The organism is Actinoplanes sp. NPDC026670, assembly GCF_040638175.1.
In the GTDB taxonomy this organism is placed as follows: domain Bacteria; phylum Actinomycetota; class Actinomycetes; order Mycobacteriales; family Micromonosporaceae; genus Actinoplanes.
Window position 1 is genome coordinate 115,344 of sequence record NZ_JBEZXU010000022.1, and the last position, 41,715, is coordinate 157,058.

At 69.7% G+C, this 41,715-nt stretch carries 21 protein-coding genes (1 of these 21 cut by a window edge); 13 read left to right on the forward strand and 8 right to left on the reverse strand.

The genetic code is table 11. The features are described from left to right. From AB0E94_RS22715 to AB0E94_RS22735, 5 genes are all read right to left on the reverse strand, one after another. Positions 1–3,017: the 5' portion of an SDR family NAD(P)-dependent oxidoreductase gene (locus AB0E94_RS22715; protein ID WP_360329127.1), read on the reverse strand. 2,662 nt of this gene lie to the left of the window's left edge; only the first 3,017 of its 5,679 coding nucleotides appear in the window; its start codon is at positions 3,015–3,017; its stop codon lies off the left edge, out of view. Then, on the reverse strand, positions 3,014–9,532 hold the full coding sequence (locus AB0E94_RS22720) for an amino acid adenylation domain-containing protein (RefSeq protein ID WP_360329129.1): 6,519 nt from the start codon (positions 9,530–9,532) through the stop codon (positions 3,014–3,016). Before AB0E94_RS22720 ends, AB0E94_RS22715 begins: the two co-directional genes overlap by 4 nt. After that, a complete protein-coding gene (locus tag AB0E94_RS22725) occupies positions 9,532–12,564 on the reverse strand; it encodes a type I polyketide synthase (protein WP_360329131.1) in 3,033 nt (1,010 codons plus the stop codon). The genes AB0E94_RS22720 and AB0E94_RS22725 overlap by 1 nt, the downstream gene beginning before the upstream one ends. A 1-nt stretch (position 12,565) precedes the next feature. Further along, on the reverse strand, positions 12,566–19,432 hold the full coding sequence (locus AB0E94_RS22730; RefSeq protein WP_360329133.1) for a type I polyketide synthase: 6,867 nt from the start codon (positions 19,430–19,432) through the stop codon (positions 12,566–12,568). A gap of 87 nt (positions 19,433–19,519) precedes the next feature. Beyond that, positions 19,520–19,996 (reverse strand): flavodoxin/nitric oxide synthase, encoded by a 477-nt coding sequence (locus tag AB0E94_RS22735; protein ID WP_360329135.1) that lies wholly within the window; start codon positions 19,994–19,996, stop codon positions 19,520–19,522. Between the two features lie 1,373 nt (positions 19,997–21,369). Here AB0E94_RS22735 and AB0E94_RS22740 point away from each other — a divergent pair. Next, positions 21,370–21,603, forward strand: a complete 234-nt coding sequence (locus tag AB0E94_RS22740) for a hypothetical protein (protein WP_360329137.1) — start codon at positions 21,370–21,372, stop codon at positions 21,601–21,603. Positions 21,604–21,773: 170 nt separating this feature from the next. Here the strand turns inward: AB0E94_RS22740 and AB0E94_RS22745 are convergent, their stop codons facing one another. Continuing rightward, positions 21,774–22,328: a helix-turn-helix domain-containing protein gene (locus AB0E94_RS22745; RefSeq protein ID WP_360329138.1), complete on the reverse strand. Its 555-nt coding sequence runs from the start codon at positions 22,326–22,328 to the stop codon at positions 21,774–21,776. Positions 22,329–22,411: 83 nt separating this feature from the next. Here AB0E94_RS22745 and AB0E94_RS22750 point away from each other — a divergent pair, with 83 nt between their 5' ends. The 7 genes from AB0E94_RS22750 to AB0E94_RS22780 all read left to right on the forward strand — a co-directional run bounded on the left by AB0E94_RS22750 (position 22,412) and on the right by AB0E94_RS22780 (position 31,077). Beyond that, the gene (locus AB0E94_RS22750) at positions 22,412–23,335 is read left to right on the forward strand and encodes an ABC transporter ATP-binding protein (protein WP_360329140.1); all 924 of its coding nucleotides are present in this window, start codon (positions 22,412–22,414) and stop codon (positions 23,333–23,335) included. Beyond that, positions 23,332–24,891 carry a hypothetical protein gene (locus tag AB0E94_RS22755; RefSeq protein ID WP_360329141.1) on the forward strand — a complete coding sequence of 520 codons (1,560 nt, stop codon included), beginning with the start codon at positions 23,332–23,334 and terminating at the stop codon, positions 24,889–24,891. The genes AB0E94_RS22750 and AB0E94_RS22755 overlap by 4 nt, the downstream gene beginning before the upstream one ends. A 191-nt stretch (positions 24,892–25,082) precedes the next feature. Beyond that, entirely contained in the window at positions 25,083–26,105 is a 1,023-nt protein-coding gene (locus AB0E94_RS22760) for a SidA/IucD/PvdA family monooxygenase (RefSeq protein WP_360329142.1), read from the forward strand. Positions 26,106–26,601: 496 nt separating this feature from the next. Beyond that, a complete protein-coding gene (locus AB0E94_RS22765) occupies positions 26,602–26,910 on the forward strand; it encodes an STAS domain-containing protein (RefSeq protein ID WP_360329144.1) in 309 nt (102 codons plus the stop codon). Between the two features lie 116 nt (positions 26,911–27,026). Continuing rightward, complete coding sequence (locus AB0E94_RS22770) at positions 27,027–27,497, forward strand: response regulator (protein ID WP_360329146.1); 471 nt, start codon at positions 27,027–27,029, stop codon at positions 27,495–27,497. A gap of 409 nt (positions 27,498–27,906) precedes the next feature. Continuing rightward, complete coding sequence (locus tag AB0E94_RS22775) at positions 27,907–29,643, forward strand: PAS domain S-box protein (RefSeq protein WP_360329148.1); 1,737 nt, start codon at positions 27,907–27,909, stop codon at positions 29,641–29,643. Positions 29,644–29,868: 225 nt separating this feature from the next. Next, the gene (locus AB0E94_RS22780; RefSeq protein WP_360329150.1) at positions 29,869–31,077 is read left to right on the forward strand and encodes a globin domain-containing protein; all 1,209 of its coding nucleotides are present in this window, start codon (positions 29,869–29,871) and stop codon (positions 31,075–31,077) included. A gap of 1,507 nt (positions 31,078–32,584) precedes the next feature. Here AB0E94_RS22780 and AB0E94_RS22785 read toward each other — a convergent pair. Both AB0E94_RS22785 and AB0E94_RS22790 read right to left on the reverse strand, forming a co-directional pair. Beyond that, positions 32,585–32,785 (reverse strand): hypothetical protein, encoded by a 201-nt coding sequence (locus AB0E94_RS22785; RefSeq protein ID WP_360329152.1) that lies wholly within the window; start codon positions 32,783–32,785, stop codon positions 32,585–32,587. After that, positions 32,782–34,026 (reverse strand): NarK/NasA family nitrate transporter, encoded by a 1,245-nt coding sequence (locus AB0E94_RS22790; RefSeq protein ID WP_360329154.1) that lies wholly within the window; start codon positions 34,024–34,026, stop codon positions 32,782–32,784. The genes AB0E94_RS22785 and AB0E94_RS22790 overlap by 4 nt, the downstream gene beginning before the upstream one ends. 341 nt (positions 34,027–34,367) lie before the next feature. Here AB0E94_RS22790 and AB0E94_RS22795 point away from each other — a divergent pair, with 341 nt between their 5' ends. Genes AB0E94_RS22795 through AB0E94_RS22815 form a run of 5 tightly spaced genes read left to right on the forward strand, consistent with a single transcriptional unit; the run spans position 34,368 to position 41,447 of the window. Continuing rightward, on the forward strand, positions 34,368–38,009 hold the full coding sequence (locus tag AB0E94_RS22795) for a nitrate reductase subunit alpha (protein WP_360329156.1): 3,642 nt from the start codon (positions 34,368–34,370) through the stop codon (positions 38,007–38,009). Position 38,010: 1 nt separating this feature from the next. Continuing rightward, entirely contained in the window at positions 38,011–39,705 is a 1,695-nt protein-coding gene (narH, locus tag AB0E94_RS22800) for a nitrate reductase subunit beta (RefSeq protein WP_360329157.1), read from the forward strand. Further along, complete coding sequence (gene narJ / locus AB0E94_RS22805) at positions 39,702–40,325, forward strand: nitrate reductase molybdenum cofactor assembly chaperone (protein ID WP_360329159.1); 624 nt, start codon at positions 39,702–39,704, stop codon at positions 40,323–40,325. The genes narH and narJ overlap by 4 nt, the downstream gene beginning before the upstream one ends. After that, positions 40,322–41,080 carry a respiratory nitrate reductase subunit gamma gene (narI, locus tag AB0E94_RS22810; RefSeq protein ID WP_360329161.1) on the forward strand — a complete coding sequence of 253 codons (759 nt, stop codon included), beginning with the start codon at positions 40,322–40,324 and terminating at the stop codon, positions 41,078–41,080. The genes narJ and narI overlap by 4 nt, the downstream gene beginning before the upstream one ends. Before the next feature lie 22 nt (positions 41,081–41,102). Further along, positions 41,103–41,447 (forward strand): cupin domain-containing protein, encoded by a 345-nt coding sequence (locus tag AB0E94_RS22815; protein WP_360329163.1) that lies wholly within the window; start codon positions 41,103–41,105, stop codon positions 41,445–41,447. The last annotated feature ends 268 nt before the right edge of the window (positions 41,448–41,715 follow it).

Below are 41,715 nucleotides of genomic sequence, written 5' to 3' on the forward strand. Positions count from 1 at the left end.
TTCACGACGGGTTCACCGGCGAGGCTCCACAGGTGCAGGACGCGGGCCGGCCACCGCTCGTGCGCGGCGAGCGCGGCGAACAGGCGGGCGTAGTCCTGCGGGGAGGCCGGGTCGATGGTGAAGCAACCCTTGGCGTCTTGCGTGAAGCCGGCGCCCGCGGACACCTCGACGACGGGGCGGCCCGCCGCTTCGAGTGCCTCCCGCAGTTTGCAGCCCAGTTTCAGGTCGGCGCCGAGCACGAGCCACGGTCCCGGCGCGGCGAAGGGCTGGGCGGCGGCCGGTGGCAGGCGCCGCCAGCTCGGTGTGTAGGTCCATGTCGCGGGTTGCGTCGCGGGTTCGGCGGGGCTGGGCTGGTCTGCCGGTCCGGGCTCCACCCAGTACCGCTGCCGCTGGAAGGGGTAGGACGGAAGCCGCACCCGACGGCGGCTGCCGGCGTCGTCGAGGCCGTTCCCGTGGACTGGTGCGCCGGCGCACCACATCTGCCCTACTGCCTGCAGCAGCACCTGCCGGTCGGGATGCTGCTCGCGGGGCTGGCGCAGCGTGGCGGCGACAACCCGCTCGGGCGTCCAGGAAGGGTGCTGGCGGGCGAAGGTCGACAGCGACTGGCCCGGTCCGACCTCCAGCAGAAGCAGGTCCGGATCGGCGAGCAAGGTCGCCAGGTTGTCGGCGAACCGCACGGCAGATCGCAGATGCGAACCCCAATATCCGGCGTCGGTGGCCTGGGTGTCCTCGATCCAGGTTCCGGTCACGTTGGAGCAGAAGGGGATCTGCGGGGGCTGCATCTGGATCTTGCCGGCCTCGTCCTGGAAGGGTGCCACTGCGGGCTGCACGAGGGGTGAGTGGAACGCGTGTGAGGTGTGCAGCCGGCGGCAGCCGACGCCGGACGAGGTGAGCCGCTGCTGCAGTCGTTCGATGCCGTCGGCCGGACCGGCGACCACGCACAGCGACGCACCGTTGACGGCTGCGACGCACAGGTCGTCGTCGAGCAGCGCCGTGATCTCGTTCTCGGGCAGGAAGACGGCGAGCATCGCCCCAACCGGGGTTGCCTGCATCAGCCGGCCGCGGGCCGCCACCAGCGTGGTGGCGTCCTCCAGGGTGAACACGTCGGCGAGGCAGGCGGCCACGTACTCGCCGATGCTGTGGCCGGCCATGGCGTGCGGGACGAGACCCCATGCCATCAGGGTGCGGGCCAGGGCGTATTCCACGGCGAACAGGGCCGGCTGGGCGAGCGCCGTCTGCTGCAGGCGGTGGGCGGCGTTCTCGGTTTCCTCCGGCGGCGGAAACAACGTCGTCCGCAGATTGTCGTCGAGGTGCGGGGCGAACAGGGTGAGGCAGCGGTCGAGTTCGGTGCGGAAGACCGGCTCGTCGGCGTACAGCTGCCGGGCCATGCCGGCGTACTGGGTGCCCTGGCCCGGGAAGAGAAAGGCCACCTTCGCGGCCCGGCCCGCTGTTCGTGTCTCGCCGGAGCGTGTCTGCTGCCGCAGCTGCCGGATGGCGTCGGCCCGGTCGACGCAGACCACTGCCCGGCGCTGTTCGAACGCACGCCGGCGTACCGCCAGGGTGTGGGCGACGTCGGCGAGGTCCTCGTCCGGGTGGGTGTCGAGGTGGTCCGCCAGCCGCTGCGCCACCTGTTCCAGGGCCGGGCCGGTACGCGCCGAAAGGGTCAGCAGCTGCCACGGGCGACCCGGCGGCCCGGGCTGCGGGACCGGCCCTTCCTCCAGCACCACATGCGCGTTGGTGCCGCCGATGCCGAACGAGCTGACGGCCGCCCGTCGTGGCACACCGGTGCGGGGCCAGGGCCGATGTGTGGTGTTGACGAAGAACGGGCTGGACTCGATCGCGAGTTCCGGGTTGGGCCGCTGGAAATGCAGGCTGGCCGGGATGGCCTCGTTCTTGAGCGCGAGCGTGGCCTTGATCAATGCGGTCGCCCCGGCCGCGGCGTCGAGGTGGCCGACGTTGCTCTTCACCGAACCGATGGCGCAGTAGCCGACCGCGTCGGTCTGCTCGCGGTAGGCGCGGGTCAGGGCGGCGATCTCGATCGGGTCGCCGAGCGCCGTTGCGGTGCCGTGGGCCTCCACGTAGCCGACCGTCTCCGCCGACACCCCGGCGATCCCCAGCGCTTCGGCGATCACCTCCGCCTGCCCCTCGACGCTCGGCGCGGTGTAGCCGACCTTGAGTGCGCCGTCGTTGTTGACGGCCGATCCCCGGATCACCGCGTCAACCAGGTCGCCTTGCTCGCGTGCGTCGGTGAGCCGGCGCAGCACCACCAGGGCGACGCCGTTGCCGATGACGGTGCCTGCGGCGGTGGCGTCGAACGGGCGGCAGTGCCCGTCCGGGGACAGGATGCCGCCCGGCTCGTACAGGTAGCCGTTGTGCAGTGGCACGTTGACGGAGACGCCACCGGCCAGGGCGATGTCGCATTCCCCGGAGAGCAGGCTCTGGCAGGCGAGGTGGACGGCGACAAGGGAGGTGGAGCAGGCGGTCTGGACCGTGATGCTGGGGCCTTTGAGGCCGAGCTTGTACGAGGCCCGGGTAGCGAGGAAGTCCTTGTCGTTGGCGAGCTGGGTCTGGTAAGGGCCGAGGGCGTCGACGACGCTACGGTTGGCCAGCAGGTTGAACAGCAGGTAGGTGTTGAGGCTGGCGCCGGCGAACACGCCGATCCGGCCCGGTAATGTCTGCGGGTCGTATCCCGCCGATTCCAGGGCTTCCCAGGTGCATTCGAGGAAGACGCGGTGTTGCGGGTCCATCAGCTCGGCCTCGCGCGCCGACAGGCCGAAGAAGCCGGCGTCGAAGGTGTCGGCCCCGTCCAGGACGCCTTTGGCGCGCACGTAGCCGGGCTGTGCCAGCAGCTCGACGCTGACGCCCTGTTCGCGCAACTGCTGCTCGGACGGGAAGGACAGGCATTCCGTGCCGGCTGCCAGGTTGTCCCAGAACGCGCCGACGTCGGCCGCCTTCGGGAAGCGGCCCGCCATGCCGATGATGGCCACCTGCGACAGGTCGTCGGTCGCGTCGCTCACGGTCGGTCTCCTTCGGATTCGTTGCGGTTGCGCAAGCGGCGGGCGGCCGCGTCGCGGCGTGCCGTCATGGCCTGCCGGCGGCTGGCCACTCGGCCGCGGGCGTCGTCCATCGGATCGGCCGTGCCCGGGTTGCCGGCCAGGTGCTCGGCCAGGGCGCGCACCGTCGGGAACTGGAACAGCTCGACGAGCGTGATCGGGCGCCGCAGCTGCGTTTCGAGGGTGCTGCGCAGCTCGACGACGAGTAGTGAGTGGCCGCCCAGCTCGAAGAAGTTGTCGTTGACGCCCACCTGATCGAGGCCGAGCAGCCGGGTCCAGGCCTCGGCGATAGTGCGTTCCATCCGGTCGCGCGGCGCCTCGTAGGGCACGCCCAGGTCGGGGCGTGACAGTTCCGGGTCGGGCAGGGCGGCCCGGTCCACCTTGCCGTTGGGTGACAGCGGAAGGGCAGGCAGGGTGACGAAGGCGGCGGGGACCATGTGGTCCGGCAGCCGCTGTATCAGGTAGGTGATCAGCTCACCGGCCGTGGGCGGTTCACCGGCGGTCAGGTATGCCACGAGCCGGGTGTCGCCGGCGTGTCCGCGGGCGACGACGATGGCCTCCCCCACGGCGGGATGGCCGGCCAGCGTGTGCTCGATCTCGCCGAGTTCGATGCGGAATCCGCGTAGTTTCACTTGATGGTCGAGGCGACCCAGATATTCGATGGCGCCGTCGTCGCGGAATCGGGCCAGGTCCCCGGTGCGGTAGATACGGGCCGCCGGATCCGGGTCGAACGGGTGTGCGGCGAACCGTTCGGCGGTTAGCTCGGGCCGGTTGAGGTAGCCGCGGGCCAGGTTACGGCCGCCGATGCACAGCTCGCCGGCGACCCCGCGGGGTACCGGCCGCAGACCGGGGTCGAGCACGTACAGCTGGGTGTTGGCGATGGCGTGGCCGATCGGCACCGGCCGGGTGTCGCCGTCGTGGCGGCAGGCCCAGGCGGTGACGTCCACGGCCGCCTCGGTCGGGCCGTACAGGTTGTGCAGTTCGGCGGGCAGCTGTGCGAAGAACCGGTCCTGCAGCTCTCGGGGTAGGGCTTCGCCGCTGCAGATCACCCGGCGCAGGCTGCGGCAGCCGGCTGCCCCGTCCTCCTGCAGGAAGACGTGCAGCATCGCGGGCACGAAGTGCAGTGTGGTGATCTGCTCGCGCTGGATGGTGTCTGCCAGGTAGCGGCTGTCCTTGTGCCCGTCCGGGCGGGCCACCACCAGGCAGGCGCCGGACATCAGCGGCCAGAAGAACTCCCAGACCGACACGTCGAAGGAGTACGGCGTCTTCTGCAGCACCCGGTCGGACGCGTCGAGCCGGTAGGTGTCCTGCATCCACAGCAGGCGGTTGCGGATGCCGGCGTGCACGTTCATGACGCCTTTCGGACGCCCGGTGGAACCGGAGGTGTAGATGACGTAGGCGAGGTCCTCGCCGCCGATGGGGACCTGCGGCCGGTCGCCGGGCTCGCTTTCGAGGTCGCTGGTGACCTCGTCCACGCAGAGCACGGTCGCCTCATGCTCGGGCAGTCCCGGCGCCAGGTGCCGCTGCGTCAACAGCACCGGCACGCGGACGTCGGCCAGCATGAACTCCAGCCGCGAGCGGGGATAGCCGGGGTCCAACGGCAGGTAGGCACCGCCGGCTTTGAGGGTGGCGAGCAGTGCGACCACCAGCTCGGTGGACCGCTCCATGAAGATGCCTACCAGCACGTCCCGGCCGACCCCGCAGCGGCGCAGCCGATGCGCAAGCTGGTTGGCGCGGCGGTCCAGTTCGGCGTACGTGAGCCGTTCGTCTTCGAAGCGCAGAGCCTCGGCGTCTGGTGTCGCGTCGGCCTGCGATTCGAAGACGTGGTGGATGAGGCCGGCGTCCGGCCACTCGCGCGGGCCGCCGTCGCCGAGAGCCAGTACCTCGCGGCGTTCCGCCTCGTCGAGGATCGACAGGCTGCCGATCGCCTGATCCGGCTGGTCCGCGACGGCGGCGAGCAGACGCTGCAAATATTGCGTGATGCGGCCGGCGGTGGGCGCGTCGAACAGGTCGAGGCTGTATTCGAGACGGCCGTGCACGCCGTCGGCGTCGTCGGTCAGCAGCAGCTCGAGGTCGAACTTCGCGGTGCCGGCGTCGGCGGTCAGCGGCTCGACGTGCAGACCGGCGCCGTTCCAGGCCGGGAACGGGACGTTCTGCAGGGCGAATCCGACCTGGAAGATCGGGGTGCGGGCCAGGCTGCGTTCCGGTTTCAGCGTCTCGACCAGCCGTTCGAACGGCACGTCCTGGTGTTCGTAGGCGTCGAGGCAGACGCGCCGCACCCGTTCGAGCAGTTGTCGGCAGGTCGGGTCGCCGGAAAGGTCGGTACGCAGCGGCAGGGTGTTCACGAACAGCCCGATCAGCGGTTCGAGTTCGGGCAGGCGCCGATTGGCCACCGGCGTGCCGATCACTATGTCGTCGGTGCCGCTGAGCCGGCCGAGCAGGGCTTGGAAGACGCCGGCGAGGACCATGAAAAGTGTGGCGCCCTCCTGCCGGGCGAACGCCCGCAGCCGCTGGACGACGGACTCATCGAGTCGCACCGGCAGGGCGGCGCCGCGGTAGCTCTTCTCGGGTGGGCGGGGGCGGGCCAGTGACAGGTTGAGCTCGGCCGGTGCCCCGCGCAGCTGCCGGACCCAGTAGTCGAGGCCGTCATTCTCGGTCTGCCGGCCGAGTTCCTGCTGCTGCCAGAGGGCGAAGTCCGGGTACTGCACGGCGAGTTCGGGCAGCGGGCTCTGCCGCCCGGCCCCGAACGCCGCATAGAGGGTGAGCACCTCCCGTAGCAGCACACCCAGCGACCATTGATCCGAGATGATGTGGTGCATGGCGAGCAGCACGACGGTCTCCTCGCCGGCCACGCGCAGCAGTTCGAAGCGCAGCAGCGGCCCGTCCGCGAGCCGGAAGCCACGCGCGAAGAAACTCTCGGCATGGGTATGGATCTGCTCGTCGACCCCGTCGGTCACCGTGATGTCGTGGATCTGCAGGTCCGCGGGGGCCTGTGGGCGGATGACCAGCCGGGGCTGGCCGTCGATCTCGGTGAAGACCGCGCGTAGTACCTCGTGACGTCGCATCACCTCGTCGCAGGCGCGCCGGAACAATGCGATGTCGAGCCGGCCGCGGACGCGCAGGACAGCGGGTATCAGGTAGGCGCGGTTGCCGGTGGACAGCTGTTCGAGGAACCACAGCCGCCGCTGCGCAAACGCCGGCGGCACGGGCAGGCCGGGATCGGCACGGCGGGGCACGACCAGTGTCACGTGGTCGTCGGGTGCCGTGCCCGTGGTCGGCTGGGCGCCGCGTTGGCGCAGCCGCTGCGCCAGCGCGGACGCGGTGGGGCGTTCGAACAGCTCCCGCAGCGGCAGGTCGATTCCGAGCCGGGACCGTAGTCGGGTGGTGACCTGGGTGGCGAGCAGCGAGTGCCCGCCCAGGACGAAGAAGTCGTCGTCGGCGCCGACCTGGTCCGCGCCGAGCAGCCCGGCGAAGATGTCGGTGATCGTCTGCTCGAGCGGGTCGGCCGCGGCGCGGTAGGGGGTTTGCAGACTGGCGCGGCCGAACTGCGGCTCCGGCAGCGCCGCACGGTCGATCTTGCCGTTGGGGGTCAGCGGGAACCCGGTCAGGAACACGAATGCCGACGGCACCATGTATTCGGGCAGGCTGTCGCGCAGGAACGCGGCGACCTCCTGCGGCGCGGGCGCAGCGGGGCTGGCGAGGTAGGCGACCAGGCGGGTGTCGCCAGCGTGCTCGCGGGCGGTGACCACTGCGGCGTTCACCGCAGGGTGTGCGGTGAGCGCCTGCTCGATCTCGCCGAGCTCGATGCGGAAGCCGCGGACCTTCACCTGGAAGTCGATGCGGCCGAGGAACTCCAAACTGCCGTCACCGTGTCGGCGCACCAGGTCGCCGGTGCGGTAGAGCCGCTCCCCCAGCCCGTTCGGCGCGGGGTGGGCGACGAACCGTTCGGCGGTCAGCTCGGGCCGGTTCAGGTAGCCGCGGGCGAGCCCGGCGCCGCCGATGTGCAGCTCGCCCGGCACGCCGGTGGGCACCGGCTGTCCGTGCCGGTCGAGGATGAGCAGTTCGGTGTTCGCGATCGGCTCACCGAGACGGATCGGGCCGGCACCGACCTGGGAGACCGCCGACCAGATGGTGGTCTCGGTGGGCCCGTACATGTTCCACAGCTGGGCGCCCAGCGGCAGGAGCCGGCCGGCGAGGCTCGGTGGCAGGGCCTCGCCGCCGCACAGCATCCGCAGCTGCGGCCGGCCCGTCCAGCCTGCCTCGATGAGCATCCGCCACGTCGAGGGGGTGGCCTGCATGATCGTGGCGGCGGCGGCGTCGAGCGCGGCGGCCAGGGCCGGGCCGTCGGCGGCTACGTCCCGGCCGGCCACCACCACGCGTGCCCCGGTCACCAGCGGCAACAGCAGTTCGAGGACGGAGATGTCGAACGAGAGGCTGGTAACCGCGAGGAGCACGTCGTCACGGCTGATGCCCGGGCGCTGCTGCATGGACCGCAGGAAGTTGGCGAGAGCACCGTGGCTGATCTGCACACCTTTCGGCCTGCCGGTCGAACCCGACGTGTAGATCACGTAGGCGAGGTCGCCGGAGCCGGGCTGCCCGGCAGGCGCGTCCGCCGGCTCGCCGGCGAGTTCGTCGCCGATCTCGTCGAGGCAGAGCACGGTCGCGGCGCCGACCGTCGAATGGTCGGCCACGCGGCGCTGGGTGAGGAGCACCGGGGCCTGCGAGTCGTCGAGCATGAACTGCAGGCGTGAGCGGGGGTAGACCGGGTCGAGGGGCAGGTAGGCGCCGCCTGCCTTGTGCACGGCCAGCAAGGCGACGACCATGTCGATCGAGCGTTCCAGGCACAGCGCTACCAGCACGTCGCGGCCGACGCCGAGGCGGCGCAGCCGGTGGGCGAGCTGGTTGGCCCGCCGGTCCAACTCGTCGTAGGACAGGGCTCGGTCGGCGAAGCGGACCGCCTCGGCGGCCGGCGTCTCCCGCGCCCGGCGGGCGAACCGCAGGTGAGCGATGTCGCCGTCGGGCCACGTGCGCCGGCTGTCGGCGGCGGCCGCCAGCAGCGAGCGCCGTTCGTCGGCGCCGAGCAGAGGCAGCGCCCCGATGGGCTGGTCCGGGTCGGCCGCCACCTCCCGCGCCAGCCGGCACAGGTACTCCGCCAGCCGGGCGACGGTGGTCTCGTCGAACAGGTCGCTGTTGTATTCGAACAGTCCGCTCAGGCCGTCTTCGTCCTCGACGAGTTGCAGCTCCAGGTCGAAGCGGGCCGTGCGGCTGCGGACGGTGATGCGGGAGAACTCGAGGCCCGCCACGTGCAGGGTGGGCAGCGGCTGAGTCTGGTAGGCGAAGCTGATCTGAACGATCGGCGGCCGGCTGAGATCACGTGGCGGTTTCAGCTCCTCGACCAGCTTTTCGAACGGCATCTGCTGGTGGGTGTAGGCGCCGAGGCAGGCGTCACGGACGCGTTCCAGCAGGTCGGCGAAGGTCGGGTCACCGCCCAGGTCGGTGCGTATGGGCAGCGTGTTGACGAAGAAGCCGATGAGCCGTTGCAGTTCGGTCTGCTCACGGTTGGCGACCGGGATGCCGACGACCACGTCGTCCTGTCCGGTGTAGCGGTTCAGCAGCACCTGGAACAGGGCGAGCAGGACCATGAACGGGGTGGCGTCGCGTTTGCGGCCGGTGGCGGCCAAGTCCTGCACCAACGGTGCGGGCAGGTCGAAGTGCCACGAGCCGCCACGGAACGACTGCGCCGCAGGGCGCGGGTGGTCCAGCGGCAGCTCCAGCACCGGCGGGGCGCCGGCGAGACGCTGCTTCCAATAGTGCAGCGCCTCGTCGCTGGTCTGCGGCTGTGCGTGCTGCCGTTCCCGCAGGGCGACGTCACCGTACTGGATCTGCAGCGGAGGCAGCGGGGACGGGCGGCCTTCGGCGAGGGCCGCGTAGATCTCGGCGAACTCGGCGAAGAGCACGGTCACCGACCAGCCGTCGGCGATGATGTGGTGCAGGACCACGACGAGCAGATGCTCGTCGTCGGCGGTGCGTAGCAGCCGCATCCGTAGCAGCGGCCCGGTGGCCAGGTCGAATGGTGCCGAGATCTCGGCGGCAATCCGGTCGGTGCAGGCCGTCTCGCGCACTGTCGCCGGGAGTGCGCGCAGGTCCTCCTCACCGATCTGTACCGTCACGAGTGGCGCCACCACCTGCACCGGGACGTCGTCGCGTTCGGTGAAGGTGGTCCGTAGCGACTCGTGCCGCCCGACCAGTTCGGTGACGGTGGCGTGCAGCAGGTCACGGTCGAGCAGGCCGCGGATGCGCACGGCTGCGGGTACCACGTATGCCGTCGTGCCGGGTGTAAGCCGTTCCAGGAACCACAGCCGCTGCTGCATGGCCGACAGCGGATAGACCTTCTCCCGGGTCTGGGTTTTCAGCCGCTTCGCCAGCAGCGCGCGCTGCTCGGGTGACAGGCTCGCCAGCCGTTCGCGCAGGCTCACCATCAGCGTCCCTCCTCGAGCAGCGCGTGCGCCTCGGCTTCGGGTAGGCGTTCCAGCTCGGCGAGCAGCGCGTCGGTGTCGTCGGCCGGCGGGGGTGCGCCGCCGGTGTGCGGGTCGTCGCCCAGCTGTTGCAGGACCTGTTCGGTCACCCGCCGGATCGACGCGCCTTTGAGCAGGGCGACCAGCGGCAGGGTGACGCCGAGCTGGTCGCGGATCTGAGTGCGCAGGCCGGTGGCCATCAGCGAGTCCAGGCCCAGGTCGAGCAGCGGCTGGTCGAGGCCGACCTGGACGGTGGCGGCGCCGGCCCGGCGGCGCGGGCCGCCGCCCGTTGTCAGGGCCGCTGCCACGCCGCGGGTGAGGTGATCGGCGAGGACGGTGAAGCGCTCGTCGTCGTTGAGCGCCAGCAGCGCCTCGCGGGTGAGCAGCGCACCGTCGGACGTGGCCGCCGGGTCGCCGGCGGCCGGCGTGTCCGGTCGGGCGGCCTCGCCGGCGCCGGTCGTCGAGGCCGGCGCCACGGTGGGCGCGTCGTACCAGTGGCGTGTCCGGATGAACGGCGAGGTGGGCACCGGTACCCGGGTCCGCGTGTAGCCCCGGTCGAAGCCGGCCCAGTCGATGTCGGAGCCGTGCTCATACAGAGCGGCGAGGGTGGACAGGACGGTGTGCCAGTCGTCCTGTCCGGCACGCAGGCTCGCAAGGGCGAGCAGCTTGGCGCCGGTCAAATCCGCCGCCATCCGGCCGACGAGGTTCGCGTCCGGGCCGATCTCGACGAACCGGGTGTGGCCGAGGCTTGCCAGCGTCGACACGGCGTCGGTGAACCGGACCGGCTCGTGAGTCTGCCGGCACCAGTATTCGGCGTCGGGTATCTCGTTCCACGGCCACAGCGCCGCGTCCAGGCTCGATACGAACGGGATGTGCGGCGGCGCCTGGGTGATCTCGCCGGCGACCTGGCGCAGCGACGCCAGATCATGATCGTGCCCGGGCTGCGCCGACAGGGACGCGGGCTGCAGACGGGCCCGTTGCGTCACGAGCCGCAGCGCGTCGGGCAGGCTCATTACCCCTGCCGTGCGGGCGGCCGTGATCTCGCCGACGCCGTGCCCGAACACCGCGGCCGGTCGTACACCCCACGCAGCCCACAGTTCGGTGAGCGCGTGCTGCACGGCGAACAGCGCCGGTTGCGCCACGGTGGGCCGGGCCAGGTCAGCCGCGCCTGGTTGTTCGGGGAACAGGGCGTCGAGCAGCGGAATCCCCAGTTCGCGGAGCAGTTCGTGACAGTGCTCCAGGGCTTCCCGGAAGACCGGCGCGCTGTCGTACAAGGCGCGGGCCATGCCCGGACGTTCGCTGCCGACGTCGCCGTATAGGAAGGTCACCTCGGGTTCGCGTCCGTCGGCGCTCAGGGTCCGGTCCGGCAGTGGCCGGTCCAGGACAGCGGTGAGCGCCGTGCCGAGTTCGTCCGCCGACGCGCCCACCACGGCGACACGGTGCGGGAAGTGGGATCGTCCGGTGTTGGCGGAGAAGCAGTGATCAGCGGCCGGTGCCGTGCCCGCGCCCCGCAACTGGTCGCGGTGCCGTTGCACGAGCAGGCGCAGTGCGGCCTCGCTGCGGGCCGAGACGGCGAGAACGTGCAGCGGCCGGCGCCCGTCGGCGGTGGCCGGTACCCGGGCGGGACCCTGTTCGACGAGCAGGTGCACGTTGGTGCCGCTCAGTCCGAAGCTGCTGACCCCAGCGATGCGGCGGCCGTCGCGCGGGCTCCAGCCGGTCAGCTCGGCCGGGATGGCGAAAGGGGGCCGGTCAACCGCGATGTGCGGGTTGAGGCGCTGGAAGTGCAGGTGCGGCGGGATCGCGCGGTGGCGCAGCGCCAGGACGACTTTGATCAGTCCGGCGATCCCGGCGGCCGCCTCGAGGTGACCGAAGTTGGTCTTCACCGAGCCGAGGTGCCACTCGGCGCCCGGTTCTGCCGGGAAGACGTCGGCCAGCGCCTCCACCTCGATGGGGTCGCCGATGGTGGTGCCGGTGCCGTGCGCCTCGATGTACGAGACCTGCCCGGCCTCGACACCGCTGGTGTGCAGGGCGTGACGCAGCAGTTCGCGTTGCGACAGCACGTTGGGGGCGGTCAGGCCGGTGCTGCGGCCGTCCTGGTTGACGGCGCCGCCGCGGATGACGGCGAGGACGTCGTCGCCGGCGGCGACGGCGTCGGAAAGCCGTTTGAGCACGACCATCCCGCAGCCCTCACCACGGACGAAGCCGTTCGCGCCGGCATCGAAGGTCCGGCAGCGCCCGTCCGGCGACATCATGCCGAACTGTGAGAAGCCGATGCTGGGCAGCGGCGAGAGGATGACGTTCACCCCGCCCGCGAGGGCCATGTCGCATTCGCCGGTGCGCAGGCTCTGGCAGGCGAGGTGCACAGCAAGCAGCGAGGAGGAGCAGGCGGTGTCGACCGACACCGCCGGGCCGCGCAGGTCCAGCAGGTAGGCGAGGCGGCCGGAGACGATGCTGTGCGCGTTGCCGGTCACCGCGTACGGTGTCAGGTCGTCGGGGTGGGTGAACCGTTGAAGCCCGTAGTCGTTGCCGATCACGCCGACGAACACACCGGTCCGGCTGCCGGCCAGGTCGGTGTACCCGGCGTTCTCCAGCGCCTCCCAGGTCACCTCCAGCACCAGGCGCTGGTTGGGGTCCATCGCCTCGGCCTCGCGCGGTGATATCCCGAAGAAGGCGGCGTCGAACTCGTCGATCCGGTCGAGGAAGCCACCCCATTTCGTGGTCATCTTCCCGGGGCGGCCCATCTGCGGGTGGTAGAAGGTGCCGGTGTCCCACCGGTCGGCGGGTACCTCGCGGACCGCGTCGACACCGTCGGCGAGCAGCCGCCAGTACGAGTCGGCATCATCTGCGCCGCCCGGGAACCGGCAGCCGACGCTCACCACAGCGATCGGTTCGGTGCGTGCGCGGCGGGCCGTCTCCAGCTCGCGCTGGAGCCGGTCGATGGTGGCGAGTGCACGCCTGATGGTGGAGGACGACGTGGTGTCGGCCGGCTGGCTCATGTCAGGCCCTTTCCTCGGCGGCGTCATGTAGGCCTTCCTCAAGCAGTTCCAGTCGTTGCAGCAGAAGCGCCTCGACGTCGCCGTCGCTGAGCGCCGCGATGTCGTCGTCGCTGAGCCCGTCCATGTCGAGTTCCGGCTCGCCGTGCCCGGTGGTTGGCGGCGGCACGGCGGGGCCGGCGGCGGTCGGCGCGTCGAGCGGGATCCCCATCCGTTCGGCGAGGAACGGTGCGAGCGCGTCGATGGTGGGGTAGCGCCAGGCGAGCGTGGCCGGCAGGGCGGCCTCGACGGCGGTCTCCAGGCCCTTCTTGACTTCCAGGGCCATCAGCGAGTCCAGGCCCATGCTGGTGAACGGCGCGGTGGCGTTGACGCGGGCCGGGTCCATCCGCAGTACCCGGCCGACCTCCTGCCGGCACCGATCGACGAGGACGGTGCGGCGCCGCCGTCCGGGCTCCACTGCGAGCAGAGCCCGGCGTAGTTCACCGGTCCGGCTGTCCCCCTCCGGCGCGGGTTTGCCGGACTGGAGCGCCTGCTGCGCGTCGGGTAGGTCGTCGAGCAGCGGGCGGGGGCGTGCCGCGGCGTAGGCGGGGGCGAACAGCGACCAGTCGACGTCGGCGACGACAAGGGTGGTCTCGTCGCGGCCCAAGGCGCGGTCCAGCGCCACGAGGGCCGGGCCGGCCGGCATGAGACGCAGCCCTCGGCGGGCCAGTTCGTGTTCGTGTTCGTCGTGGGCCCGCCCTGCCCATGGGCCCCACTGCATCGCGGTGGCCGTCAGGCCGAGGCTGCGGCGGTGCTCGGCAAGAGCGTCCAGGTAGGCGTTGGCGGCGGAGTAGGCGCATTGGCGGCCGCTGCCCCACACCCCCGTGATGGAGGAGAAGAGCACGAACGCGTCGAGCGGGCCGGGCAGCAGGTCGTGCAGGTGCTGGGCGCCCGCGTCCTTGCCGGCGATCACCTGGGCCAGCTCTGCGGTGGTGGTGGCGACGAGCGGTTTCACCAGGGAGACGTCACCGGCGATGTGGAACACGGCACGGACCGGGTCACCGTCTGCTTCCAGCCCGGTCAGCAGTGCGGCGACGGCGTCCCGGTCGGCTGCGTCGCAGGCGGCCAGGGTGACCCGGGCGCCCAGCTTCGTGAGTTCCGTTTCGAGGTCCGCCGCGCCGGGGGCTGTGGGGCCTCGTCTGCTGGCGAGGACCAGGTGCCGGGCGCCGCGCCGGGCGAGCCAGCGCGCCAGGTCGGCGCCGAGCGCACCGGTGCCGCCGGTGACGAGAACGGTCCCCTCGGGCCGGTACGCGGGCGGCTCGGAGTCGTCGGACGGCGCCCGGACCAGCCGCCTGGCCAGCAGCCCGGTCGGTCGCACCGCGATCTGGTCTTCATGGTCGCGATTGCTCAGGGCGGCAGCCAGCCGATCGCCGGCGGCTGCGTCGAGCGGGCCGGCCACGTCGACGAGGCCGCCCCAGCGTTCGGGATGTTCCAGGCCGGCCACCCGGCCCAGTCCCCAGGTCAGCGCCTGCACCGGTCGGTTGGGCGGGTCGTGCGGTCCGGTGCCGACGGCGCCGCGGGTGAGAAGCCAGAGCGGCGCGGTCGCGCCGAGGTCGCCCAGCGCCTGCACGAGTGCCAGGGTTTGGGCGGTTCCGCGGGCCAGAGCGGGGTGGTCGGGCACGGGTGTCTCGTCCAGGGCGAGCAGTGACACGACGGCGCGCAGGTCGGGTTGCCGGGCCGGGCCGTCGAGCGCTGCGGCGAGGGCCGTGTGGTCGGCGTCCTCGGCGACGGCGGTCTCGACGACGGTGCCGCCGTGCGCGGTGATCGCCGCGCGTACCCATCCGGTCAGCTCGTCCGTGATCAATCCGGTCGGTGTCACGATCAGCCAGGTGCCGGGCAGCGCAGCCGGCTGCGCCGGACCGGCGGTCGGGGTCCAGTCGATCCGATAGCGCCAGGCGTCGGCGGTGTGCCGGTCGCGGCTGTCGCGATGCCAGGCCGCGAGGGTGGGGAGTACGGTGGCGAGGGCGTCGCGCTCGTCGGTCCCGGCGATGCGCAGCACACGGGCAAGTTCTTCCAGATCATTTTGCTCGACGCTTCGCCAGAGCGTTTCGTCGGCGGCGAAGGTCGGCGTAGGCGTTCCCTGCGCCGGTTGGTGCGGGCTTTGGGGGTTTGGTTGCTCGATGTCGGGCAGCCAGTGACGGTCACGCTGCCAGGGATAGGCGGGCAGCGGCACGATCGGCGGTGTGGCTCCGTACCGGCGCGTCCAGTCGACCTGGAGGCCGGCGCGGTACAGCCAGCCGAGTTCGCCGAGCAGCGCGGCACGGTCGGGATGATCACGGTGCAGCGACGCGACGGCCGTTCCCTGCGATCCGCGGGTTTCGAGTTTTTCGGTGAGCGCGCCGACGAGCATGGGATGGCCGGAAATCTCGACGAAGTAGTCGTGTCCGGCATCAAGAAGGGCGTCGATGGCCCTGTCGAGCAACACTGGTCGGCGCAGGTTCGTCGCCCAATACCCGGCGTCCAACTGCGTACCCTCGATGATCTGCCCGGTGACGGTCGAGACGAGAGTGCGGGCTGTCGGGCGCGGGGTGAGGCCGGCGACCGCCTCGCGCAGTTCGTCCTGCAGCGGGTCCATCTGAGGGCTGTGGGAGGCGTAGTCGACCGACTCGAGGATCCGGCAGAACGTTCCCTGCTCGTCGAGGGTCGCGGCGAGCCGTTCGACCGCCGCGGTCTCGCCTGAGATGACCGTCGACGTCGGGCTGTTGCTCGCGGCGACCGAGACCGATCCGTCGCCGAGCCGGTCCAGGATCCGCTGCGTCTGGTCGAACGTGGCGCCGACGACGGCCATCTTGCCCCGGCCGATCACGGCACGGATCACCCGGCCTCGGTGCAGGGCGACGCGCAGCGCGTCGTCGAGATCGAGTGCGCCGGCCACGTGAGCGGCGGCGATCTCCCCGACGCTGTGCCCGACCACCGCGTCCGGTTCGATGCCCCATGAGCGCCACAGGGCAGCGAGGGCGATCTGCAGCGCACAGGTGGCGGGTTGCACCACACCGGGGTCGGTGAGCTGGGAACGCTCCGGTGCCATGGTGAGCTGACCGATCAACGACCAGTCGACATGCTGGCGCAGCGAGACGTCGCAGCGTTCCAGTGCGTCGCGGAAAACCGGTTCCTGGTCGAGCAGGTCGGCGGCGAGCGGCCACCATCGCGGGCCCTGGCCGGAGAAGACGAACGCGACGCGGGACCGGGCGCCGGTGCTCTGGGCGCCGTGGGCCACGGCGGGGTGGTCCTCACCGCGCGCGAACGCGGCCAGACCGTCACGAAGTTCGGCCGCTGATCGGCCGACGCAGGCCAGTCGCTGGGCGTGGTGGGTCCGGCGTACCGCGGCCGTGGCGCAGTACTGCGCCACGATGGAGTCCGCGTCCGGCGCGTTCAGCTGGGTGGCGTGCCGGGCGGCGAGTTCACGCAGCGCCTGTTCGGTCGGTGCGGAGACGGTGAGCAGGTGGACGCCGGGACGGTTGTTCTTCTGCGGCGCGGCCGGTGGCGGAGCCTGCTGCAGAACCAAGTGGGCGTTGGTGCCGCCGAAGCCGAATGAGCTCACGCCGGCCAGTGCCGGACCGTCGGCGGCCGGCCAGGGCTGTGCGGTGTCGGCCACCCGCAGCGCCAGGTCCTCGAAGGGAATGTGCGGGTTGGCGTCGCGGAAATGCAGGCTCGCCGGGATCCGGTGGTGCCGCAGCATCAGGGCGACCTTGATCAGGCCGGCGATTCCGGCGGCGGCTTCCAGGTGGCCGAGGTTCGTCTTGACCGAGCCGACCAGGCAGGGCCGGGCGCGGTCGCGGCCCACGGAGGTCACGGCCGCGAGTGCCTTCGCCTCGATGGGGTCGCCGAGCAGGGTGCCGGTGCCGTGCGCCTCGACGTAGCCGACCTCGTGCGGGGCGACTCCTGCTCGTGCGTAGGCGGTGCGCAGGACCGCTTCCTGGGCGCGCGGGTTGGGTGCCATCAGGCCGTTGGTCCTGCCGTCCTGGTTCACCGCGCCGCCGCGGATGACGGCGTAGACGGTGTCGGCGTCGCGCAGGGCCGCGGACAGCGGCTTCAGCACCACCACGCCGGCGCCCTCGGCGCGGACGTAGCCGTCGGCGCGCGCGTCGAACGTCTTGCAGCGCCCGTCGCGGGCCATCGCCCCTGCTTTGGCGAAGTTGATGGCCAGCGCCGGGGAGAGGATGAGGTTCACGCCACCGGCGAGGGCGAGTGTGCAGTCGCCTTGGGCGATACTCGTGCAGGCCTGTTGCACGGCGACCAGGGAGGACGAGCAGGCGGTGTCGATGGCCAGGCTGGGTCCGCGCAGGTCGAACAGGTAGGAGAGGCGGTTGGCGGCGATGCTGAGCGCGTTGCCGGTTCCGGTGTGCGCGTCGATCTGGTCGTGCCGCTGGAACTGCAGGTGGCCGTAGTCGTTGGTGGCGATGCCGACGAACACGCCGGTGGCTGTGCCGGCGAGGCGCTCCGGGACGATGCCCGCATCTTCCAGCGCCTCCCAGGCGACCTCGGCGAGCAGCCGCTGCTGCGGGTCCATGCGGGCGGCTTCACGCGGGGAGATCCCAAAGAACGCCGGGTCGAACCGGTCGACGTCGCGCAGGAATCCGCCCCACCGGGTGGTGGTCTTCCCAGGCTGGGTGGGGTCCTCGTCAAAGAAGTCCTCGGCGTTCCAGCGGTCGGCGGGGACCTCCGTCACCGCGTCGCGGCCTTCGGTGAGCAGCTGCCAGAACTGGTCCGGTCCGTCGGCGCCGCCCGGGAAGCGACAGCCGACTCCGATGATCGCGATCGGCTCTGTGCCGAGCTCGGTCACCGCCGGGGTGGATGACAGCCCGGTCGCGTCGGCGCCGTCGGCCAGGAACGTCGCCAGGGCGTCGACCGTCGGGTATTCCCAGGCCAGGGTGACCGGCAGTTTACGGCCGGTCCACCGCTCCAGTTCGCCGATCATCCCGACCAGTTCGACCGACTGCAGCCCATAGCTGGCGAGCGGCATCCGCGGGTCGAGGCTTTGGGGGGCTACCCGCAGGCGCGCGGCGAGTTCTTCGATCAAGCGTGTCTGGTATGCCGCGGCCGCGTCGCCGTTCGGTGGGCTGGCCGGCGTGCTGAGCTGCTGCGAAGGGTCTGCGCGGGTGGAGGGAGCGCTCCATCGCTCGACCGCGTCGAGCGTGCCGGTGAGGTAGGCCTGTTTGCAGGCGTAGCGCTGTAGCTTGCCGCTCGACGTCTTGGGGATGCTGCCCGGCCTGACCAGGACGATGTCGTGGACCTGCAGACCATGCTGCTCGGCGATCGCCGCTCGGACGGCGGTGAAGATCTCCTCGGCCGAGGCGCGGGCAGCACCACGTACTGCCTGCACCACGACCAGTTGCTCCGCCTCGCCGGAGTCCACCGCGAACGCGATGCCGGCGCCGTGGCGAAGGGCCGGGTGCGCCTGCTCCATGGTGCGTTCGATGTCCTGCGGATAGTGGTTCCTGCCCGCGATGATGATCAGATCCTTGATCCGGCCGGTGACATACAGTTCGCCGTCGTGCAGGACGCCGAGGTCGCCGGTGCGCAGGAACGGGCCGTCGCCGTCGGGCAGGCGGGCTTCCAGCCGTTCGGCGCTCTCCTCAGGCCGGGCCCAGAATCCGCGGGTGATGCTGGGACCGGACACCCAGATCTCGCCGACCTGCCTATCCGGCAACGGGGCTCCCGTCTCCGGATGGACGATCACCAGCCGATGTCCGGAAATGATCTGCCCGCAGCTGACCAGGCTCCGGGTGCCCGTACCGGGCGCTGCGGGTTCGGCACGGTTCTGCTCCAGCAGGTCGGCGCGTACCCGCAGCACGGGCGGTTCGGTGGCGAGCGCGCCGCCGGTGAGCAGCAGAGATGCTTCAGCCATCCCGTAGCAGGGGTAGAACGCCGAACGGCGGAATCCGTGCGGGGCGAAGGCTCGGGCGAACCGGTCCAGTGTCTCGGCGCGTACCGGCTCGGCGCCGGAGAACGCGACCTGCCAGTTGCTGAGGTCGAGGCCGGCGCGTTCCTGTTCGGAGATCTTGGATACGCACAGGTCGTAGCCGAAGTTCGGGCCGCCGCTGTGGGTCGCGCGGTACTCGGAAACGGCGCGCAGCCAGCGGATGGGCCGTTTGAGGAAGGTCAGCGGTGACATGAACGTCACCGGGTACCCGCGGTAGGCGGGCTCGAGTAGGCCGCCGATGAGTCCCATGTCGTGGTAGGGCGGCAGCCAGATGACGCTGCTCTGCTCGGTGTCGTCGAACATGCGCTGTTCGATGGCCGCCAGGTTGGCGAGGAGATTGCCGTGACTGAGCATCACGCCCTTGGGCCGCCCGGTGGAACCGGACGTGTACTGCAGGAAGGCGAGATCCTGACCTGTCACGCCCGGCCGGCGCCAGTTAGCAGCCGTCGACTCGTCGACGTCGTCGACCGCCAGCCACGGCAGCGCAGCCGTCTGCGGTGCCAGCTCCGCGATCTGACTCGCCATCGCCGTGGCTGCGGCGGGGGCCAGCACCACCGCCGGAGCGGCATCCGCGATCACGTTCAGCAGGCGGGGAAGCATCCGGGGCACGAGGCCTGGTTCGGGCGGATAGGCCGGTACCGCCACCACTCCCGCGTAGAGGCATCCGAAGAAGGCCGCAACGTAGTCGATGCCCGGCGGGTACAGGATCAGAGCCCGGTCGCCGACGGCCGCGTGTTCGCTCAGCGACACGGCGATGGCGCGGGCACGCCGGTCGAGCACCGCGCCGGTGAGCGACTCGACTTGGTCCTGCTCATCGGTCAGGAATCGGTAGAGCGGGCGGTCGGCGCGGCCGAGCAGGACGGCGCCGAAGCGGTCGATGAGCGTCTGGCTGGAGGAAGCCCCCGTCATTTCCACATCTCCATCTCGTGCGGGTGGTCCTGCCATGCAGAGGACAGGCCGTGCGAAGCTGCCCGGGCGCCCACCGTCCCGGGGTTCTCAGGCGAGGGAGGCCCCCCACTGTTCGGCGCGGTCCACCTCGCCGTCGGCGAGCGGGCCCTGCGTCGAGGTGACAAGGAAGCTCGTGCGGGCGATCACCGTGACGGAACGGCGTCGGAGTCGCTTCTCGATGGCCTTCGCCGCGGAGCCGGCGAAGAACCCCGTGCCGGTGACGGTGTCGAACACCGCCACCCGGCAGACCAGATCGCCGGGCAGCGCCTCGAGTAACTCCGCCACGCCGGTGGTGCTCGCCTGGCCGCCCTTCTCGTGGGCCTGGCGACGCGACGCCGGTTTCGGTAGCCCCATGTTGTGGGTGGGGGCACCCAGGATCAGCAGGTCGACACCGGTGAGCGCCGGTCCGGTGGCTGCGTCGCCGATGGTCACGGTGGCGTCGCGGGACTGCAGGCCCACGCGGATCGCCTCAGCGGCGCGTCTGGTGTTGCCGAAGTACGACTCGGTGATCATCAGGACGTTCATCTCGGCTCCTCGGTACGGCGGTCGGGCCTGGCCACGGACGGGACCCGGCATCGTGTCGGACGCGGCCGTGGCAGCCACCGCCGGTCGCTGCCGGCCAGCCGGCCGCACGACGTTGTGCTGCCAGGGACGGTTGGAGGACAGATCGCAGCACCAGCCGGGCAGGGTGAAACCGCCCTTGTCCGCCGGGGCGCCAGGACGTGGCTGTTTCGTCAGCGTCGCCGCAGGATCAGCGACAGAGACCCGGCACGGCGACGCGGGCTGGCGGCACCGTCGGCGATCATGGTCCCCGCCGGGCACGGTTCCCAGGCGACCCCGCCGGTGTGCCGAAGGTCAGCGAGCCGGAAGGTTTGGCCGGGAATGATCGCTCTGAGCCGGTCCTGGGTGCAGTGCGCACCCGGCTACGGTGCCCTCGACGCGCCACCACGCGCGGTGGCGCAGCGGTTCTTGAGATGTCCGACAGCGTCGGTCGATGGAACTCATCGCTCCCCCAAAGCGAAGATCCTGCGCCTTGCTCGTACGAGCAGGGCGTGAGCAGAGCACGGTGCTGCATGCCGGACGAGATCGCTGCCGCTTCGCCGGCCGGTCTTGTGCAGGCATCCGCACAAAATCCATTTAGGACAGTCATGGTGGTCGGGTCGAACACCCTTACCGACAGACTCCCGATGTCCACGGAGAGTGTCAACGCCGTGAACCACCGAGACGCCACGCTTACCTGACGTTACGTCACACTTACACACAGCCATTGTGGCTGGATCTTCCGCAGCCCTCCAACACGGCGAACAAACGTCCGCGACATGCGCGACAAGATCATTAAAGACGGATTATTGCCTGTTCAGCCCATCCGTTAGCAACCACACAGAGCCGTGGAGCCCCCGGATGCGCTTCCCTGAAGACCGGTCATCGTGTTATCCGGACTGAATGGACGATGCGCTGATTCGGTTCCCGTGAGTGAGGATGACCAGCCCCTCGAAGCCGTTGACGCGGCAGGCGGGGTGCCGTCGCAGGCGGCGTGAACCGGGCCGCGAGCGGCAGCGAGCGGACAACACTGCGGGGCGCCCCGGGTGATCAGCGGCACCTTCGGGCGACTTCCGGGTATCGATCCCTCGAAGCAGCCGGCAGGCCGGCGCGACCACGGTCCCGCTGCGGCTGGCCGAAGGTCCTACCCGCCGGGCTGTTGTGCTCTGCACGCGCGCCGCGGCCGCGACGACGATGGGTATCGAGCCCACCGGCCATCTTTCCGAGAAGGTCACCATGACCTGCCTTTTTCGCTGCCCGGCCACCATCCACGCGCCGGCGGCCACGCGACAGCGCGGCGACACCGCGAGCCGCGCCCGGACACCGGGTAACACTCCCCGGCACCGGACGTGGTCATCATGAATGGCCCCGCCGACTTCGAGGCCACCAACGCCGACGCCATGGTCGCCAGCCGCCGGGCCGACACCGCCCGGCGTCGCCAGCGAGTGCTCGACGCAGTGGAACTCGCCGCCGCCCAGGGCGACGGCGTCACCGTCAGCGACGTCGCCCGGATGGCACGCGTTCATCGCGCTTTCATCTACCGGCACCCGGACCTACTCGAGCGCGTCCGGTCACTGGAGCACCACGAATAGATCCTGGGGTGCGCAGCCACCGACCGGCGGGCCGGCATGACCGCCACCGGTGCACACCTGACGGATGGGGCCACCCAGCCCCACCACCCTTTAGATCGAAAGTTATCGATTTTCCGAGGGTTCGTCAACGCCCGGCTTGGCGGCACCGAGAGCCCGGGGCGACCGGCGGGCTAACTCGCCGCGCCACCCAGCGCCGCCATCGCCTCGCGGGCGTAGTCACCGATCGGGCGGCTGCGGCCGTCGCGATGCCACTGCTCCAGCGCGCCGAAATAGACCCCGAAGAGGTAGCCGCGGGCCAGCACCCGAGCCTGGTTCGGCGTGTTCCCGCGCAGGATCAGCACGGGGACGAAGCGCTCCACGAGCTCGTCCAGGGTCGCGTACACGGCGGCCCGGACGACCGGCTCCTCGATCACATAGCGCATCCCCCGCCACGGCTCGTTCTCCCCGGAACCACCGGCGAGGCGCTCCATGGTCGCGGCAGGATCGTCCAGGTCGACGATCTCCTGAAAGACGTCCACGTCCACCGCGGCAAAGCTGTCGATGGTGAAGACCCCCTCCTTGGTCCCGAAGTAGCGATAGAAGGTCGAGGCGGAGACTCCTGCCGCGCGCGCGATGTCGTCGACCGTCACCTGGTGATATCCGCGCCGGTCGAAGAGGTCCATCGCGGTGTCCTGCACCGCCTGGATCACGGCCATCCGGTTGCGCTGGCGCAGGCTCATCGACATCCCGCCAGCATACGGAGCCAGCCAGTGACCTGACTCACACTTTCATACTGAAAGAGACTGTCAACTTGTGTCATCCTGTCAGAATGCACGCCATTGAAGCGGAAGCACTCTGCAAGAGGTTCGGGCGGACACAGGCCCTGGACGGCCTCGACCTTGCCGTTCGGCAGGGCGAGGTGCACGGGTTCCTCGGACCCAACGGCGCGGGCAAGAGCACCACGATCCGCGCTCTGCTGGGCCAGATCAGGCTGGATTCGGGACAGGCCACGATCTTCGGGCTGAACTGCTGGAAGCAGTCCGTGCAGGCGCACCGCCGCCTCACCTATGTTCCCGGCGATGTGGCACTCTGGCCGGGCCTCAGTGGCGGCAGTTGCATCGACATCCTCGGTCGGCTGCAGGGCGGCAACCTCGACCCGAAGCGCCGCGCAGACCTCATCGAGCGGTTCGAGCTTGACCCCACCAAGCGGACGAGGACGTACTCCAAGGGCAACCGGCAGAAGGTCGCCCTGGTCGCCGCCCTGAGCGTCGACGCGGACCTCTACCTGTTCGACGAGCCGACCTCCGGGCTCGACCCGCTGATGGAGCACGTGTTCCAGCAGTGCGTCCGGGAACTCAAAGCCGACGGCCGCACCGTCCTGCTGAGCAGCCACATCCTGTCCGAGGTCGAGGCTCTCTGCGACCGGGTGAGCATCGTGCGCGGCGGCCGGATGGTCCGCGAGGGAACCCTGGCCGACCTGCGCAGCCACACGCTGACGACGGTGACCGCCATCACAGGATCCCCGGTGCCGCGGCTGGCCGGCCTCGACGGCGTCGTGGATCTCACCGCCGAGCAGCAGCCGGACGGCGTGCACACCCGCTTCCGGGTCGACCATACGGACCTGGCGAGCGCTGTCGGGCAGGTCGCCGCGGCCGACCCTACGGCGCTGACCGTGGAACCCCCGAGCCTGGACGAGTTGTTCCTGACGAACTTCCGCGCTGACACGCCCGTCAGCCAGGGGACCCCGGCGTGACCGGGTATTGGCGGCTGGTCGCCGTCAGCCTGCGCACCGCGCCGGCCCAGATCCTCGGCTGGGCCGTCGCCGTCTGCGCGCTCGTCACCACCAGCGCGTCCAGCATCAGCAACAACTACGCCGAACAGGCCGAGCGCGACGCCTACGCAGCCACTTACGTCGGCACCCAGAGCAGCGCCGCTCTGCAGGGCCGCGGTTACAACCTGGACACCCTCGGCGGCATCCTGGCCAACGAGCTCGGCTATCTGACCCTGATCATCGTGCCGTTGATCGGCTTGCACCTGGCGATCCGCTTCACCCGCAGCGTCGAGGACACCGGCCGGCTCGACATCCTGACCGCAGGTCCGGTCCACCGGCTCGCCCCGGCCACCGCGGGGCTGACCGCCGCCGCGCTCACCGCCGCTCTGACCTCTACGCTCAGCGCCGCCGCGCTGATCACGCTCGACTATCCGGTCCCCGGATCCTTGCTGTACGCGGGGGGTCTCGGTGCGTTCATGCTGGTCTTCACCGGCGTCGGCGCCCTGGTGGCGCAGTGCTGCCGGGATGCGCGCACCTCGTATGTCCTGGCCATCGCCTGCTGGATGGTCAGCTACCTAGCCCGTGCCGTTGTCGACGCCCGCGGCGCCGATCTGACCTGGCTGAATCCGCAGTCCTGGCTGGCGGAGATCCGCCCGTTCGCGGACCAGCCGCCGCTGTGGCCGTGGCTCGCCATGGCGTCGACGGCGGCGGTCACGTTTCTGATCGCCGGTGTCGTGGCCGCTCACCGCGATCAAGGGGCCGGGCTCATTCCGCCACGCCCTGGGCCGGCTCAGGCGCCATCCTGGATGAGGACGCCGCTGCGTCTGCTGACCCGGCTCTCGCTCGGAGTCTGTCTCGGCTGGGTGATCGGGACGAGTTTGTTCGCCTTCTCCTTCGGATACCTGACCGAGCAGATCAGCGTCTTGAACGCGCTGGCCGGGTTCACGCAGGATGACAGCGTCGACGCCACCCTGTCGCTGTTCGTTCAGATGAACGCGCTCCTCGCGGCTGCGGCCTCGATCCAGCTCAGCCAATGGCTGGCTGCCGAGGAGACCGCCGGCCGTGTCGGATACGCCCTCGCGAGCCCGGTGAGCAGACGACGCTGGTGGGGTGCCGGCACCTGGCTGGTGACCTCCTGGTCGCTGATCCTGCTGATCTGTACAGGCGTCTGCACCAGCCTCGGAGTCGCGGCCGGTTTCGGTGACCTCGGCTATCTCGATGACGGTGTGGCGGCGACCCTCGCGTACCTGCCGGCGGTGTGGCTCATCACGGTCGCTGCCGTCGTGCTGCAGTCGGTGACTCCTCGCGCGGTCGCCGTCGCGTGGCTGTTCGTCGGCTGGGGCATCGTCGTGTGCCTGCGCGCCGACATGCTCGACGTGCCCGAGTGGGCGAGGCGGCTGTCGCCGCTGTATTGGGTGGGCGCGGTTCCGCGCGACGACTGGGACCGGCCCGCCGCGCTGGCCATGACGGCCGGGGCGCTCGTTCTCGCGGCGGCCGCCGTAGTCGCCTTTCAGCGCAGAGACCTGCGGGCCGGCTGAGCCGCCGCCGTCGGACCGCTTACCGGGGCCACCGAGCGAACCACGGACGGTACGCGTCTCACCGTCGTGATGCCCCGCCCCTCTCCTGTTTCCTGATCCTCCGGCCGCGGCAGCCGGATCCGTCGGACGGGTCTAATCAACCGGCAGCCGAGCACGTGCCACGTCAAAATCCGCAAAGGAAGTGCGATCGCATGGCAACGGATATCAACTGCGCTGTTATCGGAAGTGGCCTCTTCGGCATCCAGGCCGTCCGCGAACTCACCCGCCGTGGAATGTTCGTGGACTGGTACTCGTCCGACCCCAAACCTGGTGGAATCTGGCAGCCCATGCCATGGGGCAAGACCCGCGAAAGCACGGAACTGGTGAATCCGGGATGGTGCATCGCCCCCGAACTAAGAATGAAGCCGACGGTGACGGTCCACGAGTTCCGCGCGCTCTTGAAGTCCTGGTCTGACGAGAACCTCAATCGGCAGCGCCGGCGTTTCCTCACTCGCGTCGACAGCGTCGTCGAGTACGACTCACATGTGTGCGTGGCGACCTCCCAGGGCGAGGCATCATATGCATTCGTCGTCGTTGCGACGGGCCACTACGGGACGCCGAAGATCCCAACCGACTGGACAGGCAACAACTGTTACCACGCCTCCAGCCTGCAGGACCTGTCGCGGATCCAATCCGGGCAGTCGGTCCTCGTGGTCGGAGGCGGACAGAGCGGAGTAGAGATCTGCGAGGAGATCATCGAGGAGCGGCCTGACATCCGGCTCTCGTGGTGCACCGGGCGCAGGGTACGACTGATAACTCGACACTCCTTACTCGCCATGCTGGGAACATGCATTCGCTACTCCACCAGAGGCGAACCGCCTCGTGGATTCGTGATTACCAAGAGCCCTTCCACGGTCTCGGCCAACTGCACGATGACATCGGCCCGCGTCCTGAAAGTCGATGGGAACCGAGTCGAGTTCTCCGATAGGAGTTCTCAACAGTTCGACCACATCATCGCAGCGACCGGATACGCATCACCGGCAGGCCTCGGCGTCGCCGCCCCGTATTCGGCTATAACCAAGGGCATGCGCCTTTCTCCACGTCGTCGAGTCGCCTCCCTGAACTATGACGGCGACGGCTGTGGCGGCGCGTCCATGCGGTGCGCCCGTAAGCAGGCGAATACGGCTGCCCGGTTGTTCGCGGGCATGAGAGAATCAACGAAGTCGCCCGCGTGAGCGGACGACACCAATCAGCTGAACTGACACGAATATCAACCAATACAGCGTGGCCTGAGACTGATCGAAACATCTCCTCTTTGCGCTTGGGCTGGTGTTGCGCTGACGACGATGTGGACGTCGCGGCGGGTTGCCAGTCAGTTGTTTCTGCGGGCAGGTTCCTGCTTTGCCGAGCGCAGGCGCAGGGTGAACACGGCGGCGCCGCCGCTTCCAGTAGTTCCCTGCCGGCCGGGTCGAGGACGCCGAGTTTGCCGCCTGCGGCCAGCGAACACGTCGATCGCGCCCCCTCAACGATGCGCAATCACCACGGTTGGCTGGTTGTGCGGCGACGGTGCCAGGGCGGTCATCGGTACGCAGCGAGCGAGTCACTGCGTGCCCGGCCGCAGTCGCCGGCCGCCGCACAGCGACGCCGCGGTCTTCGCGACAACGGCCAGCCGCCGCCCAGGAACAGCGTTAACCTGATCCGGCACGGCCCGCACGTCAGAGCGGATCATCGATGGAAGTCAGCAGTAGCCGACCGTCGCCCGGGGTATTCCACGTACGGGCCGCCGGCGAGATCGATATGGCGACCGTGGGTACCGTTCAACGGCATCTCGCCGAGGCGATCGGTGCCGACGACACGGTCGAGGTGATCCTGAACCTGGCGGCCGTCACGTTCTGCGACTCCTCTGGTATCGCCGCCTTCGACGAGGCGTACGGCCGGGCCACCACGCGTGGGATCCGGTTCCGTGTCGAGCAGCCGCAGCCGGTCGTATCCCGGATCCTGGAGATCGTCGGTCTGCTGGACGCTCTGACGGGCCGATGAGCATGATGGGCGACGCAGGCCCCCTGGCCGGGTCTGTCCCGGTCTCGTGTCGCCGTTTGCTGATCACCGTGCCGGCCGTACAGTCCCGGTACTGTCCGATTGCCTATCGGCGATAGATGTTTCGAGATGCTGAGGGAGACCCTGGGTCCGTGCGCGTGCTGGATGTACTCATCGTCGATGACGATGCCGCTGACACGCTGATGATCGAGGAGGCGCTGCTCGATACGCCGCAGCCGCCTGCGGTACATCATGTGGCCGACGGGGCGGAGGCAATGCAGTACCTTCGCCGGCAGGGCGTCTACAGGTCCGCGCCGCGCCCGGACCTGATCCTGCTGGATCTGAACATGCCGCGGATGAGCGGGCACGAGGTGCTGGCCGAGGTGAAGTCGGACGCCGACCTCAAGCGGATCCCGATCGTGGTGCTGACCACGTCGAGGGCAATGCATGACGTCACCGCCAGCTACGTCAATCATGCGAACGCGTACGTGACCAAGCCAATGGATCTGGACGCCTTCGAAACCGCGGTACGGACGATCAGGCGTTTCTACAGCGATGTCGCCGTGCTGCCGGCCGACAGCAGTCGCTGAGGCCACGCGGGTGCGCCGGCCGGGACGTACCCCGTTGCGAAGACCGGGCCGGGAGGCCGGCTTCCGCTGAGGGCTGCACGATCCCGGATGACCGTCGAGGTCCCGGCGGGGGTGCCGGCCTGTTGGGCTGTACTCGGCCGAGCGGTCTGACCTCGTCGACGCTGTCAGAAACACGGCCGTCGCGGAGGCGCAGCGGCCTACGCTCGCAGAGTGAGGCCGTCCTCGCGATCGGCCGGTTCCCGGGCGACGCTGCGCCACCTCGCCGGTATGTCGCCGCGGTGACGGTCGTGGCGTCGCAAGCTCTTCGGTGCCCGCGCCTGCGAAAGCCGGGCCAGCCCACCCATGGCGCGGTGACTTTGTCCCTCGACGCAGCGTGGGAGCCATCATGTCCGGACGGGAAGGTGCCAAAGTGTTCAGCGACGACGAGACATACGGAGACGACGATCGGGGCGGCACCACCGGTGACCTGCCCGCCGTGGTTTCCGGTGAGCTCACCGTCGTGTCGGGTGCCCGCGATGCGGTGGTGAGCGCCGACGGGGACCGGCCGTTCCCACCGGACGATTCGCTGTTTCGGCAGCTGGTCGATGCGGCGCCGGACGCGATGGTCGGCGCGGACTGCCGAGGGCGGATCGTGTTCGTCAACGGGCAGGCGCAGCGGTTGTTCGGCTACGGCAGCGACGAGTTGATCGGCCGCCCGATCGAGATCCTGGTACCCACCGAGATCACGGACGCCCACCGTGAGCTGCGGCAACGGTATGTTGCGGCGCCGGTGCACCGGGCGATGGGCAGCGGACAGCCGCTACGGGCACGCCGCAAGGACGGCACGGTGTTTCCCGCCGAGATCAGCCTGAGCGGGCTTCACACCGGCGCCGGGCTGATCGTGTCGGCGGCGGTCCGTGACATCACCGACCGGCTACGGGCTGAGGACGAGCGAGTCCGGTTGCGGGAGGCAGCCGACCGGTCGGCGCTGCAGGCCCAGTTGCAGCGCACCCAGCGGATGGAAAGTCTCGGCCAGCTGGCCGGTGGGGTGGCGCACGATTTCAACAACCTGCTCGCGGTGATCGTCAACTATGCGGCGTTCATCTCCGACAGCGCGCAGGAACAACCCGACGATGCGGCGGCCGACGTATGGGCGGAGGTCCTGCGGGACGCGCAGCAGATCATGCGGGCCGCCCGGCGTGGTGGTGATCTCACCCGGCAGTTACTGGCGTTCGCGAGGCAGGAGGTGGTCCGGCCGCAGGCGGTCGCGTGGGCCACCGTGGTGCACGGGGTGGAGGACATGCTGCGCCGCTCGATCGGTGAGCACATCGCTTTGACGATCACGTGTAGGGGTGACTGCGGGCCGGTGATGGCCGACCCGGGTCAGCTCGATCAGATCCTGGTGAACCTGGCCGTCAACGCCCGCGACGCCATGCCCGATGGCGGGTCATTGACGATCGAGACCGATAGCGTCTTCATCGACGCCGACTACGTCACCCGCGGCCCCGCGGTCAGCCCGGGCGAGTACGCGCGGCTACGGGTCAGCGACTCCGGCACCGGGATGCCGCGCGAGGTGGTCGAGAAGATCTTCGAGCCGTTCTTCACGACGAAGCCGGCCGGGCGGGGTACCGGGCTGGGGCTGGCCATGGTGTACGGCATCGTCACCGGCGCGGCCGGCACGGTCAGCGTCCAGTCGCAGGAGGGATTCGGTACCACGATCACGATTCTGCTGCCGGTGACCGATCAGCGGCCGACCACCGACCATACCGGCGACCTCCGGCGCGACGAGGTGGCCGGTCATGGTGAGACGGTGCTACTGGTCGAGGACGAGCCGAGCCTGCGGCAGGTCTGCCACCGGCTGCTCGACGCCAGCGGCTACCACGTGCTGGCCCCCGACGACACCATCGCCGCAGTCGAACTGGCCAGACAGCATCCCGGGCCGATCGACCTGTTACTGACCGATGTGGTGATGCCCACCATGCTCGGTACCGCCCTGGCCGCCCAGGTGACGGCGAACAGGGACGGGATGAAAGTGCTGTTCATGTCGGGGTATGCCACCCCGATCCTGGCCGACCTTGGCCCTCTCGACCCCGCGATCACGTTGCTGGAGAAGCCGTTCACCCGGCGGGAGTTACTGACCGCTGTCCATCACGCCCTCGCCGGCTGAGCTTTCCAGCACAGGGCTTGCGGCCCCTCCTGCCGTGCCGATGGGTCCCACCTTTGCTGATCCGCCAGCTGCCGACCGGATCGTGGCTACTGTCGGATGAAGATCCGTCCCGTGCGGGCGGGGCGGCAGGCGTGCCCGTCATCGCACGGGGTGCCCATCGAGCAGGCCCGAACGCCGGGTGGCCGCCTGACCGCCGGGCGCCGTCTATCTACGGGAGGTCACATCGTGCTGTCGGACAAGGCACGGCCGATCGTCGAGGCTACGTTGCCGGTGGTCGGCGAACACATCGAACAGATCGCGAACCGGTTCTACCGGCACATGTTCGCAGAACATCCGCAGTTGCAGGACGGGGTGTTCAACCGCGGCAACCAGGCCGAGGGCAGCCAGCCGAAAGCACTCGCCGGGTCGGTGGCCGTGTTCGCCACCGCCCTGGTCAAGAGCCCGCAGCAGTTGCCGGAGCGGTTGCTCACCCGGATCGCGCACAAGCATGCGTCACTGGGCATCAGGCCCGAGCAGTACCAGACCGTGCGCGACAACCTGATGTGGGCGATCGGCGACGTGCTCGGCGACGCGGTCACCCCCGAGGTTGCCGCAGCGTGGGACGAGGTGTACTGGCTGATGGCGTACGCGCTGATCCATCAGGAACGTGGCCTGTACAGCGCCCGCGGGGTGACCGCCGAACGGGTGTGGCGGCAGTGGCGGGTCGCCAGCAAGATCCAGGAGACCAGCGATGTCACCCTGTTCGCGATGCAGCGTGTCGACGACCGGCCCGTCAAGACGTCGCTGCCCGGGCAGTACATCTCCGTCAACGTGAAAATGCCGGACGGGCTGCGCCAGCCGCGCCAGTTCAGCTTGACCCGCGCCGATGACGGAGAGCACCGCTACTTCGCTGTCAAACGCGTGCACGGTGGCGGGAAACCCGACGGGGAGGTGTCGAACCTGCTGTGTGAACGGGTGCAGGTCGGTGACGAGCTCACGATGAGCGTGCCGTACGGCGACGTGGTCCTCGACGACGGCGGCCGGCCGGTCGTGTTCGTCAGCGCCGGGATCGGTGTCACCCCGATGGCCGGGATGATCTCGCACCTGGTCGCCGCCGGTTCACATTTGAAGGTGACCCTGCTGCACGCCGACGCGAACGAGGCCGCGTTCCCGCTACGGCGCCAGATCGCCGCCGACCTGGCCCGGTTGCCCGGTTCGGCCCTGCGGGTCTGGTACGAGGACGGTTCCGGCAGCGAACTGCCCGTCGCCGGCACGCACGCCGGCATGATGGACCTGTCCGGCATCGACCTGCCGGACAAGGCGGTGTACTACCTGTGCGGGCCGATCGCGTTCATGCAGGCGATCCGTTCCGGTCTGCTCGACCGTGGTGTGTCGGTACACGACATCCAGTACGAGGTGTTCGGCCCGGACCTGTGGCAGGCCGACACCGACTGACCGCCCGCCGTACCGATTGTGGCCGCTCACGCCGTGGGCGGCTGCTGTCGTTGCGGCGCCGGGTTCTATCGGATGTGCTGGCCGGGCAGTCCGCTGCTGGTGCAGGACCGGACGGCGTCGACGGTTTCCCGGAACGCCCAACCGCTGCCGCAACACCTTCGATCGCCGAGCGGGCTGCACCTGACCCTTGTCCCGTGCCACCCAACGCCCACACCGACCGTTCGGACATGCCCAGCCCTCGTGCGGCCAACCGCACAACGGACCGCGACATGCGACAGCTCGATCAGCCGGCACACCGCAGCGCCCGGTGCTCACCGGCACCCGGCCGCCATCGAGCGCCTCCCTCAGCCGCGCCTACACGCGCGATCAACCTGCTGGAAGGTCAGCTTCGCTGACTGTTGAGCGCCAGCTGCATGTCCGAGCAAGCGCCAGATATGTCCGCGCTATGCGTGTCACTCGAAAGAGTGGAATACGGGTCGGCCGGAGCATGCGTCGCAAGTGTCTTGAGAAGCCCGAACACCGGCTCCTCCAAGATCCTCAGCCGTGGGCGACTCAACGATCTCGGTCGAACCGGCAACCGTCAAACACGAGCGCATGATTACATACATATATGACACGATATGACGTAGAGAAAGCCATTAAAACGGACATCGAGCAGGCGGGCGACCCGATCATGACGGTGGACAGTGGAACACCTGTCACTACTCAGGGCGCTGTTGATCAACCGCCTGTCGTACAGGAACGAGGACGTGAGGTGACGACCTCGTCGCTGAGCAGCGATGGAGGCGTTGGGCCATCCGCGGGAGAGACTCGCGGCCCAGGTCGCGGCCTCATGAAGCGGCGTCAGACTCGAAAAGAGCAGCGCCCATGCCCGCGCAGGGATGGAACCGGCCCGGGTGGAAACGGCCCGGGCCGCGGCCCCATGAAGCGGCGGACTAAAAAGAGACCGGGCCCGAAGCCACGTGGAGATCGCGCGCCGGAGCCTGACGAACGCACCATGATTCATCCTCCTGAGGGCCGTCCTGCGATGCCTGCCGACAAAGGCCTGGTGGCGGCGTGGGTCGGCGCGGGAGCTGCGCTGGGCGCGGCCCTCATCACTGCGACCGGCGCAGTCGTCGCCCCACGGCCAGAGCCTGAGTCCTGCGCCACAGTCATCACCGAGTGGCGGGCGGCAGTTGTCGGCGATGAGAAGCAGGCTCGGGCTCTCATCGCCAAGGACCTCCGCGGCAAGTCGACCATCGATCAAGACGAGTCGGCTATTCGGTGCCGTGTAACTGACACGATGCTGCTCGACTGGTCTAGGCTGACACCGTTGAATACAGACCCCAGCTCAGCCCAGAACAACACTAAAGCTGACGGTTGATCGAGGTCTCCCACGGCGCCGGAGACCGCTGCTGAGTCGAGATGCCGCACAGCCCCCGGCTCGACCTGCTCACCGCCGAACAGCACGCCAACCTCACCGACGGGGACAACCACCGCGAGCCACGCACCGACAACCAGACCCGTGCTATTGGCCGCGCACGTCCTCGGCCTGCTCCCGGCCTACCAGGACCAGCGCGGGACTGTCTCCCGAAAGCTCTGCTGCTGACGACCCACCGCAGATCTGGCCAATCCTGCCGCCGGCCTCGGGCTGGTCTCCGCCGCGCTCGTCGTGTTCGCGGGTGAGTTCACCGATCGTGGTGATGCCCTGGCCGGCCGCAGTGCTCACACATGGGCGATCTTCCCGCCGGCGGTGTTGTCGCGGCCGGTGCTGCGTCCGACTGACAGCACGTCCAGCAGCAGGGCGGCGAGGGCGACGACGGCGAGCAGGGCCAGGCCGAGAGCGTAGGACTGGAACTGGCCGTAGATCGAGCCCATCACCAGTGGGGGGATGAACCCGCCGAGTCCGCCGGCGGCGCCGACGATGCCGGTGACCGAGCCGACCTGGTTGGCCGGTGCGCTCTGGGCGACCAAGGCGAAGGTGGCTCCGCTGCCGGCGCCGAGAGCGGCGGCCATCGCCAGGAACGCGATCGTACCCAGTGGGGCCAGGCCCGGCGTGAACGCCTGCACGACAGCGCCCGCGATGACTATCCCCAAGGCGACGGCCAGGACCCGGGACGGGGCGACCTTGTCCGACAGCCAGCCACCGACCGGCCGCATGATCACGGCGAGCAGCACGAACCCGGCCATCCGGTTGGCGGCGTCGGCCTGGGTGAGCCCGTAGGCGGTCTTCAGGTAGGCGGGCAGGTAGACCGAGAACGCGACGTAGCCGCCGAACGCGACCGCGTACAGCGCCGATGCCTGCCAGGTGATCTTCAGCCGGAGGGTCGCGGCGAGCCTGGTGGCCAGTGGCGCGGTCGGCACCGTCCGGTCCGGGGCGTCACGCAGCAGGGTCCAGGCGAGCACGGCGTAGACGGCGAGCACCGCGGCGGTGATCAGGAACGGGGTGCTGGTGCTGCCCGCGTCGACGAGTTTGACCGTGGTGAGGGCACTGATCGCGGTGCCGCCCATGCCCGCGCCGAACACGCCGACGGCGAAGCCGCGCCGGTGCGGCGGGAACCAGGCGTTGACGAACGGGACGCCGACGGCGAAAGCGGTGCCGCCGATGCCGAGGAAGAACCCGCCGACCAGCAGTGCGGTGAGGGAGTCGTGACCGAACATGCCGAGGTACAGCACCGGGATGATGGTGGTCAGCGACACGAGCGGGAACATGATCCGGCCGCCGAAGCGGTCGGTGAGCGCGCCGACCGGGATCCGGCCGACCGAGCCGACCACAACCGGGACCGCGACCAGCAGGGCCTGCTGGAACGAGGTCAGGTCGAGCGCTGCGGTGAACCGGACCGCGAGCGGGCTCAGCAGCGCCCAGGCCCAGAAGTTGACCGCGAACCCGATGGTGGCCAGCGTCAGCATCAGCCCGGGCCGGCCGGTCTGCTCGGCGGCCCGCGCGGTGCGCGACGACGAAGTGCTCATGGCGATCTCCGCAGCATGTTCGACATCGAAAAAGTGAGGGCGGACCTGGCCGGCCCGTCCCGTTCCGGCCTGCGCTGGTGCCCCGCGGACCCGCCCTGTCAGGGTGGCTGGTTCGCGGTCCTGCCCTAGGGTCGCCGCACGTCAGGCTCGGGCGACAGGGACTTTGTACCCGGTCAGTCGAGGCTAATGCCGGTGTCCCCACCGCCGCCCCTTATCCACGCTTACCGATGCAGGTGTTCGGGTGCCATCAGGATCCGCGCGAATAGCCGCGTTCGGGTTGCGTCGACCGGCAGGCCGGACGAATGTGGGACTCAAGGTCATCCGATCCCGGGGGTGGGGCGTTGACGGACACGACGAATGCCGCGGGGCGGGCACTGTTGACCGTCGGCGGGCTGGTTCGGCGGGCACAGGTGTCCCCGGACGGCCGGGCGCTGTATCAGATCGGCGGCAGGGAGGCTGATGCCTTCTACCGAGACCGGTGGTCGTACGACAAGGTCGTGCGGTCGACGCACGGGGTGAACTGCACCGGGTCCTGTTCGTGGAAGGTGTACGTCCGCGACGGGATCATCACCTGGGAGCAGCAGCAGACCGACTACCCGAGCACGGGCCCGGACAAGCCGGAGTACGAGCCGCGTGGCTGCCCGCGCGGTGCGGCGTTCTCCTGGTACACCTACTCGCCGACGCGCGTGCGGTATCCGTACGCGCGCGGCGTGTTGATCGACATGTTCCGGGAGGCCAAGCAGCGGCTCGGTGATCCGGTGGCCGCGTGGGCCGACATTCAGGCTGATCCAGTCCGCCGGCGCAAATATCAGCAGGCCCGCGGTAAAGGCGGCCTGGTCCGGGTGTCGTGGGACGAGGCTCTCGAGATGGCGGCGGCAGCGCACGTGCACGCGATCAAGGAGTACGGGCCGGACCGGGTCGCCGGGTTCTCGCCGATCCCGGCGATGAGCATGGTGTCGCATGCGGTGGGCGCGCGGTTCATGAGCCTGATCGGCGGCACCATGCTGTCGTTCTACGACTGGTACGCGGATCTGCCGGTGGCGTCGCCGCAGGTGTTCGGCGACCAGACCGACGTGCCCGAGTCCGGTGACTGGTGGGACGCCTCCTACCTGATGATGTGGGGCTCGAATGTGCCGGTGACCCGCACCCCGGACGCTCACTGGATGGCCGAGGCCCGCTACCGCGGGCAGAAGGTCGTCGTCGTGTCTCCGGATTTCGCCGACAACGTGAAGTTCGCCGACGAGTGGATGCCCGCCCAGCCCGGCACCGACGGCGCCCTGGCGATGGCGATGGGTCATGTGATCCTGAAGGAGTTCTTCGTCGACCGGCGGACCCCGCGGTTCGTCGACTACGTGCGCCAGTACACCGACCTGCCGTTCCTGATCACCCTCGATGCGGGGCCGGACGGGGCATACCGTCCCGGCCGGTTCCTCACCGACGAGGACCTGGGCGGTGAGTCGCCGTTCAAGACGGTGCTGTGGGACTCGGCCACGAACGCACCCGTCGTGCCGCGGGGCAGTCTCGGGCACCGCTTCGGCGAACCGGGTGAGTGGAATCTCGACCTGGGCGGGATCGAACCGGCGCTGACCTGCGCCGGCGCCGGCGAGGCGGTGGAGGTTGAGCTGCCGCGGTTCGACACCGACACACCGGGGGTGCTGCGCCGCGGGGTGCCCACCCGCACGGTCGCCGGGAAGCTGGTCACCAGCGTGTTCGATCTGCTGCTGGCCCAGTACGGCGTCGCCCGCGACGACCTGCCGGGCCAGTGGCCGTCCGGCTACGACGACCCGGCCGTCCCCTACACACCGGCATGGCAGGAGCCGTTCACCGGGGTCCCGGCCGTCCAGGTGGCCCGGGTGGCGCGGGAGTTCGCCGACAACGCCGAACGCTCCGCCGGCCGGTCGATGATCCTGCTCGGCGCGGGCGTCAACCAGTGGTTCCACGGCGACGCCACCTACCGCGGGATCCTGGCGCTGGTCACCCTCACCGGCTGCCAGGGGGTCAACGGCGGCGGCTGGGCGCACTACGTCGGGCAGGAGAAGTGCCGTCCGGTCACCGGCTGGCAGCAACTGGCCTTCGCGTTGGACTGGGTGCGCCCTCCCCGGCAGATGATCAGTACCGCGTACTGGTACACCCACACCGACCAGTGGCGCTATGACACGTTCTCCGCCGACACGGTGTCCTCACCGACCGGCAACGGCCTGTTCGCCGGCAAACACACCATGGACCTGCTCGCCCAGTCGGCGCGGCTCGGCTGGATGCCGTCGATGCCGACGTTCGACCGCAACCCCCTCGACCTGGCCGACGAGGCAGGTACCGATCCGGGGGCCTACGTCGCGCAGTCGCTGCACTCCGGCTCGCTGAAGTTCGCGGCCACCGACCCGGACGCGGAACGCAACTGGCCGCGGGTGTTCACCGTATGGCGGGCCAACATCCTCGGCTCGTCGGCCAAGGGCAACGAGTACTTCCTGAAACACCTGCTCGGCACCAGCTCCAACCTGCGGGCCGCCGAGGCCGGGCCCGAGTACCGGCCGCAGGATGTGACGTGGGCCGAGCAAGCGCCGGAGGGCAAGCTCGACATGCTGGTCAGCCTCGACTTCCGGATGACCTCCACGACGTTGTTGTCCGACGTCGTGCTGCCGGCCGCGACCTGGTACGAGAAACACGATCTGAACACCACCGACATGCACCCGTTCATCCACGCGTTCACCCCGGCGATCAACCCGCCGTGGCAGACCCGCACCGACTTCGACATCTTCCACGGCCTCGCCCGCCACTTCTCCGCCCTAGCCAAGACCCACCTCGGCGTCCGTAAGGACCTGGTGGCCGCGCCGCTGCTGCACGACACCCCGGACGCGATGGCCACCCCGCACGGCACGGTCCGCGACTGGCAGGCCACCGGCGACATCCCGGTACCGGGCAAGACGATGCCGAAGATCGTGGTGGTGGAACGCGACTACGGCGCGGTCGCCGACCGGCTCGCCGCCCTCGGCCCGCTGCTCGACACGCTCGGCACCACAGGCAAAGGCGTGCACGTCGACGTCACACGAGAGATCGACTACCTGCGGCACAAGAACGGCGCGATCCGCGGCGGGACCACCGACGGCCGCCCCTCACTGGCCAAGGACATCCACGCGTGTGAGGCGATCCTCGCACTGTCCGGCACCACCAACGGGCGGGTCGCCACCGAGGGCTTCCACGACGTGGAGAAACGCACCGGAGTGAAACTCGCCGACCTGGCCGCCGAACACGAGGGCAAGCAGATCACCTTCGCCGACTGCCAGGCCCGGCCGGTCCCGGTGATCACCAGCCCGGAATGGTCCGGCAGCGAGACCGGCGGCCGCCGCTACTCCCCTTTCACCATCAACGTCGAACGGTTGAAGCCGTGGCACACCCTCACCGGCCGGCAGCACTTCTACGTCGCCCACGACTGGATGCACGAGGCCGGCGAAACGTTGCCGATCTTCAGGCCGCCGCTGAACATGCACCGGCTGTTCGGCGAGCCGCAGCTCGGCCGCAACGGCGAGCTCGAGATCACCGTCCGCTACCTGACACCGCACTCGAAATGGTCGATCCACTCCGAGTACCAGGACAACCTGATCATGCTGACGCTGTCCCGGGGCGGGCCGACGATGTGGATGAGCGAAGCCGACGCCGCCAAGATCGGAGTCGGTGACAACGACTGGATCGAGGCGGTCAACCGGAACGGCGTCGTGGTCTGCCGGGCCATCGTCAGCCACAAGATGCCCGAAGGCACCGTGTACTTCTACCACGCCCAGGAACGCGTCATCGATGTGCCGAAGGCCGAGATCAACGGCCGGCGCGGCGGCATCCACAACTCGCTGACCAGGCTGCTGGTCAAACCCACCCACATCATCGGCGGGTACGCCCAGCTGTCGTTCGCGTTCAACTACCTCGGCCCGACCGGCAACCAGCGTGACGAGGTCACCGTCATCCGCCGCCGCAGCCAGGAAGTGGAGTACTGACATGCGCGTGATGGCCCAGGTCGCCATGGTGATGAACCTCGACAAGTGCATCGGCTGCCACACCTGCTCGGTCACCTGCAAACAGGCGTGGACCAACCGCTCCGGCGTCGAGTACGTCTGGTTCAACAACGTCGAGTCCCGGCCCGGGCAGGGCTACCCGCGCACCTACCAGGACCAGAACAAATGGCAGGGCGGCTGGGTACGCACCGCGACCGGCCGGCTCAAACCGCGGTCCGGCGGGCGGATCAAGAAGATGTTCACCATCTTCGCCAACCCGAAACTGCCGTCGATGAGCGACTACTACGAACCGTGGACCTACGACTACGAGCACCTGCTGACCGCACCGGCCGGCAGCGACTTCCCGGTGGCTCGCCCGAAGAGCCTGCTCACCGGCCAGGACACCAAGGTCACCTGGTCGGCTAACTGGGACGACTCCCTGGGCGGCGGCAACGAGGTCCTGGCCGCCGACCCGATCCTGCAACAGGTGTCCGACCAGGTGCGTCAGGAGTACGAGAAGGCGTTCCTGTTCTTCCTGCCCCGCATCTGCGAACACTGCCTCAACCCGGCCTGCGCGGCCTCCTGCCCGTCCGGCGCCATCTACAAACGGGCCGAGGACGGCATCGTCCTGGTCGACCAGGACCAGTGCCGCGGGTGGCGGATGTGCGTCACCGGCTGCCCCTACAAGAAGGTGTACTTCAACCACCGCACCGGCAAGGCCGAGAAGTGCACCTTCTGCTTCCCGCGCATCGAGATCGGCCAGCCGACGATCTGCTCGGAGACGTGCGTCGGCCGGCTGCGCTACATCGGCCTGATGCTCTACGACGCCGACGCCGTGACGAAAGCCGCCGCGGTCAAGGACGAGCACGACCTGTACGACGCGCAACGGTCGGTCTTCCTCGACCCGCACGATCCGAAGGTAGCCGCAGCCGCAGAGCGGGCCGGGATCCCGGGCGACTGGATCGACGCCGCGCGACGGTCACCGGTCTGGGACCTGATCATGCGGTACGAGGTGGCGCTGCCGTTGCATCCGGAGTACCGCACCATGCCGATGGTCTGGTACATCCCACCGCTGTCCCCCGTGGTTGACGTGCTGCGCGATACCGGCCACGACGGTGAGGACCCGCACAACCTGTTCGGGGCCGTCGACGCCCTGCGCATCCCGATGGAGTACCTGGCCGGGCTGTTCACCGCCGGCGACCCCGAACCGGTCCGCGCCACCCTGAACCGGCTCGCCGCGATGCGCTCCTACCAGCGGCGCATCAACCTCGGCGAGAAGCCCGATGACTCCATCCCGGCCGCCGTCGGCATGACCCCCGACGAGATGAACGACATGTACCGGCTCCTCGCGATCGCCAAGTACGAGCAGCGCTACGTCATCCCGGCCGCCCACGCCGAGGACGCCCACCGCCTCGAGCAGATCGGCACCGAATGCTCCCTGGAGTACGACGGCGGGCCGGGCATGTACCAGACCGGCCCGTTCGGGGAGGCGTCCGGCACCCCGGTTCCCGTGCAGGTGGAGACGTTCCACATGCTGCGGTCCCGGCAGACCTCCGACGGGTTCACCGACGCGGGTGACCAGCCACGCCGGGTCAACCTGCTCAACTGGGACGGCAACAGCGACGCCGCCGGGCTGTTCCCGCCCCGCCGCGAACCCGCCGGCGGCGCAACCAGGCCTGACGACGGAGACCAGCCGTGAACGCCGCCGACCAGTGGCGGCCGGTCGCCGCTCGCGCCGCATCCCTGCTGTTGCGCTACCCCGACACCACCACCACCGAAGCCCTGCCACTGATCCTCGACGCCCTGCCCGGCCTACCCGACGCCGTCGCCGGCCCACTAGGCGCCGTCGCCGCCCATCGGGCAGGCACCGCCATCGGCACGCTGCGCACCCAGTACGTGGACCAGTTCGACTTCCGGCGCCGCGCCTGCCTGCACCTGACCTACTACACCTGCGGCGACACGCGCAAACGCGGCGAGGCCCTCGCCGACTTCGCCGCCGTCTACAAGAACGCCGGCCTCGAAATCATCGACGGAGAACTACCCGACTACCTGCCCGCCGTCCTCGACCTCGCCGCCGAACACGACAGCGGATGGCAGCTGCTGCGCGACAACCGGATCGGCCTCGACCTGCTCACCGCCTCCCTCAACAAGGACGGTTCGGTGTACCGGCACGCCATCGACGCGGTCCGCGCCATGCTGCCACCGGCCGCACCCGCCGACCTCGCCGCAGCCGCCCGCCTCGCCCACACCGGGCCACCCGCCGAACAGGTCGGCCTGCAACCCTTCGCCCTCACCGATCTGACCGGAGGCCGCCGGTGAACACCACCGACATCCTGCTCTGGGTGGTCTACCCCTACCTGAGCATCGCCGTACTCATCGGAGGCACCATCTGGCGCCACCGCTACGACAAGTTCGGCTGGACCACCCGCTCCTCCCAGCTCTACGAGACCACCCTGCTGCGCTGGGCCAGCCCAATGTTCCACTTCGGGGTCCTGTTCGTGCTCATCGGCCACATCGGCGGCCTGCTCATCCCCAAGAGCTGGACCGAGGCCGCCGGGATCACCGAACACGCCTACCACCTGATGGCCGTGTTCGTCGGCACCGTCGCCGGTCTGTGCACCCTGATCGGCATGGCCCTGCTCATCGCCCGCCGCCGCCTCACCGGCCCCGTCTTCGCCGCCACCACCAAGAACGACAAAGCCATGTACGTCGTGTTGGGCGCCGTGATCGTGCTCGGCCTATGGGCAACCGTAAAAGCCAACATCGCCGGCGGCGGCTACGACTACCGCGAAACCGTCTCCCCCTGGCTACGGTCACTGTTCACCCTACAGCCCGACGCGATGCTGATGACGGCAGTTCCCACCTCCTTCAAGATCCACGTGATCGCGGCGTTCACGCTGTTCGCGTTCTGGCCGTTCACCCGCCTCGTCCACGCGTTCAGCGCCCCGGTCGGCTACCTCACCCGCCCGTACGTCGTCTACCGCTACCGCGACCCCCGCCCCGGTCTGCGCCCCACCCGGCCCGGCTGGGAGAAGCCGGCCGCACCGGCCACCCGTGCCCGCAGCACCCGATGAGTTCCTGTCAAGGAGACCCCCCATGCCCATGGAGATGACGTCGCTGGCCGGGCTCGCCGAACAACACCTGGCCATCGCCCGGCAGGCCGGCAGCGGCCGCAGCGCCCACACCGTCTACGGCGGTCACGACAAGACGCTGCGGCAGACCCTCATCGCTCTGGCCGGTGGACGAGAGCTCGACGAACACGAGAATCCCGGCGAAGCCACGCTGTACGTGCTGTCCGGACACGTCCGCCTGGTCGCCGGAACACACGAGCAGGACGGCACCAGTGGCGACCTGCTCACCGTCCCGGACCGCCGGCACCGCCTGCGCGCCGTCGACGACAGCGTCGTCCTGCTCACCGTCGCCAAGACCGGCAGCCGCTGAACACAGTCAGGACCGAGGATGATCGGCGGGGAGCCGGAAGCTACGGGGTGAGCTCGTTCCGCAAGTCGTGGCGGAGCCTTGCGCGATCTACGCTGATCGCGAACCCTGACGTGTCACATCGATCGGATGACTTCGTGTCGAATCACCGTTACCCCGACCGCAGTCTCCCGTTAGGGAGCCGGGAGCCGGGAGCCGGGAGCCGGGAGCCGGGAGCCGGGAGCCGGGAGCCGGGAGCCGGGAGCCGGGAGCCGGGAGCCGGGAGCCGGGA

Excerpts from the sequence above, each read along its gene's own strand:
- AB0E94_RS22720 (WP_360329129.1), bottom strand. The coding sequence starts at position 9,532 with ATGGTGAGCCTGCGCGAACGGCTGGCGAGCCTGTCACCCGAGCAGCGC.
- AB0E94_RS22725 (WP_360329131.1), bottom strand. The coding sequence starts at position 12,564 with ATGAGCCAGCCGGCCGACACCACGTCGTCCTCCACCATCAGGCGTGCA.
- AB0E94_RS22730 (WP_360329133.1), bottom strand. The coding sequence starts at position 19,432 with ATGACGGGGGCTTCCTCCAGCCAGACGCTCATCGACCGCTTCGGCGCC.
- AB0E94_RS22735 (WP_360329135.1), bottom strand. The coding sequence starts at position 19,996 with ATGAACGTCCTGATGATCACCGAGTCGTACTTCGGCAACACCAGACGC.
- AB0E94_RS22740 (WP_360329137.1), top strand. The coding sequence starts at position 21,370 with ATGAATGGCCCCGCCGACTTCGAGGCCACCAACGCCGACGCCATGGTC.
- AB0E94_RS22745 (WP_360329138.1), bottom strand. The coding sequence starts at position 22,328 with ATGTCGATGAGCCTGCGCCAGCGCAACCGGATGGCCGTGATCCAGGCG.
- AB0E94_RS22750 (WP_360329140.1), top strand. The coding sequence starts at position 22,412 with ATGCACGCCATTGAAGCGGAAGCACTCTGCAAGAGGTTCGGGCGGACA.
- AB0E94_RS22760 (WP_360329142.1), top strand. The coding sequence starts at position 25,083 with ATGGCAACGGATATCAACTGCGCTGTTATCGGAAGTGGCCTCTTCGGC.
- AB0E94_RS22765 (WP_360329144.1), top strand. The coding sequence starts at position 26,602 with ATGGAAGTCAGCAGTAGCCGACCGTCGCCCGGGGTATTCCACGTACGG.
- AB0E94_RS22770 (WP_360329146.1), top strand. The coding sequence starts at position 27,027 with ATGTTTCGAGATGCTGAGGGAGACCCTGGGTCCGTGCGCGTGCTGGAT.
- AB0E94_RS22790 (WP_360329154.1), bottom strand. The coding sequence starts at position 34,026 with ATGAGCACTTCGTCGTCGCGCACCGCGCGGGCCGCCGAGCAGACCGGC.
- narH (WP_360329157.1), top strand. The coding sequence starts at position 38,011 with ATGCGCGTGATGGCCCAGGTCGCCATGGTGATGAACCTCGACAAGTGC.
- AB0E94_RS22815 (WP_360329163.1), top strand. The coding sequence starts at position 41,103 with ATGCCCATGGAGATGACGTCGCTGGCCGGGCTCGCCGAACAACACCTG.